The sequence below is a fragment of the Nocardia rhizosphaerihabitans genome (genome assembly GCF_014646295.1).
Classification (GTDB): domain Bacteria; phylum Actinomycetota; class Actinomycetes; order Mycobacteriales; family Mycobacteriaceae; genus Nocardia; species Nocardia rhizosphaerihabitans.
In genome coordinates this window covers 167,750-223,988 of record NZ_BMNE01000006.1, presented here as the reverse complement: position 1 = coordinate 223,988, position 56,239 = coordinate 167,750, and the positions used below count along the sequence as shown (strand labels likewise).

The 56,239-nt window shown below is 69.1% G+C and carries 55 protein-coding genes, 2 tRNA genes and 1 pseudogene (2 of these 58 cut by a window edge); 21 read left to right on the top strand and 37 right to left on the bottom strand.

Annotation, left to right across the window (positions count from 1 at the left end; all coding sequences use genetic code 11):
- From clpX to IEY60_RS25340, 5 genes are all read right to left on the bottom strand, one after another.
- A protein-coding gene (gene clpX / locus IEY60_RS25360; protein WP_189032986.1) for an ATP-dependent Clp protease ATP-binding subunit ClpX crosses the window boundary here: on the bottom strand, positions 1-1,181 show its 5' portion. Its footprint begins 100 nt before the window's first position; only the first 1,181 of its 1,281 coding nucleotides appear in the window; its start codon is at positions 1,179-1,181; its stop codon lies beyond the left edge, outside the window.
- A 241-nt stretch (positions 1,182-1,422) separates the two neighbouring features.
- A complete protein-coding gene (locus IEY60_RS25355; RefSeq protein WP_189032985.1) occupies positions 1,423-2,088 on the bottom strand; it encodes an ATP-dependent Clp protease proteolytic subunit in 666 nt (221 codons plus the stop codon).
- A gap of 42 nt (positions 2,089-2,130) precedes the next feature.
- Positions 2,131-2,706 carry an ATP-dependent Clp protease proteolytic subunit gene (locus tag IEY60_RS25350; RefSeq protein WP_229740108.1) on the bottom strand — a complete coding sequence of 192 codons (576 nt, stop codon included), beginning with the start codon at positions 2,704-2,706 and terminating at the stop codon, positions 2,131-2,133.
- 187 nt (positions 2,707-2,893) lie between these two features.
- A complete protein-coding gene (tig, locus tag IEY60_RS25345) occupies positions 2,894-4,258 on the bottom strand; it encodes a trigger factor (RefSeq protein WP_189032984.1) in 1,365 nt (454 codons plus the stop codon).
- Positions 4,259-4,391: 133 nt separating this feature from the next.
- Positions 4,392-4,946 carry an FKBP-type peptidyl-prolyl cis-trans isomerase gene (locus tag IEY60_RS25340; protein ID WP_189032983.1) on the bottom strand — a complete coding sequence of 185 codons (555 nt, stop codon included), beginning with the start codon at positions 4,944-4,946 and terminating at the stop codon, positions 4,392-4,394.
- Positions 4,947-5,108: 162 nt separating this feature from the next.
- Here IEY60_RS25340 and IEY60_RS25335 point away from each other — a divergent pair, with 162 nt between their 5' ends.
- Together IEY60_RS25335 and IEY60_RS25330 are read left to right on the top strand one after the other, a co-directional pair.
- Positions 5,109-7,583, top strand: a complete 2,475-nt coding sequence (locus IEY60_RS25335) for a phosphoketolase family protein (RefSeq protein WP_189032982.1) — start codon at positions 5,109-5,111, stop codon at positions 7,581-7,583.
- Positions 7,584-7,601: 18 nt separating this feature from the next.
- Positions 7,602-8,402 (top strand): annotated as a pseudogene (locus tag IEY60_RS25330) (metallophosphoesterase); the annotation flags it as partial.
- A 23-nt stretch (positions 8,403-8,425) separates the two neighbouring features.
- Here IEY60_RS25330 and IEY60_RS25325 read toward each other — a convergent pair.
- Positions 8,426-8,590 (bottom strand): hypothetical protein, encoded by a 165-nt coding sequence (locus tag IEY60_RS25325; RefSeq protein ID WP_189032980.1) that lies wholly within the window; start codon positions 8,588-8,590, stop codon positions 8,426-8,428.
- A gap of 114 nt (positions 8,591-8,704) precedes the next feature.
- Here IEY60_RS25325 and IEY60_RS25320 point away from each other — a divergent pair, with 114 nt between their 5' ends.
- Positions 8,705-9,073 carry a hypothetical protein gene (locus IEY60_RS25320; protein ID WP_189032979.1) on the top strand — a complete coding sequence of 123 codons (369 nt, stop codon included), beginning with the start codon at positions 8,705-8,707 and terminating at the stop codon, positions 9,071-9,073.
- A gap of 34 nt (positions 9,074-9,107) precedes the next feature.
- Here the strand turns inward: IEY60_RS25320 and fabG are convergent, their stop codons facing one another.
- From fabG to IEY60_RS25305, 3 genes are all read right to left on the bottom strand, one after another.
- On the bottom strand, positions 9,108-9,866 hold the full coding sequence (gene fabG / locus IEY60_RS25315; RefSeq protein ID WP_189032978.1) for a 3-oxoacyl-ACP reductase FabG: 759 nt from the start codon (positions 9,864-9,866) through the stop codon (positions 9,108-9,110).
- A 47-nt stretch (positions 9,867-9,913) separates the two neighbouring features.
- A tRNA-Pro gene (locus IEY60_RS25310) sits at positions 9,914-9,990 on the bottom strand.
- 42 nt (positions 9,991-10,032) lie between these two features.
- Positions 10,033-10,103 (bottom strand) — tRNA-Gly (locus tag IEY60_RS25305).
- 696 nt (positions 10,104-10,799) lie between these two features.
- Here IEY60_RS25305 and IEY60_RS25300 point away from each other — a divergent pair.
- Positions 10,800-11,756, top strand: a complete 957-nt coding sequence (locus tag IEY60_RS25300) for a GGDEF domain-containing protein (protein WP_110039617.1) — start codon at positions 10,800-10,802, stop codon at positions 11,754-11,756.
- Positions 11,757-11,813: 57 nt separating this feature from the next.
- Here the strand turns inward: IEY60_RS25300 and IEY60_RS25295 are convergent, their stop codons facing one another.
- Entirely contained in the window at positions 11,814-12,617 is an 804-nt protein-coding gene (locus IEY60_RS25295) for an Fpg/Nei family DNA glycosylase (protein WP_189032977.1), read from the bottom strand.
- Positions 12,618-12,772: 155 nt separating this feature from the next.
- A complete protein-coding gene (locus IEY60_RS25290) occupies positions 12,773-13,246 on the bottom strand; it encodes a ribose-5-phosphate isomerase (RefSeq protein WP_189032976.1) in 474 nt (157 codons plus the stop codon).
- 36 nt (positions 13,247-13,282) lie between these two features.
- Between IEY60_RS25290 and IEY60_RS25285 the strand changes: the two genes are divergently transcribed.
- Positions 13,283-14,467 carry a M48 family metallopeptidase gene (locus tag IEY60_RS25285; protein ID WP_229740107.1) on the top strand — a complete coding sequence of 395 codons (1,185 nt, stop codon included), beginning with the start codon at positions 13,283-13,285 and terminating at the stop codon, positions 14,465-14,467.
- Positions 14,468-14,516: 49 nt separating this feature from the next.
- Here the strand turns inward: IEY60_RS25285 and IEY60_RS25280 are convergent, their stop codons facing one another.
- Positions 14,517-15,161 carry a mycothiol-dependent nitroreductase Rv2466c family protein gene (locus tag IEY60_RS25280; RefSeq protein WP_189032975.1) on the bottom strand — a complete coding sequence of 215 codons (645 nt, stop codon included), beginning with the start codon at positions 15,159-15,161 and terminating at the stop codon, positions 14,517-14,519.
- A gap of 151 nt (positions 15,162-15,312) precedes the next feature.
- On the opposite strand from IEY60_RS25280, the gene IEY60_RS25275 reads away from it, so the two are divergent.
- The 3 genes from IEY60_RS25275 (at position 15,313) to IEY60_RS25265 (ending at position 18,330) form a co-directional block, all read left to right on the top strand.
- On the top strand, positions 15,313-16,533 hold the full coding sequence (locus IEY60_RS25275) for an NAD(P)/FAD-dependent oxidoreductase (RefSeq protein WP_189032974.1): 1,221 nt from the start codon (positions 15,313-15,315) through the stop codon (positions 16,531-16,533).
- Between the two features lie 106 nt (positions 16,534-16,639).
- Positions 16,640-17,035: a YciI family protein gene (locus IEY60_RS25270; protein ID WP_189032973.1), complete on the top strand. Its 396-nt coding sequence runs from the start codon at positions 16,640-16,642 to the stop codon at positions 17,033-17,035.
- The gene (locus IEY60_RS25265) at positions 17,032-18,330 is read left to right on the top strand and encodes an RNA polymerase sigma factor (RefSeq protein WP_189032972.1); all 1,299 of its coding nucleotides are present in this window, start codon (positions 17,032-17,034) and stop codon (positions 18,328-18,330) included. Before IEY60_RS25270 ends, IEY60_RS25265 begins: the two co-directional genes overlap by 4 nt.
- A gap of 159 nt (positions 18,331-18,489) precedes the next feature.
- On the opposite strand, the gene IEY60_RS25260 is transcribed toward IEY60_RS25265, so the two are convergent.
- Positions 18,490-18,903, bottom strand: a complete 414-nt coding sequence (locus IEY60_RS25260) for a MarR family winged helix-turn-helix transcriptional regulator (protein ID WP_189032971.1) — start codon at positions 18,901-18,903, stop codon at positions 18,490-18,492.
- Positions 18,904-18,976: 73 nt separating this feature from the next.
- Between IEY60_RS25260 and IEY60_RS25255 the strand changes: the two genes are divergently transcribed.
- The 3 genes from IEY60_RS25255 to IEY60_RS25245 are packed head-to-tail and all read left to right on the top strand — an operon-like array spanning position 18,977 to position 20,366.
- Positions 18,977-19,387, top strand: a complete 411-nt coding sequence (locus IEY60_RS25255) for a MarR family winged helix-turn-helix transcriptional regulator (protein WP_189032970.1) — start codon at positions 18,977-18,979, stop codon at positions 19,385-19,387.
- Between the two features lie 25 nt (positions 19,388-19,412).
- On the top strand, positions 19,413-19,889 hold the full coding sequence (locus tag IEY60_RS25250; protein WP_189032969.1) for an NUDIX hydrolase: 477 nt from the start codon (positions 19,413-19,415) through the stop codon (positions 19,887-19,889).
- A 45-nt stretch (positions 19,890-19,934) separates the two neighbouring features.
- Positions 19,935-20,366 carry a nitroreductase family deazaflavin-dependent oxidoreductase gene (locus IEY60_RS25245; protein WP_189032968.1) on the top strand — a complete coding sequence of 144 codons (432 nt, stop codon included), beginning with the start codon at positions 19,935-19,937 and terminating at the stop codon, positions 20,364-20,366.
- Here IEY60_RS25245 and IEY60_RS25240 read toward each other — a convergent pair whose 3' ends face one another.
- Entirely contained in the window at positions 20,367-21,314 is a 948-nt protein-coding gene (locus tag IEY60_RS25240; RefSeq protein ID WP_189032967.1) for an AraC family transcriptional regulator, read from the bottom strand.
- 124 nt (positions 21,315-21,438) lie between these two features.
- On the opposite strand from IEY60_RS25240, the gene IEY60_RS25235 reads away from it, so the two are divergent.
- On the top strand, positions 21,439-22,161 hold the full coding sequence (locus IEY60_RS25235) for an NAD(P)H-dependent oxidoreductase (RefSeq protein WP_189032966.1): 723 nt from the start codon (positions 21,439-21,441) through the stop codon (positions 22,159-22,161).
- 51 nt (positions 22,162-22,212) lie between these two features.
- On the opposite strand, the gene IEY60_RS25230 is transcribed toward IEY60_RS25235, so the two are convergent.
- Complete coding sequence (locus IEY60_RS25230; protein WP_268241491.1) at positions 22,213-23,106, bottom strand: NAD(P)-dependent oxidoreductase; 894 nt, start codon at positions 23,104-23,106, stop codon at positions 22,213-22,215.
- A gap of 50 nt (positions 23,107-23,156) precedes the next feature.
- Here IEY60_RS25230 and IEY60_RS25225 point away from each other — a divergent pair, with 50 nt between their 5' ends.
- The gene (locus tag IEY60_RS25225) at positions 23,157-23,513 is read left to right on the top strand and encodes a winged helix-turn-helix transcriptional regulator (protein ID WP_189032964.1); all 357 of its coding nucleotides are present in this window, start codon (positions 23,157-23,159) and stop codon (positions 23,511-23,513) included.
- A gap of 57 nt (positions 23,514-23,570) precedes the next feature.
- Here IEY60_RS25225 and IEY60_RS25220 read toward each other — a convergent pair whose 3' ends face one another.
- Both IEY60_RS25220 and IEY60_RS25215 read right to left on the bottom strand, forming a co-directional pair.
- The gene (locus IEY60_RS25220; RefSeq protein ID WP_189032963.1) at positions 23,571-24,407 is read right to left on the bottom strand and encodes a phosphoribosylaminoimidazolesuccinocarboxamide synthase; all 837 of its coding nucleotides are present in this window, start codon (positions 24,405-24,407) and stop codon (positions 23,571-23,573) included.
- A gap of 248 nt (positions 24,408-24,655) precedes the next feature.
- Complete coding sequence (locus tag IEY60_RS25215) at positions 24,656-25,612, bottom strand: GlxA family transcriptional regulator (RefSeq protein WP_189032962.1); 957 nt, start codon at positions 25,610-25,612, stop codon at positions 24,656-24,658.
- 70 nt (positions 25,613-25,682) lie between these two features.
- Here IEY60_RS25215 and IEY60_RS25210 point away from each other — a divergent pair, with 70 nt between their 5' ends.
- The 4 genes from IEY60_RS25210 (at position 25,683) to IEY60_RS25195 (ending at position 30,763) form a co-directional block, all read left to right on the top strand.
- Entirely contained in the window at positions 25,683-26,630 is a 948-nt protein-coding gene (locus tag IEY60_RS25210) for an NADP-dependent oxidoreductase (RefSeq protein WP_189032961.1), read from the top strand.
- A gap of 178 nt (positions 26,631-26,808) precedes the next feature.
- Entirely contained in the window at positions 26,809-29,400 is a 2,592-nt protein-coding gene (gene pepN, locus IEY60_RS25205) for an aminopeptidase N (RefSeq protein ID WP_189032960.1), read from the top strand.
- Between the two features lie 157 nt (positions 29,401-29,557).
- Complete coding sequence (locus IEY60_RS25200; RefSeq protein WP_189032959.1) at positions 29,558-30,163, top strand: ClpP family protease; 606 nt, start codon at positions 29,558-29,560, stop codon at positions 30,161-30,163.
- 9 nt (positions 30,164-30,172) lie between these two features.
- Positions 30,173-30,763: a ClpP family protease gene (locus IEY60_RS25195; protein ID WP_189032958.1), complete on the top strand. Its 591-nt coding sequence runs from the start codon at positions 30,173-30,175 to the stop codon at positions 30,761-30,763.
- Positions 30,764-30,870: 107 nt separating this feature from the next.
- On the opposite strand, the gene IEY60_RS25190 is transcribed toward IEY60_RS25195, so the two are convergent.
- From IEY60_RS25190 to IEY60_RS25180, 3 genes are read right to left on the bottom strand one after another with little or no spacing between them, the layout of a single operon-like run.
- Positions 30,871-31,707: an SDR family oxidoreductase gene (locus tag IEY60_RS25190; protein ID WP_189032957.1), complete on the bottom strand. Its 837-nt coding sequence runs from the start codon at positions 31,705-31,707 to the stop codon at positions 30,871-30,873.
- On the bottom strand, positions 31,704-33,185 hold the full coding sequence (locus IEY60_RS25185; RefSeq protein WP_189032956.1) for a flavin-containing monooxygenase: 1,482 nt from the start codon (positions 33,183-33,185) through the stop codon (positions 31,704-31,706). Before IEY60_RS25185 ends, IEY60_RS25190 begins: the two co-directional genes overlap by 4 nt.
- Complete coding sequence (locus tag IEY60_RS25180) at positions 33,182-34,135, bottom strand: patatin-like phospholipase family protein (protein WP_189032954.1); 954 nt, start codon at positions 34,133-34,135, stop codon at positions 33,182-33,184. Before IEY60_RS25180 ends, IEY60_RS25185 begins: the two co-directional genes overlap by 4 nt.
- 68 nt (positions 34,136-34,203) lie before the next feature.
- Here IEY60_RS25180 and IEY60_RS25175 point away from each other — a divergent pair, with 68 nt between their 5' ends.
- Complete coding sequence (locus IEY60_RS25175; RefSeq protein ID WP_229740153.1) at positions 34,204-34,794, top strand: TetR/AcrR family transcriptional regulator; 591 nt, start codon at positions 34,204-34,206, stop codon at positions 34,792-34,794.
- Positions 34,795-34,828: 34 nt separating this feature from the next.
- Here the strand turns inward: IEY60_RS25175 and IEY60_RS25170 are convergent, their stop codons facing one another.
- From IEY60_RS25170 to IEY60_RS25130, 9 genes are all read right to left on the bottom strand, one after another.
- On the bottom strand, positions 34,829-35,227 hold the full coding sequence (locus IEY60_RS25170) for a helix-turn-helix domain-containing protein (RefSeq protein ID WP_189032951.1): 399 nt from the start codon (positions 35,225-35,227) through the stop codon (positions 34,829-34,831).
- 63 nt (positions 35,228-35,290) lie between these two features.
- A complete protein-coding gene (locus IEY60_RS25165; protein ID WP_189032949.1) occupies positions 35,291-36,499 on the bottom strand; it encodes an alpha/beta hydrolase family protein in 1,209 nt (402 codons plus the stop codon).
- Positions 36,500-36,607: 108 nt separating this feature from the next.
- The gene (locus tag IEY60_RS25160) at positions 36,608-37,474 is read right to left on the bottom strand and encodes an alpha/beta fold hydrolase (protein WP_189032947.1); all 867 of its coding nucleotides are present in this window, start codon (positions 37,472-37,474) and stop codon (positions 36,608-36,610) included.
- A 20-nt stretch (positions 37,475-37,494) separates the two neighbouring features.
- Positions 37,495-38,640: an MFS transporter gene (locus tag IEY60_RS25155; protein ID WP_189032945.1), complete on the bottom strand. Its 1,146-nt coding sequence runs from the start codon at positions 38,638-38,640 to the stop codon at positions 37,495-37,497.
- A gap of 81 nt (positions 38,641-38,721) precedes the next feature.
- A complete protein-coding gene (locus IEY60_RS25150; RefSeq protein ID WP_189032943.1) occupies positions 38,722-39,345 on the bottom strand; it encodes a pyridoxamine 5'-phosphate oxidase family protein in 624 nt (207 codons plus the stop codon).
- A gap of 195 nt (positions 39,346-39,540) precedes the next feature.
- Positions 39,541-40,005 (bottom strand): DUF5130 domain-containing protein, encoded by a 465-nt coding sequence (locus IEY60_RS25145; protein ID WP_229740106.1) that lies wholly within the window; start codon positions 40,003-40,005, stop codon positions 39,541-39,543.
- The gene (gene ctaJ, locus IEY60_RS25140) at positions 39,992-40,267 is read right to left on the bottom strand and encodes an aa3-type cytochrome oxidase subunit CtaJ (RefSeq protein ID WP_189032941.1); all 276 of its coding nucleotides are present in this window, start codon (positions 40,265-40,267) and stop codon (positions 39,992-39,994) included. Before ctaJ ends, IEY60_RS25145 begins: the two co-directional genes overlap by 14 nt.
- Positions 40,268-40,339: 72 nt before the next feature.
- Positions 40,340-41,944, bottom strand: coding sequence for a glycoside hydrolase family 13 protein (locus tag IEY60_RS25135; RefSeq protein ID WP_229740105.1), 1,605 nt, complete (start codon positions 41,942-41,944; stop codon positions 40,340-40,342).
- A 177-nt stretch (positions 41,945-42,121) separates the two neighbouring features.
- Complete coding sequence (locus tag IEY60_RS25130; RefSeq protein ID WP_189032939.1) at positions 42,122-42,535, bottom strand: globin; 414 nt, start codon at positions 42,533-42,535, stop codon at positions 42,122-42,124.
- A gap of 185 nt (positions 42,536-42,720) precedes the next feature.
- Here IEY60_RS25130 and IEY60_RS25125 point away from each other — a divergent pair, with 185 nt between their 5' ends.
- Entirely contained in the window at positions 42,721-43,434 is a 714-nt protein-coding gene (locus tag IEY60_RS25125; protein WP_229740104.1) for an HNH endonuclease, read from the top strand.
- Here the strand turns inward: IEY60_RS25125 and IEY60_RS25120 are convergent, their stop codons facing one another.
- Positions 43,435-44,004: a helix-turn-helix domain-containing protein gene (locus tag IEY60_RS25120; RefSeq protein WP_189032937.1), complete on the bottom strand. Its 570-nt coding sequence runs from the start codon at positions 44,002-44,004 to the stop codon at positions 43,435-43,437.
- 68 nt (positions 44,005-44,072) lie between these two features.
- Here IEY60_RS25120 and IEY60_RS25115 point away from each other — a divergent pair, with 68 nt between their 5' ends.
- On the top strand, positions 44,073-44,771 hold the full coding sequence (locus IEY60_RS25115) for an AzlC family ABC transporter permease (protein ID WP_189032935.1): 699 nt from the start codon (positions 44,073-44,075) through the stop codon (positions 44,769-44,771).
- An 85-nt stretch (positions 44,772-44,856) separates the two neighbouring features.
- Positions 44,857-45,177: an AzlD domain-containing protein gene (locus tag IEY60_RS25110; protein ID WP_189033273.1), complete on the top strand. Its 321-nt coding sequence runs from the start codon at positions 44,857-44,859 to the stop codon at positions 45,175-45,177.
- 231 nt (positions 45,178-45,408) lie between these two features.
- Here the strand turns inward: IEY60_RS25110 and IEY60_RS25105 are convergent, their stop codons facing one another.
- From IEY60_RS25105 to IEY60_RS25075, 7 genes are all read right to left on the bottom strand, one after another.
- Positions 45,409-46,080, bottom strand: coding sequence for a DUF8185 domain-containing protein (locus tag IEY60_RS25105; protein WP_189032933.1), 672 nt, complete (start codon positions 46,078-46,080; stop codon positions 45,409-45,411).
- Between the two features lie 5 nt (positions 46,081-46,085).
- Positions 46,086-46,511: an acyl-CoA thioesterase gene (locus IEY60_RS25100; protein WP_189033272.1), complete on the bottom strand. Its 426-nt coding sequence runs from the start codon at positions 46,509-46,511 to the stop codon at positions 46,086-46,088.
- A gap of 41 nt (positions 46,512-46,552) precedes the next feature.
- On the bottom strand, positions 46,553-51,427 hold the full coding sequence (locus tag IEY60_RS25095; protein ID WP_189032931.1) for an NAD-glutamate dehydrogenase: 4,875 nt from the start codon (positions 51,425-51,427) through the stop codon (positions 46,553-46,555).
- A 247-nt stretch (positions 51,428-51,674) separates the two neighbouring features.
- Positions 51,675-53,351 (bottom strand): energy-dependent translational throttle protein EttA, encoded by a 1,677-nt coding sequence (gene ettA / locus IEY60_RS25090; RefSeq protein ID WP_189032929.1) that lies wholly within the window; start codon positions 53,349-53,351, stop codon positions 51,675-51,677.
- 70 nt (positions 53,352-53,421) lie between these two features.
- Positions 53,422-53,985: a single-stranded DNA-binding protein gene (locus IEY60_RS25085; protein ID WP_189032927.1), complete on the bottom strand. Its 564-nt coding sequence runs from the start codon at positions 53,983-53,985 to the stop codon at positions 53,422-53,424.
- Positions 53,986-54,103: 118 nt separating this feature from the next.
- Entirely contained in the window at positions 54,104-55,063 is a 960-nt protein-coding gene (locus IEY60_RS25080) for a serine/threonine dehydratase (RefSeq protein ID WP_229740103.1), read from the bottom strand.
- Positions 55,064-55,074: 11 nt separating this feature from the next.
- Positions 55,075-56,239 carry the 3' portion of a bifunctional copper resistance protein CopD/cytochrome c oxidase assembly protein gene (locus IEY60_RS25075; protein ID WP_229740151.1) on the bottom strand. Its footprint extends 812 nt past the window's final position, so only the last 1,165 of its 1,977 coding nucleotides appear in the window; its start codon lies beyond the right edge, outside the window — the gene reads right to left on this strand; it ends in the stop codon at positions 55,075-55,077.

Below are 56,239 nucleotides of genomic sequence, written 5' to 3'. Positions count from 1 at the left end.
GCGACGTCGTCGCGGCCGGGGATGTCGTACATCACCGGAAGCAGGACTTCCTCCATGATGGCGCGCAGGCCACGGGCGCCGGTGCCGCGCAGGATCGCCTGATCGGCAACGGCTTCGAGGGCGTCGGTGGTGAACTCGAGGTCGACGCCGTCCATCTCGAAGAGCCGGACGTACTGCTTGACCAGTGCGTTCTTCGGCTCGGAGAGGATCTTGACCAGCGATTCCTTGTCCAGGTTCGTCACCGAGGCGACGACGGGCAGGCGGCCGATGAACTCGGGGATCAGACCGAACTTGATCAGGTCCTCGGGCATCACGTCGGCGAAGTGGTCGTCGGTGTCGACCTCGGCCTTGGAGCGGACCTCGGCGCCGAAGCCGATGCCGCGGTGACCGGTGCGGTCGGAGATGATCTTCTCCAGGCCCGCGAACGCGCCCGCCACGATGAACAGCACGTTGGTGGTGTCGATCTGGATGAACTCCTGGTGCGGGTGCTTGCGACCGCCCTGCGGCGGCACACTCGCCTGGGTGCCCTCCAGGATCTTCAGCAGCGCCTGCTGCACACCCTCGCCGGAGACGTCACGGGTGATCGAGGGGTTCTCGCTCTTGCGGGCGATCTTGTCGACCTCGTCGATGTAGATGATGCCGGTCTCGGCGCGCTTGACGTCGTAGTCGGCGGCCTGGATCAGCTTCAGCAGGATGTTCTCGACATCCTCACCGACGTAGCCCGCCTCGGTGAGCGCGGTGGCGTCGGCGATGGCGAACGGCACGTTCAGCATCTTCGCCAGCGTCTGCGCGAGGTAGGTCTTACCGCAGCCGGTGGGGCCGAGCATCAGGATGTTCGACTTGGCCAGCTCGACGGACTCGCCGCGGCTGTCACGGCCCTTGTCGCCTGCCTGGATGCGCTTGTAGTGGTTGTACACCGCGACCGCGAGGGTGCGCTTGGCTGTGTCCTGGCCGATGACGTAGTTCTCCAGGAAGTCCCGGATCTCCGAGGGCTTGGGCAGCTCGTCGAGCTTGACCTCGCTCGACTCGGCCAGCTCTTCCTCGATGATCTCGTTGCACAGATCGATGCACTCGTCGCAGATATAGACCCCAGGGCCCGCAATGAGCTTCTTGACCTGCTTCTGGCTCTTTCCGCAGAACGAGCACTTGAGCAGATCGCCGCCGTCTCCGATGCGCGCCATCTCGTAGGTCCCTACTTCCTTGTCCGAGTGCGACCGTCGTCCCCCGATTGGGCCGGAAATACGTTTCGGTGCCGTCAATCAGAGCAATGGTCCCTGAGTCGACCGTACCTGGTGTGCGCGAATGAGGTCGACAACTCGCGCATGTTTCTGTTCAGGGTTGTGCGGGTTCTCACCATTGTGAGCCAACCCGCGGGAAAAAGTCGGGCCCGCCGCCCATACTGCGGCGACGGGCCCGGGCGTGTCACTTCTGTCCGCTGAGCTTCCGGTAGTCGAAGACCTGGTCGATGATGCCGTACTCCTTGGCCTCTTCGGCCGTCAGGATCTTGTCGCGGTCGGTGTCCTTGCGGACCTGCTCCTCGGACTTGCCGGTGTGGCGCGAGATGGTGACCTCCATCAGGCGGCGCATCCGCTCGATCTCGGCCGCGGCGATCTCGAGGTCGGACACCTGGCCCTGCACACCACCCGAGGACGGCTGGTGAATCAGGATGCGCGCGTTGGGCAGCGCGGCGCGCTTGCCGGGGGCGCCGGCGGCCAGCAGCACCGCGGCGGCCGAGGCGGCCTGGCCGAGGCACACCGTCACCACGTCGGGGCGCACGTACTGCATGGTGTCGTAGATGGCCATCAGCGCGGTGAACGAGCCACCGGGCGAGTTGATGTACATCGTGATGTCACGATCGGGGTCCTGGGACTCCAGCACCAGCAGCTGCGCCATGATGTCGTTCGCCGAGACATCGTCGACCTGGTTGCCCAGGAAGATGATGCGCTCCTCGAACAGCTTGTTGTACGGGTCGGAGGTCTTGACGCCGAACGAAGTCTGCTCGGTGAACTGCGGCAGGATGTAGCGCGCCTGCGGGAGGCCCGCAGCGGAGCCGCCATGTCCGGCGCGCGGGTCGAAGAGGTTGGCCATCGTTATCTCCAAGCTTGTCTCGAGTGAGGGGGGACGGCGGCGTTACTTCGCCTGGTTCGCGTGGCTGACCACGTGGTCGATGAAGCCGTATTCGAGGGCTTCCTTCGCCGTGAACCAGCGGTCGCGATCCGCGTCCTCGGTCACCTGCTCCACCGACTTGCCGGTGTGCTGCGCCTGCAGCTCGTTGAGCTCCCGCTTGGTGTGCGCGAACTGCTCGGCCATGATGGCGATGTCGGCCGCCGAACCACCGATGCCCGCCGACGGCTGGTGCATCATGATCCGGGTGTGCGGCAGCGCGAAGCGCTTGCCCGGGGTACCCGCGGTCAGCAGGAACTGCCCCATCGACGCGGCCAGACCCATTGCGACGGTCTTGATGTCGCACTCGGCGAACTGCATCGTGTCGTAGATGGCCATACCCGCGGTGACCGAACCACCCGGGGAGTTGATGTACAGCGAGATGTCCTTGGTCGGATCCTCGGCGTCGAGCAGCAGGATCTGCGCGCACAGCTTGTTCGCGATGTCGTCGTCGACCTGGGTGCCGAGGAAGATGATGCGCTCGCGCAGCAGCCGCTCGTACACCGAATCACTGAGGTTGAGACCAGCAGTAGCGGCTGTCATGACCCCTGCCTGGTTGATTGTCACGGATACCTGCCTTCTCTTCTCACCGATTGCTACGGCCATACGGTTCGTCGTCACAAACAGTAACGAAGCAGGGCGGCACCGAACTCCCGGTACCGCCCTTCTTCGCTCACAGCGCAATCCAAGCACCCCGGGTGGGGTACCGGTCACACCGGCATCACAAAACCTATTCGGCGGCTGCCTCGACCTGCTCGGTCTCGGCGGAATCCGCGGGGTCACCGAACATTTCGGCGGTGTCGACCACGTTGCCCTCGGAGTCGGTGACCTTCACCTGGCCGACGACACCGGCCAGCGCCTTGCCACGACGGACGTCGGCGAACACCGCGCCCAGCTGACCGGCCTGCTGCACCTGCTGGATGAACTGCTCCGGCGACATGCCGTAACGCTGCGCCTGGAACAGGATTCGCTCGGTGAGCTCCTGCTGACCGACCTGGGTGTTCTCGGCCTCGGCGATGGCGTCGAGCAGCAGCTGGGTCTTGACCGACTTCTCGGCGGCTTCCTGGGTGTCCTTGTCGAACTCCTCGCGGGAGGAGCCCTGCGCCTCGAGCGCCTCGGCCAGCTTGGCCTCGTCGTGGTCGAAGCCGTGCACGGCGTCGTGCAGCACCGCGTCGACCTCGGCCTTGACCACGGCCTCGGGCAGCGGGACCTCGACGGTCTCGAGCAGGGTGTCGAGCACCTTGTCGCGGATCTGACCGGCCTGCTCGACCTTCTTGACGCGCTCGACGCGGCCCTTCAGGTCTTCCTTGAGCTCGTCGATGGTGTCGAATTCGCTGGCCAGCTGGGCGAACTCGTCGTCGGCCTCGGGCAGCTCGCGCTCCTTCACCGACTGCACGGTGACGGTGATGACGGCTTCCTTACCGGCGTGCTCGCCCGCCACCAGGGTGGAGGTGAACTCGGCGGACTCGCCGGCCTTCAGACCGGTGACGGCCTCGTCCAGGCCCTCGATCAGCTGACCCGAACCGACCTCGTGCGACAGACCGGTGGTGGCCGCCTCGGGGACGTCCTCACCGTCGACGGTGGCCGAGAGGTCGATCGACACGAAGTCGCCGTCCTGCACGGCACGCTCGACACCGGTCAGGGTGCCGAAGCGCTGACGCAGCGAGGTGAGCTGCTGCTCGATGTCGGCGTCCTCGATGGTGAAGGAGTCGACGGTGACCTCGAGGCCCGAGTAGTCCGGCAGCGCGATCTCGGGGCGCACGTCGACCTCGGCGGTGAACGCCAGCTCTTCGCCGTCCTCGATCTTGGTGATCTCGATCTCGGGCTGGCCGATGACCTTCACCTCGGCGGCCTGCACGGCCTCGGCGTAGCGGCCCGGCAGCGCGTCGTTGACGACCTGCTCCAGCACGGCGCCACGGCCGACACGGGTCTCGATCAGCTTGGCCGGAGCCTTACCCGGACGGAAGCCGGGGATCTTGACCTGCTGGGCCAGCGCCTTGTACGCCTTGTCGAAGTCGGGCTTCAGCTCCTCGAAGGGCACCTCGACGTTGATCCGGACCCGGGTCGGGCTCAGCTGCTCGACGGTGCTCTTCACGGACATGCTCCTTGGTTCGTAGTTCATGTGGTGTCCCCGCATGGGGCGTCGCGCCCTGAGGCGGCGTACGCATCCCGACCAGGGTAGTTGACCGCCTTCGCGGCCGTGCAATCGGCGGTTGTTTGGGCGGCGGCTAGCGGCCGACCTGCACCGCGTCGGTGACGAAGACCAGCGTCTCGTTCGGCGCGACGCCGTTGCCGCCCTCGCCGTAGCCGAGGTTCGGCGGCACGATCAGCAGCCTGCGCGCGCCCTGCTGGACCCCGGTCAGACCCTGGTCCCAGCCCTCGATGACCTGGCCGGCGCCGAGGGTCAGCTGGAACGGCTTACCGCGCTTGAAGGAACTGTCGAGGGTCTGCTTGTCCGACCAGGTGACCAGCGCGTAGTTCATGGTCAGCGGCTGACCGGCCACCGCGCCGGGCCCGTTGCCCGCGACCAGGTCCTTGACGATCAGCGTCTTGGGCGGGTCGCACGAGTCCGGGATGGTGATCTCCGGTGCGTCGCCGTAGCCACCGCTGACCTTCACGTCGTCGGCGGTGCACTCGCGGCCCTTGCTCGCCGTCGGCGCGCCAGCGGCGGCGCTGGTGGTCGACGTCGTGCCGGACGAGTCCGTGTCCGAGCCGCACGCCGCTGTCGCGATCGCGGCGGCCGCGACGAGTCCGATGCCGATGATCCTGCCGAGAGAATGCATGGCCCGCACAGTAATAGACCGCCGCTCCGGGCCCGGGGACCGGCACGGCGGTAGGCTCGGCGGTGCGTTTCTCCACCGGTGTCGTCGAGTGTCGAATCGGCGCCACGGACAGGTCCAGCGGCGCCCGGCGCCGCAGCTCACCCGATGCGAGGAGAGTCCGCGATGACCCGGACCAGCGATATCGATCGCGACACCGCAGCCGACAACGTGGGTGACGGCGACGGTGAGACCATCGCCCCGAAGCCCTACGCCCTCACCGACGCCCCCGGCCCGCTGACCCGCGACGAGCTCGTCGCCGTGGACACCTGGTGGCGGGCATCGAACTATCTCGCGGTCGGTCAGATCTATCTGATGCGCAACGCGCTGCTACGCGAGCCGCTGCGCCCCGAGGACATCAAGCCGCGCCTGCTCGGCCATTTCGGCACGGTCCCCGGCCTGAATCTGGTGTGGGCGCACGCGAATCGGGTGATCAGGGAACGCGACCTGAACGCGGTCTACGTGGCGGGCCCCGGCCACGGCGGACCCGGCCCCAACGCCTGTGCCTGGCTGGAGGGCGCCTACGCCGAGCTCTATCCCGACATCGCGCGCGACGGCGACGGCATGCGCAGGCTGTTCCACCAGTTCTCCTTCCCCGGCGGCGTCCCGAGCCACTGCGCGCCGGAGACCCCCGGCTCGTTCCACGAGGGCGGCGAACTCGGCTACAGCCTGCTGCACGCCTACGGCGCCGCGCTCGACCATCCCGACCTGACGGTGTTCTGTGTGATCGGCGACGGCGAGGCCGAAACCGGTCCGCTCGCCGCCAGCTGGCACGCGAACAAATTCCTCAACGCGGGCCGCGACGGCGCGGTGGTGCCGATCCTGGCGCTCAACGAGTACAAGATCGCCAATCCGACCATCTTCGCCCGCATCCCCGAGGCGGAACTGGTCGCGCTGCTGCGCGGGTACGGCTACGAGCCGATTATCGTCTCCGGCGACGATCCGGCGCCGGTGCACCAGGCGATGGCCGCCGCGATGGACACCTGCCTCGACCTGATCGCCGGGTTCCAGCGCGCGGCCCGCGAGGAAGGCGTCAGCACCCGGCCGCGCTGGCCGATGATCGTGCTGCACACGCCGAAGGGCTGGACCTGTCCCCCGGTGGTCGACGGCGAGCGGGTCGAGGGCACCTTCCGCGCCCATCAGGTGCCGCTGCCGGCGGCCCGCACCAACCCGCAGCATCGGCGGGTGCTGGAACAGTGGCTGCGGTCGTATCGGCCCGACGAGCTGTTCGACGAGGACGGCACGCCGGTGCCCGCCCTGCTCGAGCAGATCCCGGACCGGCCGATGAGTCTCAATCCGGTGGCCAACGGCGGGCTGCTGGTCCGTGACCTGGACCTGCCCGACTGGCGTGATTACGGCGTCGCGGTCGAACAACCGGGCGCGGGCCAGCACGAGGCGACCCGGGTGCTCGGCGGCTGGCTGCGCGATGTCACCGCGCGCAATCCGCACAATTTCCTCACCCTCGCCCCCGACGAACTGGTCAGCAACCGGTTGCAGGACATTCTCGAGGTGACCGGGCGCGACTGGCAGGCCGAGGTCGGCCGCTGGGATGTCGCGCTGTCACCGACCGGCCGCGCCGTCGAAGTGCTCTCCGAGCACATGTGCCAGGGCCTGCTCGAGGGCTATCTGCTGACCGGCCGCCACGGCGTGTTCACCTGTTACGAGGCGTTCATCCACATCGTCGACGCCATGTTCAACCAGCACGCCAAATGGCTCGACGCCAGCCTGGCGGTGCCGTGGCGGCGCAAGATTCCCAGCCTGAACTACCTGCTCACCTCGCATGTGTGGCGCCAGGACCACAACGGATTCACCCATCAGGACCCGGGATTCCTCGATGTCGTGGCGAACAAGAGTCCCGAGATCGTGCGGGTGTATCTGCCGCCGGACGCCAATACCCTGCTGTCCACCTACGACCACTGTCTGCGCTCGCTGCACTACGCGAATGTGGTCGTCGCGGGCAAACAGCCGGGGCCCGACTGGCTTTCGGTGTCCGAGGCGGCCGTGCACTGCGCTCGCGGGGTCGGCATCTGGGAGTGGGCCGGCCACAACGACGAGCTGGGCGCCACTCCCGATGTGGTGCTCGGCTGCGCGGGCGACATCCCCACCCTCGAAACCCTGGCCGCCGCGGCGATCCTGCGTGATCGGCTGCCCGACCTGCGGATCCGGGTGGTCAATGTCGTCGACCTGATGCGCATGCTGCCCGCCGACGAGCATCCGCACGGCCTGCCCGACCCCGAGTTCGACGCGCTGTTCACCACCGACCGCCCGGTGATCTTCGCCTTCCACGGCTACCCGTGGCTGGTACACCGGCTCACCTACCGCCGCACCAATCACGCCAACCTGCACGTGCGCGGATATAAGGAGAAGGGCACGACCACCACCCCGTTCGACATGGTCATGCTCAACGACCTCGACCGCTTCCACCTGGTGCTCGACGTCATCGACCGGGTCCCCGGCCTGCGCGAGCGGGCGGCGGGCCTGCGCCAGGAGATGGTCGACGCGCGGTTGACCGCGCGCCGCTGGACCAGGGAGCACGGCGAGGACATCCCGGTCGTCGCGAACTGGGTCTGGCCCGACGCCGCGATCCCCACTGTGACGTAACGCGCTTGCGGCCCGGGCCACGCCTGCACGACCATGGAGGCGATGACCGAGTCCCCCCGCACCGACCACGCCCTCCCCCGCGACCGCCGCGACCTCACCGGACCCTTCGACGTGATCGGTGACGTCCACGGCTGCCGCGGCGAGCTGGAGACCTTGCTCGGCGAACTCGGCTACCTGATCGACCGCGACGAGCTGCGCCGGGCGATCGGCGCCGCCCATCCGGACGGGCGCACCGTGGTCTTCGTCGGTGACCTCGTCGACCGCGGTCCCGACACCCCCGGCGTGCTGCGCCTGGCGATGGGCATGGTCGCCGCGCGCACCGCCCTGTGCGTCACCGGCAATCACGACTACAAACTGGTACGTGCCCTCGACGGCCGCAATGTCCGGATCGCGCACGGCCTGGAACGCTCACTGGCCCAGCTCGCCGACGAGGACATCGAATTCCGCACCGCCGCACACGCTTTCCTGCGCGAGCTGCCCAGCCACTACCTGCTCGACCACGGCAAGCTGGTCGTCGCCCACGCCGGCCTCCCGGAAAGCCTGCACGGCAGCGCCTCCGGCCGAGCCCGCTCGTTCGCCCTCTACGGCTCCCCCACCGGCGAATACGACGAGTACGGCCTGCCCATCCGCTACGACTGGGCCCAGGACTACCGCGGCACCGCCACCGTCCTCTACGGCCACACCCCCGTCACCAAGCTGACCTGGGTCAACAACACCCTGTGCCTGGACACCGGCGCCGTCTTCGGCGGCAGCCTCTCGGCCGTGCGCTACCCCGAGCTGACCACGATCTCCGTTCCCGCCGAACAGATCTGGACCGAACGGGCAGGCATCACCCCCGCCAGCTAGGCCTCGCCGCGGTCCTTCTTGATCTTGCGCCAGCCGCCGGCGCGGTTGTCGGCGATGATCTGTTTCAGCATCGTGCCGAGTGCGCGTTCGTTGAGGGTCTGGCCTTCGTAGACGGCGACGGTGCGGGCGGTCTTGTTACCGCCCCCGCGGCGCAGGGGCACCGCGTCTTCGTCGCCGAATCGTCAACTCGACATCCCGCACCGGTCGGCCGCGAAGTGGCGAATCGGGCTTACCATCACCACCGGACGACCCGACTCACTGCCGAGGAGAGGTTCATGCGCCGAACATTGCTCGCACTGTCCGTGCTCTGCCCACTGGTCGGCGCCGGACTCGCGGTCGCCGATCCCGCGCCGCCCGGCACGAGTACCGCGGGGACGCTGACTGTCCGGGCCATCACCGGCCGGGAACCGATCCCGGTCAACCGCGCCGAGATCACGCTGACCCGCTGCGGCGAGAGCAAGGTCGTCTCGACCTTGACCAGCGGCGCCGACGGACGCGCCACCGCGGCCCTGCCTGACGGCTGCTACGAGGCGAAGGTGATCACCGTCCCCGGCGGCTGCGCACTGGCCGACGTGGAACCGGTCCGGCTCCAGGTCGCCGCGGGCACCGAGGTCGGCACGGAGTTCCGCTTCCGCTGCGCGTGACGCGAGTCTTCTTCGCGCGCAACGGGCCCGCGGGTCAGTCCTTCGGTCCGCCTGCGACGTAGATGACCTGACCGGACACGAAGCCGGCGCCCTCGCTCACGAAGAACGACGCGGTGTTGGCGATGTCCTCGGGCTTGCCGACCCGGTTGACCGGGATCTGCGCCGCGGCGGCCTGTTTGAACGCCTCGAAGTCGACGCCGACCCGGGCCGCGGTGGCCGCGGTCATCTCGGTCTCGATGAAACCGGGCGCGATCGCGTTGGCGGTGACACCGAACTTGCCCAGCTCGAAGGCCAGGGTCTTGGTGAAGCCCTGCATGCCCGCCTTGGCGGCGGAGTAGTTGGCCTGACCGCGATTGCCGAGCGCGGAGGTGCTCGACAGGTTCACGATGCGCCCGAACTCGGCCTCCACCATGTACTTCTGCACCGCGCGGGTCATCAGGAAGGCGCCACGCAGGTGCACGTTCATGACGGTGTCCCAGTCGTCGACCGACATCTTGAACAGCAGGTTGTCGCGCAGCACCCCGGCATTGTTGACCAGCACGGTCGGCGCACCGAGCTCGGTCGCGATCCGCTCGACCGCAGCGGCGACCGAAGCTTCGTCGGAGACATCGGCGCCGACGGCGAGGGCGGTGCCCCCGGCGGCTTCGATGGCGGTGACGGTGTTCACACACGCGGCGGCATCGAGATCGAGGACGGCGACGGCGAATCCGTCGGCGGAGAGCCTGCCCGCGACGGCGGCCCCGATACCGCGTGCAGCACCCGTGACGATCGCGACCCTGCGTTCCGTGGACATGAGCACTCCTACCGCGCCGACACAACCTGGACTGGGCGAAATGGTGATGGTCGGGGTGACAGGATTTGAACCTGCGACCCTCCGCTCCCAAAGCGGATGCGCTACCAAGCTGCGCTACACCCCGAGGCCTCGCAGGCGGCGACGCCGTCGAGGGAATTCATGTTTGAGCGGGTGACGGGAATCGAACCCGCACCATCAGCTTGGAAGGCTGAGGTTCTACCATTGAACTACACCCGCAGGCATACGACATCGATGGGATCGCCACGATGTCGTGTGCGCCACGACTGTACCGAATCCCGCGCGATAAATGCCAATCCGCCCCCTGGCGAGCACGGCGACGCGCCCTCCCCCGCGGTGATCTCACCCGCCGGCGCTGCGCCCGATTAGGGCCTAATGACCCTATCCGCGGAAACCCTCCGACCGCCACCATTGTTGATGCGCGCCTATGGGGACCGGCGCCTGCTCACCGGGGGAATAAATAGGAGAATTTTCCTTAAAAACCTGGCATGTGGGCGGCGAGTAGGCCACCATGAGATGGCGCGTGACGGCTCCTTGTCGGGGGGAGTCGTGGTCACTCGGCCGCTGTGTCACGACTCGCCCCTTTGCCAGGAGGAACCCATTGGCGACCCAACGTCCACCACCTCGAGATGGGCAACACGCTGCACGTTTCGGTGCTCCCAAAATTCTTTCGGGAAGTGTGTAACACCTGAGCGCCTGCAGCGATGTCATACCCGATCGCCATTCGCGAGAGACCTGCAACGTGTTCTACTACGCGGCTTTTAGGTCTCGGGTGGCTTGCTAGGATCCTTTTTGCCGGACGGGGGTATCTGGAAAGGGGGCGGTGAGCGTGTACCGAACTCGGTGGACTCAACCGCGTAGCAGTGCGAACGATCGAGGTGGCAAGACCGTCGCCACCTTCCGCCGGTGATATCGATGACTGTCCACATCGAGCCACCGGTCGCCGCGATGGCCCGCGCCTGGGCCCGCGCGGTGTGCGCCGAACCGGGATCGTCCACGGCGCCGCACCAGCTGGAGCCGGTGCTCGTCGAGATCGTCGAGCGGCTGCTGCATCTGGCTCGGACCGAACCGTTCCCGGTGCCACAGGCGCGGATGCTGGGCGCCCGGCTGGCCGAGGCGCCGTTCGAACGCACCAGGATGCTGGCGCATGCCACCCGCTGGCTGCTCGGCTTCCCTTCCGGCGTGCCGGGATCGCTGGTGGCCACCCGCTGGCCGCTGGTCGCCAGCCAGGCCATCGACAGCTACGCGCAGGCGCTGCAGGAACGCGCGCTCGCGCAACAGGAACAGAACATCTCGGCGAAAGTGTCACTGCGCGTACAGGAGATCGCCGCGCTGCAGCACCGCTTGCGCCACGAAGCAACCCACGACGCGCTCACCGATCTGGCCAACCGCACGCTGCTGCAGGAACGAGTACGGGCCTTCGCGGCCGACCCGACCCGCGGCGTCGGCGTGCTGGTAGTCGACTTGGATCGGTTCAAGCAGATCAACGACGGCTACGGACACGCGATCGGCGACGAGGTATTGGTCGAACTGGCCAACCGGCTGCGCGAGGTGTGCCCGCCCGACACGGTGATCTGCCGGTACGGCGGCGACGAGTTCGTCGTCGCGGCCAATCCGCGCCGCGACACCCTCGGCGAGCTGGCGCACCGCGTGGTGGCGGCGCTGCGCGACCCGGTGTGGTCGAGCGCGGGGCCGGTACCGGTCTCGGCGAGCGTGGGCACGGCGTTCTGCGCGCCGGGAAAGACGTGCGATTTCACCGACCTGCTGCGTCGCGCCGACCGCGCGATGTATTCGGCGAAATCCGCGGGCGGGCGGCGTTTCGCGCTCGCCGAATCGGGCGACCCGGAACTGGGAACCGCGGTCGCGGGCTGAGTCGGATCGCGAAGCCTGCACTTCGCGGTCCGGCTCAACCCTTCTCGAGCGCTGCCCTCACGCCGGCTGACAGGTGGGGCACCAGAACAGATTTCGCCCGTCCATGACTTGGTGCGCGATCGGTGTCGCACAGACCCGGCACGGTTCGCCCTGGCGGCGGTAGACGTAGGTGCGTGGGCGGTCCTGGGCGTACGACGGTGCGCCGGTGTCGTGTTCGGGACGCACGACGTGCATGCGGCCGGTGGCGACGCCGACCGGCATCAGGTCGACGAGATCGGCCCACAGCGCGTCCCATTCGGCGGCGCTGACCGACGTGCCCGGCCGGAACGGCGAGATGCCGTGCCGGAAAAGGACTTCCGCGCGGTAGACATTGCCGACGCCGGCGATGAGCGCCTGGTCCATCAGCAGCGCGCCGATCGCCCTGCGGGAGCGCCGGATTCGCGCACCGGCGCGTTCGTGATCGGCATCGGGCCGCAGCGGGTCGGCGCCGAGTCGTGCCACCAGGGCATCCACCTCGGCGGGGTTGAGCACCTCGCACGCGGTCGGCCCGCGCAGATCGGTCCCGAATTCCGTTGCGGCCCCGATCATCCGCATCCGCACCTGCCCGACGGGCGGTCCCATCGGCAGCTCGGCCTCGCTGAATGTGCCGTACAGCCCGAGGTGCACGTGCACGGTGAGCCCGGACTCGTAGTGGTGCAGCAGATGCTTGCCGACGGCCTCGGCCCGCTCGAGCACCCGCCCGTCCACCAGCGCGGCGCCCTCGGCGAAGCGCCCCTGCGGACTCGAAACCCGCACAGCGCCACCAGAAAACCGCTCGTGGTGCAGGCGGGCTACGCGGTGAAGGGTGTGCCCCTCAGGCAAGAAACACACCCTCCTCAATCACAACTCACCAACTGATCTCGCAAGCACATGGGTAACTCACCGGGTACGAGCTGACCCAACCAGCCAGCCCACCGCCGGCCGCGTCCCCAAACCACCCCGCACCTAGGTCTGGCCAAGATTCGCGGAGAGGCGGATCAGTAAGCCGGGACCTCGGGGGCAACGCCGGACTTCTCGTAATCGGCGAGGATGTCGATGCGACGCTGGTGACGGGCCTCTTCCGACCACGGCTGCGCGATGAACGCGTCGACGATGGCGAGGGCTTCCTCGGTGGTGTGCATGCGGCCGCCGATGCCGATCAGCTGGGCGTTGTTGTGTTCGCGGGCCAGCTTGGCGGTTTCGACGCTCCAGGCCAGGGCGCAGCGGGCGCCGGGGACCTTGTTGGCGGCGATCTGCTCGCCGTTGCCGCTGCCACCGAAGACCAGGCCGAGCGAGCCCGGGTCGGCGACGGTGCGGCGGGCAGCCTCGATGCAGAAGGCGGGGTAGTCGTCGAGAGCGTCGTATTCGAGGGCGCCACAGTCGACGACCTCGTGTCCGGCCTCCTGCAGATGGGCCTTGACGTGATTCTTCAGTTCGAAACCGGCATGGTCGGCACCCAGGTAAACGCGCATGGCTGCGATTGTGTCAGGCCCGCTTAGAGTCGTTTCATGCACCCGCACGAACCGCATTCTCCGCCTTCGGCAGGTCCTCCACCCACGCAGCAAGGACCGTCCGCCGACCAACCGGGGGCAGCACCGCCGTCGTCACCGTGGCAGCAGCCGGGCGCGCAGACCGTCGGGTTCCCCGCACCGCAGATCGGGGCGTTTTCACAGGCCCAGCGGTTTCTCGGCGTGTATCAGCCGGTGCCGCAAGGCTATTACCCGCCCGGTGGTCCGCCGCTGCCGCCGCGGCACCACCCGCGCGGGCTGTCACCGTTCGGGATGCCTGCCCGGCATCCGTGGGAGATCCCGCTGCTGGTGGTGGTCATCATGCTCACCTCGGTCGCGTATCTGCTCGCGCTGCTGATGCTGGTGGTCGAGGTGGTGGCCGATCCCGTGGTCGACGAGCGCGGGGAAGAGGTCAGCGGTTCGGTTCTGACCAGCCCGTATGTGCTGCTGCTGTTGTTCGCGCCGGTGCTGCTGTGGGCGGGCCGAGGCATGAACTACGCGCGGATGCGGATCAACGGCGTCAAGATGTCGCCGACGCAATTCCCCGAGGGCTACCGGCTGGTGCAGGAGGCCGCGGCGCGTTTCGGGATGGCGAAGGTGCCCGACGCGTATGTGGTGCTCGGCAACGGCCAGATCAACGCGTTCGCGTCCGGGCACGGGTTCCGCCGGTTCGTCGTGGTCTACAGCGATCTGTTCGAAATCGGCGGCGCCGCCCGCGAACCCGACGCGCTGGCGTTCATCATCGGCCACGAGGTCGGCCATATCGCGGCCGGGCACGTGTCGTATTGGCGTCAGCTGGGCATGTTCGTCGCGCCGTGGCTGCCGCTGCTCGGGTCGTCGCTGATCCGGGCGCAGGAGTACACCGCCGACAATCACGGTTTCTGCAACCGGCACCTGGGCGCGCCCGGCGCGATGGCCACCCTCGCCGCGGGCAAGTACCTCAATACCGACGTCGGGTTCGACGAGATGGCCGACCGGGCGGCGCAGGAGAAGGGCGGCTTCGTGCTGCTGGTCAACGCGATGTCGAGCCATCCCGTGCTGACCTGGCGGATGTGGGCGCTGCGTGACCGGAGCAAGCCGGGCCCCATGTTCTGGCGCCCGAGCGCACCGCAGCCCGCCATGATCCCGCCGCCCGGTGACTATCCGCTGAACGCGGCGCCGCCCGCACTACCGCCGAAGGCCTGAGCATCCGACCAGACCACCACGGTTTTCGGCCGCCTCGCGGCGCCAGCCGCTAATCGAACACGGGGTCTTCGGTGCGGGTGCGCTTGAGTTCGAAGAAGTGCGGGTACGAGGCCAGGGCGACCACGCCGTCCCACACGCGGCCCGCGTCCTCGCCGCGCGGGATGCGCGAGAGCACCGGACCGAAGAAGGCGACGCCGTTGACGTGGATCGTCGGGGTGCCGACATCGGGGCCGACCTTGTCCATCCCCGCGTGGTGGCTCTCCCGCAGCGCCTTGTCGAACTCGGTGCTGGTGGCGGCATCGGCGAGCTCGGCGGGCAGGTCGAGCTCGGCGAGGGCGTCGGCGACGACCGCGGCGAAGGATTCCTGCGCGGTCTCGCGCTCGTATTCGTCCTTGCGCTCATGGATGCGGGTGCCCAGCGCGGTGTAGAGCGGCGCCAGGATCTCCTGGCCCACCTTCTCGGCGGCGGCGATCGCGACCCGGACCGGGCCCCAGCCCGCGGCCATCAGGTCGACGTAGCGTTCGGGCAGATCGTCCTTGCCCTCGTTGAGCACCGACAGGCTCATCACATGGAAGCGCGCCTCGATGTCGCGCACCTTCTCCACTTCCAGAATCCAGCGGGACGTGATCCAGCACCAGGGGCACAGCGGGTCGAACCAGAAATCGACGACGTCCTTCGTGGCTTGATCGCTCACGGAGCTTTCCTCTCGAGTCACAGTTGGGCAGGTCGCAACGCCCCGCCGGTTGGTGCAACCGCGCCACGCCCGGAATCGTTCCCTTGCGGTGATCTCGCGCACTAGGCTCGACGGCGAGGAGTCCCGGTCGTCCGCGAGAAGGAGTCCGTTCATGAGCTCGAATCAGCATTTCGTCGTCATCGGTGGCGGGCTCGGTGCAGCCAAGCTCGCCGAGGCCCTGCGCGCCAACGACTTCGACGGCCGGGTGACAGTGCTGGCCGCAGAGGAGGAGCTGCCCTATGAGCGGCCGCCCCTGTCCAAACAGCATCTGGCGGGCACCCAGCAGCTGCCCGATTTCACCGTCGACCAGGGTTCCTGGTACCGCGATCATCACATCGACCTGCGGCTGGGCACCACGGCGACGGCGTTCGATCCGCGCGCCCACACGGTGACGCTGCCCGACGAATCCACCCTGAGCTACGACAAGCTGGCGCTGGCCACCGGTTCGCGTCCGCGCACGCTGCCCATTCCCGGCGCCGACGCGCCGAATGTGTACACCTTGCGCACGATCGGCGATTCGGATGTGCTCGCCCAGATCCTGCGGACGCACCGGCAGCTGGTGATCATCGGCGGCGGCTGGATCGGCCTCGAGGTCGCGGCGCAGGCGCGGGCCAGGCAGGTCGAGGTGACCGTGCTGGAGGCGGCCGAGCTGCCCCTGCTCGGCGTGCTCGGCCCGGAGATGGGCGCGTTCTACGCCGAGCTGCATCGCGCGCACGGCGTCGACCTGCGCACCGGCACCAAGGTCGACACGATCCTGACCGACGACGGCCGCGCCACCGGCGTGCAGCTCGGCGACGGCACCGTGATCCCCACGGAGGCGGTGCTGGTCGCGGTCGGCGCCCAGCCCAATATCGAGGCCGCGCTCGCGGCCGGACTCGCGGCGGACGGTGGCGTGCTGGTCGACGCGGGTCTGCGCACGAGCGACCCGGATGTGGTCGCGGTCGGTGACATCGCCGAGCAGGACCATCCGCTGCTGAACCGGCGGGTGCGCGTCGAGCACTGGGCCACCGCGCTCAACCAGCCCGCCGTCGCCGCGCTGACCATGCTCGGCAAACCCGCCTCCTACGACCGGCTTCCGTACTTCTTCAGCGATCAGTACGACGTCGGCATGGAGTACACCGGCTATGTCGGCCGCGACGACGACGTGCGCGTGGTGGTCCGCGGCGACCAGGCCGAACGCGAGTTCGTTGCGTTCTGGCTCGACCCGCAGAACCGGGTACGCGCGGGCATGAACGTCAACGTGTGGGACGTGACCGAGCGGATCAAGCAGCTGATCCTGACGGGCGAGCCGGTCGATCCGGACCGCATCGCCAACCCCGACACTCCTTTGTGACACAGGTCATAGCAATGGCGGGAGCCGAGGTGTCGAACGGCGCGCATCGGCTCCGACCATGTCTCGAGGGCGCCAGGAAGGCGCCACCGACACCAGGAGTATTCCGATGAAGTACATGCTGGTCAAGACCTACTCCGACGCCGCCTACTGCAGCACCCCGCTGCCGGAATGGGCGCCCGAGGACATCGCCGCCCACATCGATTTCCAGCGGGCGCTGGGCGAACAGCTCGCCGCCGCGGGCGAGCTAGTCGACGCCCAGGGCCTGGCGGGCCCGGAGCAGGCGATGGTCGTGTGCTCCGACGGCAGCTCGACGCCGGTGGTGACCGACGGCCCGTTCCCGGAGACCAAGGAGTTCCTGGCGGGCTACTGGATCGTCGACGTCGACTCCCCCGAACGCGCGATCGAGATCGCCGCGCAGGCTTCGGCCGCGCCAGGACCCGGCGGCAAGCCGCTCGGCGAGTACATCGAGGTACGCCAGATCATGAGCGCGCCCACCGCGTGAGCACCGCGCCGCACACCGAGGACCTGCTGCGCGAGCTCGCCCCGCAGGTCCTCGGCGTGCTGGTCCGCCGGTTCGGTGATTTCGATCTGGCCGAGGACGCCGTGCAGGACGCGCTGCTCGCGGCGGCCACGCAGTGGCGCACCGAGGGCCTGCCGGGCAATCCGCGCGGCTGGCTGATCCAGGTGGCGCAGCGGCGAATGGCCGACGCGGTGCGCGCCGAGGTCGCGCGGCGACGCAGGGAGACAACGGTTTTCGTCCGCGATGTCCCCGTCGAGGCGACCGGGCGCGACGACACCCTCGACATGTACTTCCTGTGCTGCCATCCGGATCTGCCACCCGCGGGCGCGATCGCCCTGACCCTGCGCGCGGTCGGCGGCCTGAGCACCGGCGAGATCGCCGCCGCGTTCCTGGTCCCGGAAGCGACCATGGCGCAACGCATTTCCCGCGCCAAGAAACGGCTCGCCGGGACCGACCGGCCGTTCGCCGACGGCGCGAACGACAGCGCCCGCCTGAGCGCGGTGCTGCAGGTGCTGTACGTGATCTTCACCGAAGGACACACCAGCAGTTCCGGCGCCGGGCTGCGCCGGGCCGACCTGTCCGCCGAGGCGATCCGGCTGACCCGCGCGCTGCGTGCCCTGCTACCGGCGAACACCGAGGTCACCGGCCTGCTCGCCCTGATGCTGCTCACCGACGCTCGCCGCGCCGCCCGCTCCGGACCGCACGGCGAGCTGATCCCCCTGCACGAACAGGACCGGTCCCGCTGGGACCGCACCCAGATCACCGAGGGCCTGCGCCTGCTCACCGCGACCATGCCCGCCGGCCTGTCCGGGCCGTACCAGATCCAGGCCGCGATCGCGGGCCTGCACGCGCAGGCAGCGCGGTTCGAGGACACCGACTGGGCGCGAATCCTGCTGCTCTACACCATGATCGAGCGTACCAACCCGAACCCGATGGTCACCCTGAACCGGGCCGTGGCGACCGCCATGGTGCACGGCCCCGCCGCCGGACTCGCCGTGGTCGACGCCGTCGCCGAACCGCTGGCCCGCTCCCACCGGCTCGCCGCGGTGCGCGGGCACCTGCACGAGATGACGGGCGATGACGCCGCTGCAGTCACGCACTATCAGCTGGCCGCCAAGCAGACGGCGAGCGTGCCGGAGCGCGACTACCTGCTGCTGCGCGCCGCCCGTTTGCGTTCGCGCGAGGCCGTATCGGCCGTTCGCTCGGGTCCACGCGAACAGCCCGGCGTCGAGAAAGTCGGCGGCCCGAACTCCGGCAAGGCCGCGCCGACCCACTGAACTCGCCGCGAAACCGTCGCGCGAAGTGTCGGTCAGCGTGCATGTTCGCCAACGCCGAGGTCGTGGGTCAGCACCCGCCAGCGCACATTCGACGTCAGCTCGCACCGACATATGAGGGTCTGGATGCCGAAGTGCCCGACGTGTGCGGTCGAGACCGGGTCAGCCTGCTTGTTCGAGGTTCGCGATCATTCGCGCGAGAGTGCCGGTGAGCGTGGCGAATTCGGCCTCGGCGATGCCGTCGGCCAGCTGTCGGCGGACGATGCCCACCGCGCGGGCCGCAGACTCGTGCACTGTCAGCCCCGTGTCGGTGACGGCATACCGGCCGTCCGCGTCGCGGGTGATCCACCCACGCGCGGCCAAGGCGGCGGTGACGTCGGTGATCGACTCGCCGTCAACCTCCCAGAACGGGCGCAGTGCCTCCGTCAGGTCGGCAGCGGGGTCGCGGATGATCGTGTTGAGCGTCTGCCACTCGCGCCGGGACATCCCGACGCTCTCGACCGTCTGGTCGAAGGTCGCCTCGATGAGCTGGTCCAGGCGTTTGACCTGGTAGCCGATCAGCCTGCGTTCGGTCATCGAACCTCCTTCAAATGCACTTCAGCAATTATATGTTCTATTACATGTACATGTCCGACGGTAGCATGAGCCCGTGGACGAGGTGGAGCGGATCGAACGGGCGATGATCGCCATCCGGCGGCGCCAGACCCGGCGCACCCTGGCCGCGGACGAGCCGAGCGGACAGGCCTTCGACGTGCTCGACGTCGTCGAGGACGCGACCGAGCCCACCGTGTCCACCGTTGCCGCCGCGCTGGCCGTCGATCAGCCGCGCGCCAGCAAGCTTGTCGCCGCCGCCGTCACCGCGGGATACCTGCGCCGCGTCGCCGACCAATCCGACGGCCGACGCTCGCTGCTCGTGCTCACCGAGCACGGCCGGGACCTGCTCGACCGGGCGCACGATCGCCGCCGCGGCGCCTTCGACCGGGCGATGACCGGCTGGTCCGAGACCGACCGCACCACCTTCGCCCGCCTGCTCGGCCGGTTTGTCGACGGCCTCGACTGACGGCGATGCTGGCAGACTCGCACGGGTGACTGACGTATTCAGTGCGGGCGTGCTGCTATACCGCCGCGGCGAGGCCGGGATCGAGGTTCTGCTCGGGCACATGGGTGGCCCGCTGTGGGCGAAGAAGGACTCCTCGGCGTGGTCGATTCCCAAGGGCGAGTATGTCCCCGACGAGGAATCGGCGCGCCTGGCCGCGGCCAGGGAGTTCACCGAGGAGCTCGGGCTCCCGGTGCCCGACGGCGACTGGATCGACCTCGGTGAGGTGCGCTACGGCAGCGGCGGCAGGCGCAAGACCGTCACCGTGTGGGCCGTCGAGGGCGATCTCGATCCGGCCGAGGTCGTCCCCGGCACGTTCGAGATGGAATGGCCACCGCGCTCCGGCCGCACCGGTGTGTTCCCCGAAGTCGACCGCGTGGCCTGGTTCGATCCGGCCACCGCGGAGGACAAACTCGGGAAAGGTCAGCGCCCCTTTCTCACCCGTCTCACCGAACACCTGGGCTGAATCCGGACACGCCGGTCGGTTACCTGGACGGAGTACATTGCGGTCATGCCCACCGACCTGCAGCTGAAGATCATGAACGCCGGCCACCGCGCCCTGCTCGCCCTCAGCCGTGGCCGCATCGGCAACAGCATCTTCGGGATGCCCTCCCTCGAGCTGACCACGATCGGCCGCAAATCCGGCGCGCCGCGCACGGTGATGCTGACCGCCCCGGTCATCGACGGCGACACGATCGTCGTCGTGGCCTCCCGCGGCGGCGACCCGACCCACCCGGCCTGGTACCTGAACCTGCGCGACAACCCGGACGTCGAGGTGTCGCTGCAGACCGGTCCGAAGCGACCGATGACGGCTCACGTCGCCACCCCCGAGGAACGAGCGAAGCTGTGGCCCCGGGTCGTCAAGGGGTACAAGGGTTACGGCGACTACCAGACCAAGACCAGCAGGGAGATCCCACTGGTGCTGCTCACACCACGAGCCTGATCAGACGAGCGCGGCCCGGAACTCCGTCGGGCTGCTGCCCCGCGAGCGCTTGAAGGCCGCGCTGAAACCGAACGCGTCGGAGTAGCCGACGGTGGTCGCCACCTGGGCGACGCTGCGGGCGGGATCGGCGAGCAGTTCCTCCGCTTCGGCCATCCGCCACTCGGTGAGGTAGGTCAGCGGCGGTTCCCCGATCACCTCGGTGAATCGCTTGGCGAACAGCGCCCGCGACACGGCGGCCTCGGCGGCCAGGCTCGCGACCGTCCACCGCTCGAAAGGCTTGGCGTGGATGGCTTCCAGCGCCGGGCCCACCACCGGATCGGCCATGCCGCGATACCAGTTGGGGGCGCAGTGCTGCTGCTCGGCGAGCCAGGTGCGCAGATTGCAGACCAGCGACCAGTCCAGCAGACGGTCCATCATGGCCTGCGAGCCCGCGCTGTGCCGGACCGCCTCGGCGGCGGAATCCTCGAGCCAGGCGCACACGTCGCTGTCGGCGGCGACCACCATCACCGGCGGCAGGGCGCGCAGCAGGCGTTCGTGCCGCCTGCCCGAGGCGCGATAAGCACCGACGATCAGCGAGGTCTCCCCCGGCGCACCGGTTTCGGCGATCTCCTCGTCCGATTCCGGTGCGGCGCAGGATGAATCGGTCCGGCCGAACCCGTCCGGCACGAAGCAGGACAGCTCGTACTCGGTGAGCGGCCGATCGGGCACGGCCTCGGTATCGGTGAGCTGGAACGGTTCACCGGCCTGCACCACCGCCGTGTCGCCCGCGCCGAGCCGGGTGCGCGAGCCGTCGGCGAGCACCAGGGTGCCGCCGCCGCGCAGCACGCACACCATGATCAGCGGCGCTCGGTCGGCGAAGCGAATCGTCCACGGTGCGCGCAGGACGGCATGGGCGACGACCGAGCCGTCGGCACGGATACCACTCAGTAGCGAACTCAACGGGTCCATGCCATCAGCGTAGACGAACTCCTATCAACCGGAGATGATCACCCATAGATCGTCCACGCGAATCACGGTTGACTCGTAGGCACGGGGCGCACCGCCCCACCCACGATCGAACAGGGAGCCCACCGTGTCGCAGTCGCCCACCACCACCGTGCCGACCACCACCGGGTCGAATCAGTCCGAATCAGGCACTCGCACAGCACTTGTCGTGCTCGCCCACCACCGCGCCGACTCGCTGTCCGCCCATATCGCGCGCCGCGCGGCCGCCCGGCTCACCGCCGCCGGGTACACGATCGACTTCCTTGATCTGCACGCCGAGAACTTCGACCCCCGGATGACCGTGGCCGACCAGCCCGAGTGGGGCAACCGCGACAAGCAGTACGCCCCCGGCACCGAGGCGCATATGCGGCGCCTGCTGGCCGCCGAGGTCGTGGTCGTGGTCTTCCCGGTCTACTGGCAGAGCGTGCCCGCGACGCTCAAGGGCTGGATCGACAGCGTCTGGAACTACGGATTCGCCTACGGCCGCAGCAAGCCGCGCCTGGCGGGCAAGCGCATCCTGTGGCTCGGGCTCGCGGGTGCGACCGCGGGCGACGAGATCATCCCCGGCATGCAGCAGTTGCTGGAAGCCCAGCTCAGCGAGGGACTGGCCTACTACAGCGGCTTCGCCGACTCCCGGGTCGGCCTGCTCCCCGACGCCGAGGACCAGCCGCAAAGCCTGGACGCCGAAGGCAATCTCGTCATCGGCGAGGCGATCAGCGGTGACGCCCGCACCGCGCATTACGCCGCGTTCGAGGCGACCGCCGAGGGCTTCGTCGACGACTTCCTCGCCGCCGAACTGGTCAACGCCTGAGGGCGGGGTCCGCGCGGTGACCGTCACGGTCACCGCGCGATCGGGCCCGAACTAGATACCCGGCAGGGCGCGCAGCAAGACACCGAACAGTTCGGTGTGCGTTCCGGATTCGGCGGCCGCCTTGTCGATGGTGCCGAGTGCGCTCGCGGTGAATTCGGCGCTCTGCTCCGGGACGTAGTTGTCCGGGTCGTCGATGCCGGGCGCGTACTGCGCGAACATGGTCGTCATCGCCTGCAGGAACGGCGCCATCAGCGTGGCCAGGTGCGCGGCGGTGCCACCGGTGGTGCGCACCATCTTGCCGCCCTGCTGGAAGCCGGCGAACATCGAGTACATGCCGCCCAGGATCGCCAGGTCGTACATCGCCGCTGCGCCGAAATCCGCGCCGACGAACTCGGCCCGGCCGAACAGCTCCAGCACCGCGCGGAACCGATCGAAGGCCGCGGTCGCGCCGCTGTAGAGTACGAACGCCGCCGGTCCGCCGATCATCGACGGCACGGCCATGATGCCGCCGTCGATCAGGTCGACCTCGTTGGCCAGCGCCCATGCGCCCAGCGACCGCGCCTGCTCCGGCGTGGTGGTGGTCAGGTTCACCACGGTGCGGCCGCGCAGTTGCGCCGCGGCGGGCTCGATGTGCTCACGCACCGCCGGGTCGTCGAGCACGCACAGGATCACCAGATCCGCAGCCGCCATCGCCTCGGCGGAAGTCGCGGCGAGCACCGCGCCCTCGGCCACGAGCGCCTCGGCCCGCGCCGCGGTGCGGTTCCACACCGTCACCTGGTGGCCACCCGCGAGCAGCGCCTGCGCCAGCGCGGTGCCCATCGCGCCGAGGCCGATTACCGAAACCCGCTGTGCCGTCGCCGAGTTGGTCATGTTTCCCCTTGGTTCGAAGCTCTCGCCGCCGGTCGGCGACGCACTCCTAGATTCGCCCGTAGCGGTACACTTCACAAGTACCGACTATCAAGTCCAATACTCACCGAAAAGTAAGTAAGGCGAAGATGAAGCAGCGAGAGCGTCCGTATTCCTGCGGTATCGATGCCGCGCTCGACGTCGTCGGCGGCAAGTGGAAGGCGCTGATCCTGTGGGCGTTGTCCACCGGGACGCAGCGCTTCGGCGATCTGAAGCGGATGGTGCCAGGAGTGACGGAGAAGATGCTGATCCAGCAGCTGCGCGAGCTCGAGCACGACGGCATCGTCAGCCGGGAGATCTACCCGCAGGTGCCGCCGAAGGTGGAGTACTCGCTCACCGAGCTCGGCGTCTCGCTCAATGCGGCGCTGGTGACGCTCGGCGCGTGGGGCAACGAGCACATGGACCACATCTGCGAGGTCAAGGGTGTTGCGGCGCCGGTGCACTGACAGCTCGACGCGAGAGAGCAGTGCGGTGCCCGTCGATCAACGGGCACCGCGTCGATCTCAGGCCTGGATGCCCCTCCAGGTCTGGCCGGTGATGCGCTCGTAGGCCTCTTCGTACTTGCGCCGGGTCGCCTCGACCACGTCGGCGGGGATCTCCGGGCCCGGGTACTCCTTGTTCCAGCCGGTGGAGGTCGACCAGTCGCGCACGAACTGCTTGTCGAAGGATCGCTGCGCGCGGCCCGGCTCCCACTCGTCGGCGGGCCAGAAGCGCGAGGAGTCGGAGGTGAGCACCTCGTCGCCGAGGGTGAGCACGTCACCGTCCCAGCCGAATTCGACCTTGGTATCGGCGACGATCACGCCCGCCTTCGCGGCATGCTCGGCGCCGCGCGAGTAGATCTCGAGGGTCAGGTCACGCAGCTTCTCGGCGACCTCGCGGCCCTCCTGGTTCACCACATCGGCGAAGCTGATCGCCTCGTCGTGCCCCTCGGCGGCCTTGGTGGAGGGGGTGAAGATCGGCTCGGGCAGCTTGTCGCCGTCCCGCAGCCCCGGCGGCAGCGCGATGCCCGACACGGTCCCGGACTGCTGGTACTCCTTGAGCCCCGACCCGGTCAGGTACCCGCGCGCGATGCACTCGACCTGCACCATCTTCAGCGGCTTGACCCGGATGCCGCGCCCGGCGAACTCGGCGGGCACATCGGTCGCGGAGACCACGTGGTTGGGGATGCCGGTGAAGTACTCGAACCACCAGTTCGACAGCTGGGTCAGCAGCGCGCCCTTCTCCGGAATCGGCGTCGGCAGCACGACGTCGTAGACCGACACGCGGTCCGAGGCAACCAGCAGCAGGGTGTCGCCGTCCTCGTAGAGGTCACGAACTTTCCCGGCGTGCAAATGCTTCAACGTCGAGCCTCCGAATCCTGGGTGGGCGTACTGGGTTCGCCCGGAACTCTACCGGCCCGCCCGGTGACCGGATTCGGCCTGGTCACCGCGACGCGAGGCCGGTCACATTCCGGTCCGGCGCGCTCTCGCCGAGGCCACGGTTCCGCGCCGGTGGCGATCGCGGGTGTGTGCCCGGCCGGCCGCAGCTCCGCCGCGGTGGCGGTCGCCGGGCCGCATCCGGACCGGCCGCAGTCTGTCGGGGTTGCTGGTCAGGCGGTCGCGCGCTCACCATCGGCGACGCGGAACGTGCGGCGGTAGGCCAGCGGGGCGACGCCGACGGCGACCTGGAAGTGCTGGCGTAGCGAGGTGCCCGTCGCGAAGCCGACGCGGCTCGCGATCTGCTCGACCGACAGATCGCTGGCCTCGAGCAAGTGCCTGGCCCTGGCCACGCGTTGCTGGGTGAGCCAGCGGCCCGGACTCATCCCCACTTCGTCGACGAACCGGCGGGCGAAGGTGCGCTGGCTCATTCGCGCGTGCGCGGCCAGTTCCGCCATGGTCAGCGGAAGCTCGAGGTGTTCGAGCGCCCAGTGCCTGGTCGCGGCGGTGCTCGCGACCGCGGGATCGGGGACCGGCTGGTCGATGTACTGCGCCTGCCCGCCCTCGCGCCACGGCGGCACCACGCAGCGGCGGGCCACGTGGTTGGCCACCGCGCTGCCGTGGTCGGCGCGCACGATGTGCAGGCACAAATCGACACCGGAGGCCGCGCCCGCCGAGGTGAGAACGTCACCGTCGTCGACGAACAGGACGTCCGGGTCGAGCCGCACCTGCGGGAAGTGCAGGCGGAACGACTCGGCAAGGCGCCAGTGGGTGGTCGCGGGTCGCCCGTCGAGCAGACCCGCAGCGGCCAGGACGAACGCGCCGGTGCAGATCGAGACGATCCGGGTACCCGGCCGGATTCGCGCGAGCGCGTCCCCGGTCACCTCGCCCAGTCCGGTGACCGACTCGGAGATGTCGCATGCCGGGACCACCACCGTGTCGGCGGTCGCCAGCAACTCGGGTCCGTGCTCGACGGTGATCCGGAAGTCGGCGCAGGTTCGTACCGGCAGGCCGTCCGCGGAACAGGTGAGCACCTCGTAGCGGTCGTCGAGACTGCCGAAGACCCGCTGCGGCGTACCGAGTTCGAACGGATACACGCCGTCGAGAGCCAGAACCACCACGCGATGCATGGCACGATTCTATCGGATGATGACCTTTCTGCCATTTCCCCGGCGCCGCGCACCCGGCACCGTTGACGCCATGACCGACACCATGCGCGCCATCAGCCAGGACACTCTCGGCGGACCCGAGGTCCTGCGCGAGATCGAACTCCCCCGTCCGGCCCCCGGCCCGAGCCAGCTGCTGATCCGCGTCCACGCGGTCGGCCTCAACCCGACGGACTGGAAGCATCGCGCTCTTCCCGGATTGTTCTTGCCCGCACCGCCTTTCGTGCTCGGCTGGGATGTCTCCGGCGTCGTCGAGGCCGTCGGCTACGGCGTCACTCTGTTCGAGCCCGGCGACGAGGTATTCGGCATGCTGCCCTACCCGCACGGGCACGGTTCGCTGGCCGAGTACGTCATCGGGCCCGCGCGTGCCTTCGCTCGCAAGCCGGACAACGTCGACCACATCGTGGCCGGTGCCACGCCGCTCGCCGCGCTGACCGCCTGGCAGGCCCTGGTCGACACCGCGAATGTCCAAGCGGGGCAACGGGTGCTGATCCACGCGGCCGCGGGCGGGGTGGGGCATCTGGCGGTGCAGATCGCGAAGTCGCGGGGCGCGTATGTCATCGGGACGGCGAGCGCCGCCAAGCACGAGCACCTGCGCGCACTCGGCGCCGACGAGCTGATCGACTACCGGGAGGTCGACTTCGCCGAGGTCGTCCACGATGTCGACGTGGTCCTGGACACCCTCGGAGAGGAGAACAGCCGCCGATCCCTGCCGACTCTGCGACCCGGCGGACTGCTCGTCAGCATCCTGGCGAGCACCGGGACCGACCTGCCCGCCGAGGCGGCCCGGCAGGGCGCCCGTTTCGCCGCGCTGCTCGTCGAGGCCGATCATGCCGGGATGCGGGCCGTCGCCGCGCTGCTCGCGTCGGGCGAGCTCAGGCCGACCATCGCCGGGGTGTTCCCGCTCGCCGAAGCGGCGAAGGCGCACGCGCTCGGCGAGACCGACCGGACGCTCGGAAAGCTCGTGGTCACCGTGCCCTGACCAGGCCGGCGCCGCCCGGCAGGTGCGCGGCGGCGCCGACCCGGGGCACGCGGTGGCGGCGAGGCCGGAAACTCGTGAGCGGGGTCCGACGGCAAGTGGCATTGTGGACGCTGATGTGCGCACCGGTGCAGACCGGAACGCGCGACCGTGCCGTGTTCGTCGACGACGAAGGAGATCTATGTCCGCCCCGAATCTCACCCGCGACCAGGCGGTCGAACGCGCCGCCACCGTGGCCGTGCAGAACTATCGGATCGAACTCGACCTCACCGACCAGCCGCGAGGCGCGGGTTCGGCAGTGTCGGACACCTTCGGTTCGAAGACCACCGTCACCTTCACCGCCACGCCCGGCGCGAGCACCTTCATCGACCTGGTGGCGCCGCGGGTGCGTTCGGCCGTGCTCAACGGCACTCCGCTGGATGTGAGCGACTACGACGAGTCGACCGGGATCACGCTGCCCGATCTCGCCGAGACCAACGAGCTCGTCGTCGAGGCCGACTGCGAGTACTCGCACACCGGCGAGGGCCTGCACCGGTTCGTCGACCCGACCGACGACAACGTCTACCTGTACTCGCAGTTCGAGACCGCCGATGCCAAGCGGATGTTCGCCTGCTTCGACCAGCCCGACCTCAAGGCCACCTTCGACATCGTCGCCACCGCACCCGGGGACTGGCGGGTCGTCTCCAACGGCGCCACCGCCGAGGAGCACAAGGTCGGCGCGGTCGTGCGGCACACCTTCGCGACCACCCCGAAGATGAGCACCTACCTGGTCGCCATGATCGCCGGTCCGTACGCGACGTGGACAGACTCCTACACCGACAGCCACGGCGAGATCCCGCTCGGCCTGTTCTGCCGCGCCTCGCTGGCCGAGCACATGGACGCCGAGCGGCTGTTCACCGAGACCAAGCAGGGTTTCGCCTTCTACCACGACAACTTCGGCGTGCCGTACGCCTTCGGCAAGTACGACCAGCTGTTCGTGCCGGAGTTCAACGCGGGCGCGATGGAGAACGCGGGCGCGGTCACCTTCCTCGAGGACTACGTGTTCCGGTCCAAGGTGACCCGCGCGTCCTACGAGCGCCGCGCCGAGACCGTGCTGCACGAGATGGCGCACATGTGGTTCGGCGATCTGGTCACCATGAAGTGGTGGGACGACCTGTGGCTCAACGAGTCGTTCGCGACCTTCGCCTCGGTGCTGTGCCAGGCCGAGGCCACCGAATACACCAGTGCCTGGACCACGTTCGCGAATGTGGAGAAGTCCTGGGCCTACCGCCAGGACCAGCTGCCCTCGACCCACCCGATCGCCGCCGACATCCCCGACCTGCACGCGGTGGAGGTCAACTTCGACGGCATCACCTACGCCAAGGGCGCTTCGGTACTCAAGCAGCTCGTCGCCTATGTCGGCCTGCAGCCGTTCCTGGCCGGTCTGCGTGACTACTTCGCCGAACACGCCTACGGCAACGCCACTTTCGACGATCTGCTGGCCGCGCTGGAGAAGGCGTCGGGCCGTGACCTGTCGAGCTGGGGCGCGCAGTGGCTCAAGACCACCGGCCTCAACATCCTGCGTCCCGACTTCCTCGTCGCGCCGGACGGCACGTTCTCGAGTTTCGCCGTGGTGCAGGAGGGCGCCGAGCCCGGCGCCGGCGAGCACCGCGTGCACCGGATCGCGGTCGGCGTCTACGACGATGTCGACGGCAAGCTGGTGCGCACCCACCGCGCCGAGCTCGACCTCGACGCGACCGGACGCACCGAGGTACCCGAGCTGGCGGGCGTGCCGCGCGGAAAGCTGGTGCTGGTCAACGACGACGACCTCACCTACTGCTCGCTGCGCCTCGACCCCGATTCGCTCGACGTGGTCGTGCAGCGCATCGGTGACATCGCCGATTCGCTGCCGCGCACGCTGGCCTGGTCGGCGGCCTGGGAGATGACCCGCCAGGCCGAGATGAAGGCCCGCGACTTCGTCGCGCTGGTGCAGCGCGGGATCGGCGCGGAGTCCGAGATCGGTGTGGTGCAGCGGCTGCTCATGCAGGCGGCCACCGCCATCTCCAGCTACGCCGATCCGGTGTGGGCCGAGCAGGAGGGCTGGCCCGGTTTCGCCGACCGGCTGCTCGAGCTGGCCCGCGAGGCCGAGGCGGGCTCGGATCATCAGCTGGCCTTCGTCAACGCGCTGACCGGGGCGTTGCTCGCGCCGCGCCACACCGGCGTGCTGGCTCAGCTGCTCGACGGCGATCCGGCCGTGGCGGGGCTGCCCGGGCTCACCGTCGACACCGACCTGCGCTGGCGCATCGTCACCGCGCTGGCGGCGGCCGGGCAGATCGACGCCGACAGTGTCGACTCGCCGACCATCGACGCCGAGCTGGCGGGCGATCCGACGGCGGCGGGCAAGCGCCAGGCCGCCGCGGCCGCCACCGCGCGCCCGATCGCCGAGGTGAAGGAGCAGGCCTGGGCGACGGTGATGGGCGACGACTCGGTGCCCAACATCACCGCCCGCGCCATCGTCGGCGGCTTCGCGCCCGCCGGTCAGGGCGAGCTGCTCGCCCCGTACGTGGACAAGTACTTCGCCGAGATCCCCGCCGTGTGGGAGCGCCGCTCGAGCGAGGTCGCCCAGACCGTCGTCATCGGCCTGTACCCGCACTGGGCGATCACCGAGGACGCCGTCGCCAAGGCCGACGAGTTCCTGGCGGGCGATCACCCGCCCGCCCTCTACCGCCTGGTCTCCGAGGGCCGGGCCGGTATCGAACGTTCCCTGCGCGCACGGGAATTCGACGCCAAGTAGCCGGCTGTCCGAGGGCCCGGTGCTGCGAGTTCGCCGCGCCGGGCCTTCGCGCAGTTCGTACCCGGGTCCGGCGTGCGGCGCGGCTCGCTGCTGTGAGCAGATCTGCTGGGGGCAGCAGCAGCGGCGAATCACGGTGCGCGCGAGGCACCGTGGACGCATGGCACACGACGACAAGACTCCGATGTTCAGCTGGCGGGCCCGCGAACAACTGTTCGGCCGCCGCATTCTCGTGCTCGACGGTCCGCTCGACGACGACAACGGCACGCTGCTCATCACGCAGCTGCTGACTCTGGCGGCACAATCCCCCGAGGCGCCGATCTCGCTGTGGATCCACTCTCCCGGTGGCTCGGTGCCGTCGATGCTCGCGATTCGCGACGTCATGCGGCTGGTTCCGTGCGAGGTGTCCACGCTCGCGCTCGGATTGGCATGCAGCGCAGGGCAGTTCCTGCTGTCCTCGGGCACGCCGGGCCGCCGTTTCGCCCTGCCTCACGCCCGCATCCTGATGCATCAGGGCTCGGCGGGTATCGGTGGCAGCGCGGTGGAGGTCGAGGTGCAGGCCGACGATCTTCGCTACACCGTCGACACCGTCCTCGGCCTGATCGCCGCCGACACCGGCCAACCCTTCGACCGTGTCTACGAGGACTCCCTGCACGACCGCTGGTTCACCGCGACCCAGGCACTCGAATACGGGTTCATCGACCACATCGTCGAATCGTTCGACCAGGTCGTCCCCAACCGCCACCGCATCGGCATCACGGCATAAGGAGTCATCGTGACCAGTTACACCATCCCTAATGTCGTGTCCCAGCATCGCGGTGGTGAGCGGATCACCGACATCTACTCGCATCTGCTCAGCGAGCGCATCGTCTACCTCGGCACGCCCATCGATTCCGGTGTCGCCAACGCGCTCATCGCCCAGCTGCTGCACTTGGAATCCGACAGCCCCGGCCAGCCGATCAGCCTGTACATCAACTGCGAGGGCGGCGATCTGTCGGCGATGCTGGCCGTCTACGACACCATGAGTTTCATCAAGGCGCCCGTGCACACCACCTGCGTCGGCCAGGCCATCGCGGTCGGCGCGGTCCTGCTGGCCGGCGGCGCGGCGGGTCATCGTTCGATGCTCCCGCACACCCGAATCGTGTTGCATCAGCCCGCGACTCGCGGCCAGGGCACCATCCCGGACCTGATCCTGCAGGCCGACGAGATCGTCCGGATGCGTGCGGCGATCGAGGCGATCCTGTCCAAGCACACCGGTCAGACACCGGAGACCCTGCGCCGCGACACCGATCGGGACCGGGTGTTCACCGCCGACACCGCGCTCGAATACGGCCTGGTCGACCAGGTGCTGCACGAACGGGAGTGAATGGCATGGCCGCACCCACTCACGGCGGGAGCGGCCTGTCGTGGTCGTGACAGGCCGCTACTGCTCATGGCGTCGCTGCTGTGCGGCAACGGCGATTCAGCTGTGCGTCACTGCTTTTCGATGCGGTCCAGGTAGGCGCGGCGCACTTCGTCGTCGACCCGGGTGATCGCGGCGTCGTCGTTGGCGGCCTTGCGGAAGACCCGCATGACCGCTTCCGGCACCAGCCCGGACGCATTGGCCGCCAACCCGACATACGACGGCACCGCGGTCTCGGCGGCCCTGGTCTTGACCGTGCGGACCACGGCGTCGGCGATGTCCTCGGGATCGACGGCGGGCAGGATGCCGTAGTCGATGCCGGAGCTCAGTTCGGTGCGCACCGCCGACGGGAGCACCGCGCTCACGCTGACCCCGGTCGCGTCCATCTCCAGCCGGGTTGCCGCCGTCAGCCCGACCACCGCGAACTTGCTGGCGTTGTAGACGGCCAGGCCCTTGATCGGGAACTTGCCCGCCAGCGAGGCCACGTTCACGACATGGCCGTACCCGCGCTCGACCATGCCGGGCAGGGCGAGGCGCATGCCGTGGATGACGCCGTAGACGTTGACGTCCATGGTGAGCTGGTCGATCCGATCGGACTGGTCGAGGAACGCGCCGTTGGGCATCACGCCCGCGTTGTTCACCAGCACGTCCAGCGGTGCGCCACGCCACTTCGCGGCCGCGGCGAGAAACGCCGCGTACGAGTCCTTGTCGGTGACGTCGAGGACATGCCCCATGGCCCGGATGCCGATCTCGTCGGCGGCCTGCACCGCCAGCGCCTCGTCGAGATCACCGAGCGCGACGTAGGCGCCCTTGGCCGCGAAGGCCGCGGCGGTGGCGAGGCCGATGCCGCGTGCGGCGCCGGTGACCGCGACCAGCGCGCCGTCGAGGTCGATTCGTGGGTAACTCATGCCGGTACCGCCATCTCGTCGTCGGTGGTGATGGTGAAGTCGTCGGGGTCGAAGGCGCTGACCCGGCGGGTCAGCTCACCGGTGGACCAGGGCCAGCTGAAACTGTTGCGGCCGTTGGCATCCAGGTAGTAGCTCTGGCAGCCGCCCGCGTTGTAGACGGTGCCGGCCAGCGCGGATTGCACCTGGTCGACATAGCGGGCCTGGACCTCCGGCCGCACATCCAGGATCGCCCAACCCCGCCGCCGCGCGCTCGCGATCGCCGAGACCAGGAAGTCGACCTGGGCCTCGAGAATGGCGAAGGCCGAGGAGTGGCCGGTGCCGAGACTGGGGCCGAGCACGGTGAACGCATTGGGGAAACCGGTGGTGACGGTGCCGAGGTAGGCCTCGGGCGAGCCCTGCCAGTGCTCGGCCATGGTCCGCCCGTCGGCGCCGCGCACGATGTCGGCCAGCGGGGTGTCGAGGATGTGGAAGCCGGTGCCGAGGATGACGGCGTCGACCTCGGCGGTACTGCCGTCGGCGCCGATCACGGTGTTGCCGCGGAACTCGGCGACGGCGGTGGCGTGCACGTCGACGTTGTCCTTGGTCAGCGACTGGAGGTAGCTGTTGGAGAACAGGATTCGCTTGCAGCCGAGCAGATAGTCGGGGGTAAGCTTGGCCCGCAGCTGCGGATCGCGCACCACCGCACGCAGATACGCCGAGCCCACCGACTGCACCGTCTGCATCAGCGGACGCGGATTACGGAACGCGACGCCGAGCCCTTCCATCAGCGTGTACTCCACCGAGCGTAATGCCTTGTGCGCGAAGGGCACCCGGCGCATGACCCGCTTCTCTATGCGGGGCACCGGGTGGTCGAGCTTGGGCAGCACCCACTGGGCGGTCCGCTGGAACAGGTGCAGCGCGACGACCTCCTTCTGGATCTCCGGCACGAACTGCACCGCCGACGCCCCGGTCCCCACCACGGCGACGCGCTTGCCGCGCAGGTCGTAATCGTGATTCCAGCGCGCGGAATGGAACACCTCGCCGGGGAACTCGGCCAGGCCAGGGATCTCGGGCACGCGCGGCTCGTTCCACGGACCGGCGGCCGAGACGACGAAGCGGGCGGTCAGCTCGCCGTCGCCGGTGTCGAGCCGCCACAGCCGCGCGGACTCGTCCCAGCGCGCCCTGAGCACCTGCACACCGAAACGCGTGCGGTCGGCGAGACCGTGCTCGCGCGCAACGCGGTCGACATAGGCGAGGATCTCGGGCTGGGTCGCGAACAGCCGCGACCACTCGCTGTTGGGGGCGAACGAGAACGAGTACAGGCCCGATGGCACGTCGCAGGCACAGCCGGGGTAGGTGTTGGCGCGCCAGGTACCGCCGAAGGTCTCGGCCTTCTCGACGATCAGCACATCCTCGACACCGGCCTCGGCGAGCTTGATCGCGGCGCAGATGCCCGAGATGCCCGCACCGATCACGACCACTTCGTGGTGGCTGCTCATACGTTTTCTCCTTCGACGACAGACACCTGGACCGCGTCGGCGACCCGGGCGGGGACGATGCGGCGGGCGGCGGCCATGGTGGCCTGCCGCCGGGCCGAATCCATGAAGTTGGGGCCCATCACCGCGAGTTCGGCGGGGCCGGGCTCGACCCGGATCACCCGGGTACCGGCGGCGCGCAGCAGCGCCACTTCGCGGTCGAGCCCTCGGGTCATCTGCGCGCGCAGCAGACGTTCGACGCGGCTCAGGCCGGTGGCCGGTGCGCCGCCCGCCGAGGTCATCGGCGCGACGACCACCACCTCGTCGAGGTACAGCGGGGCCAGCAGATCGGCCGACACCGAGGACACCGCACCGCCGTCGACGAAGTTGCGTCCGTCGATCGACACCGGCGGGAACCAGCCGGGGATCGCCCACGACGCGGCGATCGCCGCGCCGAGATCGACATGCGGCGCGTTCTTCGAACCGAAGGCGACCCGCTCGCCGGAGCTGGGGTCGGCGGCGACCAGCCAGGTCGCCGGATGGTCGACCCACCCGCCGCGCGGGGCCAGCGCCCGGCCGAACGCGCGCAGCCAGTTGGCATCGCCGCGGCCCTTCGGCAGGAGCCCGGCCAGCGCGGTGTAGACCGAACCGCTGCGCACACCGGCCCCGACGAGCCCGAGACCGGGCAGCCCGAGCGCGGGCGGCGGTGGCATCGCACCAGGGTCGACGGCCACGTGCTGAGCGAGGACCGGGTCGGCGTCGGGCGCGCCGTCCAGGGCGGCGAGGAGGTCGGCCGGGGTACGCCCGGAGCCGAGCGCGGCGACGATCTCCGCACCCGCCGAGGTGCCGATCAGCACATCGGCGGTGCGGACATCCCAGTCGAGAGCGCGTTCGACGGCGTCGAGGGCGACAGCTGTCCAGGCGAAGCCGAGGATGCCGCCGCACCCGATGGCGAGGCCACGTCGTGTAGTCATAACTCGGATACTAACGGTATTCGAGTTCCAGCGGTACCCCGTTTTGCTACACTTCTGCCGTGGCCAGGATGACGCGCAAGGAGTCGCACGCACTCACCCGCGAGCGTTTGGTCGAGACAGCCAAGCGCCTGTTCCTCGCCGACGGCTACAACGTGACCTCGCTGGAGAAGGTGGCCGCCGAGGCCGGCTTCTCCAAAGGCGCCGTCTACTCCAACTTCGCCACCAAGCACGAACTCGGCCTGGCCGTGATCGATGTCGTGCACGTGGAGCGGGCCCAGTCCCTCGCCGACGCGGTGCTGCCGCACGACACCATGGCGCAGCGGATCGAAGGCTTCGCCCGCTGGGCCGACCAGAACATCGGCGACGTCGGCTGGACGGCACTCGAGGTCGAGTTCGCGACCAGCACCAGGCACATGCCCGAGGTCCGCACCGAACTGGCAGCCCGCCGCCGCTCGATGACCACGGTGCTGGCTTCCCTGATCCAGGTGCAGGCCGACGAGATGGGCTTCGACCTGCCGATCTCGGCCGAAGACGCCGCGCTGCAACTACTCTCGCTCGGTATCGGCCTCGGCGTGCAGCGCGCGATCGATCCGGAGATGCCGGTCAGCGCGCTCGTCGATCAGCTGCGCAGCCTGCTCGAGTCCGTGCGGACGGCCTGATTCGGCAGGATCGGGGTTGCCCGGCGGTCGGGGGTCAAGCCGCCAGGAGAACGGCGTTCGGGGCGACGAAGTTCTGCACCGGGGCGGGCTGGATCGCAGCGCCGATGCGTCGATCGCCACCGATGACGACCGCGCGGGCCGCGGCGGGACGGCGCATGGACTCGGCCACCTGGGCAACGAGGTCGCTCAGCGAGGTGCCGAGAGCACCCGCGAGGGCCGCGATCATCTCGCTCGACGGCTCCTTACGGCCGCGTTCGACCTCGGACAGGTACTGCGGGGAGATCCCCGCGCGGCCCGCGGTGTCGACGAGGGTGGAGCGCTGCGCCAGCCGCAGGGCGCGCAGGCGATCACCGAGGGCCTCACGCCACAGCGGTTCGGGACGCCCTTCGCCGCGTCCGCCCGGAATCACCCGCAACCCGTTGTGTTCGCCCATACTCCGAGCGTAGGGATACCGGCGCCGACACACCCGGTTCTTCTGCTCTCGGCGTAACCCGGCTCAGCGGGTGATGCCGAAGCGGGTGTCCACCCAGCCGAGCGCGTCGGCGAACGAGGCCGCGACGATGCCGCTGTGGTCGACGTCGTCGTACTTGCGGTAGTCGACGGACTGGCCGTGCAGTTGCTGCTCGGCGACCATCGCGTCGGTCGACTTCAGCGGGACGGTCATGTCGGAGCGGCCCTGCAGGACCAGCACCGGCGCGGTGAACCGCAACCCGCTGGGATCGTTGTCGTCGAGTACCCGCAGCAGTCCGGACAGGTCGCCGTCCTTGGTGAACACGTCCTTGGCGGACAGCCCACCCCACTTGCCGCGATCCCGCAGCGTCGCAGTGCATTCAGAGTCCGCGATCGGCAGCATCGACACCGCGCGGTCGGTGAGGAACCGGGCCGGATCGACATCGGTGACGGTCTGAGCGCCGCGCACGAGCAGCGGCACGTAGAGCGCGATGTCACCGGTGCCGAGCGTGCCGAGCGGGTTCGACACCGCCCACTTCGCCATCCGCACCTGCTCCCCCAGATGCGACGCGGGAGCCAGCGCGACGGCGCCGAGCAATTCCGAACCCGGCGCCCACGCGGCGGCCGCGCCCGCGGCGAACAGCGCGGCGTGACCACCCTGCGAATGCCCCATCGCCACCCAGCGCGCACCCACCGACTTGTCGACTTCGCGTGCGGCCGTGGCGAAATCGCTCACCGCCCGCTGTTCGGTCTCGCCGATCAGATAGCCGTGGTTGCCCGGCGTGCCGAGGCCCTGGTAGTCGGTCCTGGCCACCGCGTAACCCTTGGCGACCCAGCGCGCCTGTTCGTCCTTGCCCGGCGAGGATCCCTCGGTGCGCGAGGGCGCGCACGCATCGGCGACGCCGTTGGTACCCGGCGCCCAGGAGATCAACGGCCAGCCGCCCGCGGGCGGCGTCCCCTCCGGCACGGCGAGCGTGCCCGACACCGCGACGGTCTTGCCCTGCGCGTCGACCGATCGGTAGAGCACCAGCGAGTTGCGTGCGCCCGGCACCGCCTGCGACCCCGTCAGCGGTTGACTCCTGATCACCGAACCGTGCTGTCCCGGAATCGATTCCGCGGGCGGCGAGTAGAAGCGGGCCTGTGGTGCGCCCGCGACCTCGGCCACGCCCGGAGTGTCTTCGGCACAGGCCCCGGCCGACAAGGCCAGGCAGGCCACCGCGGCCACCGTGATCACCCGAGCGATACCTGTCTGCATGTTCCCCCCGCTACACCGACGGCCGGCACACCCGGCCGATAAACCGCCGACCAGGGTACTCGACGCCGCCGGGACGGCTGGGCGCCGTACGACGCCCAGCCGCCGGACTCAGCGCAGGACCCGGCCGAGGAAGTCGCGGATCAGCGCCGCGATCTCGGGTCCGTGTGTCTCCAGCGCGAAGTGGCCCGCGTCGAGCAGATGCAGTTCGGCGTCGGGCAGGTCACGCAGGTAGGCGCGCGCACCGTCGGCGCCGAAGATCTCGTCGTGCTCGCCCCAGGTGATCAGCGTGGGCGGGCGGTGCTCGGCGAAGTACTTCTGGAATTCGGGGTATCCGTCGAGATTGTTCTTGTAGTCGAAGAACAGCTGCAGCTGGATCTCCTTGTTGCCGGGGCGGTCCAGGTAAGCCTGGTCGAGGGTCCACGTGTCCGGGCTGACGAGGGCGAGCCGGTCCGCCGGTACACCGTGCGTGTACTGCCATGTCGTTGCGTCGAGTTCGAGCAGCTTGCGCACCTCGGGCTCATGGGTGGCGCGGTCGTTCGCGTGCGCGAACAGCACCTCCCAGAACGGGGTGAAGCCTTCGAGGTAGGCGTTGCCGCTCTGGGTGATGATCGCGCTCACCCGCTCGGGGTTGCGCGAGGCGATGCGCAGGCCGATGGGCGCGCCGTAGTCCTGGATGTAGACCGCGAATCGGTCGATGCCGAGGGTGTCGAGCAGTTCCAGGGTGATCTCGGTGAGTTTGTCGAAGCTGTAATCGAATTCGTCGACCTGCGGCATGGCCGACTGGCCGAAGCCGATGTGATCGGGCGCGATCACGTGGTAGTCCTCGGCCAGCGCCGGGATCAGATTGCGGAACATGGCCGAGCTGGACGGGAAGCCGTGCAGCAGAACGACAGCCGGGGCGTTCGGGTCGCCCGCCTCCCGGTAGAAGACGGTCTGGCCCTGGATCTGGACGGTGTTGTGGCGGGTCTGGCTCATGATGGATCTCTCTTTCTTATTCATACGGTGACCGGTTCGCGACGGCGGACCGGGGTGATCAGGAGGGCCGCGGCGACGGTGAGGACAAGCCCGAGGGCTAAGTAGCCGCGGTAGCTGTCGGTGAGGGCGTGCACGACGGTGGCCACGCCGAGGCCGGTGGCGGCGGCGAGCTGATGGATGACCCAGGCAGGCGCCAGCGTGCGGCCCATCCGGGCGGGGTCGAGACCGCGCGAGAGGATCGCCATGGTCAGCGGGATGACCGGGAACGACGCGACGCCGAACAGCACGGCCACCACGACCAGCACCTCCGGCCCCGGCACGAACACCGCGGGCAGCAGCGCGGCCAGGCGCACCGAATACAGCACCCGCAGCAGGGATTCCGGCGGGTGCCGCCGCAGCAGCCGCACCAGCCCCGCCGAGGTGACCCCGGCCGTCAGTGCGGCCAAGGCGACCAGCCTGCCCGCACCCGCCACCGACCAGCCCTGCTCCACTGCGTGCTTCGGCAACATCAGCACGACGACGTACAGGGTCGCCGCGTGTAACCCGAAGGACACCAGCACTTTCCACCGGTCGGCCAGCGACTCACCCGGGCCAGGGACCGTCGCGGCCCGCTCGTCGTCGGGCAGCAGCAGCCACAGCACGGCGGTGGCGGCCAGCCCGATCGCGCCGAGCAGCGCGAAGGTGCCGCGCACGCCGACCGGATCGAACAGCGCCGTGGCCGCCCACGGCGTGATCAGCTGCCCCAGATTGATGCCGATCGCGGCCCTGGCCATGGCGGGCCCGGCCTGCGTACCGTGCGCCCGTCCGAGCAGGGTGGTCACGGTGAGCGTGGACGAGGACGCGAAGCCGAGTCCGCCGAGCACCATGTAGGCGGCGACGAACTGCCACGTCTCGGTCACCGCGGCCAGCACCAGGTAGCTGCCCGAGATCAGCGTCAGCCCGCCGACAAGCACGAGCTTGGGTCCGAGCAGGTCGAGCAACCTGCCGATCCCCTGCTGCGCCAGCCCGGTGACCATCGTGCCGAGTGCGGCGGCCACGGCCAGCGCGGTCGCCGAGACGCCGTAGGCCGCGGCGGTCGGCGCGAAGAACACGCCCATGGTGAAGTTCAGGCCGAACGACACGGTCATCGCCGCCAGTCCGGCCCAGGCAAGGTGCTCACGCCGCATGCCCGCCACATCCTAACTCTCTAAATGCCTTTTAACGGTCACACCTGAACAGCAGTCGGCGACATTCCGCCGCCACGGAAGTCAGTCGTACACGGAATCGGTTCGCAGCCGGGCGATCTCGCCCTCGAGTTCGGCGATCCGGTCACGGAGGACCTGCATCGCCTCGGCGACGGCGGCCCGGGGGTACAGCGGCGGAATGTGCTGGCGGCAGTTCCAGTCGAACGCCTCGACCTCGATCAACACCGCCCGCTCGACCTGCGCGCGATAGCCGTCGACCACGAGCGAGGCGAGGAGTTCCGGATCCTCGGCGGCCTCGACCACCCGCGCCCGCCCGAAGATCTTCATCCGCGACTGCGCGGCGTAGTCCATCAGGAACAGCGAGACGCGATCGTCGTGATCGAGATTGCCGCGACTGATGTACTGCTTGTTGCCGCGGAAGTCGGCGAACCCCAGCGTGTGCGCGTCGAGCACCTTCAGGAATCCCGGTGCGCCACCGCGATGCTGGATGTACGGCCAGCCGGTCTCGCCGACCGTCGCCAGATAGAAGCTGTCACGTTCGCCGATGAACCAGGCCTCGTCGGGCCCGATCCGATCGGCCACCTCGGGCACCCGCGCCATCCGCTCATAGCTGCGCAGACTCCCGTGGACGCGCTGATGCTCGCGCACCAGCGGAGTGAACGCGACCTGCGCGTAGTGCCCGGTCACGACTGCCCCTTCGCGTGATTGCCCATGACTCGTCCCCTCGTGATAATGCCATCGATCTAACCTTTAATCAACAGTTAAAAGGTTAGAGACGGCCGGTTTGATTCCCGGTTCGGGAAAAAACTTCAGGGCGAAGGGCGAAAACACGATCGGCGCGTTCACCTCGGAAGGTGAACGCGCCGAACGGAAGAGAAGGAGCTAGCGGCCGATCGCCGCGGCCATCACGCGGACGGCGGAGATCAGGCCGTCGATCAGGTTGCCCTGACGGAACGACGCCAGCGCGGCGGTGACGCCCAGCTGGCAGATGCGGTCGTTGGCACGCTCGGCCACGTCCGCACCGGAACGGACCTCGATCGCGCCCTGATTCGGGGAGACGGCGATCAGCACCGATTCGGCCGCCTCGGGGGTGTTCGGCAGCAGCGCGTCGGCACCGGCCGCCGGGTCGGCGCCGAGATCGCCGAGGTAGATGTTGAAGCGGACCTTGGTCGCGCGGGTCGCCTCGGTGAGCGCGTTGTCCAGGGAGATGCGCTCACGGTCGGTGAACGGCACCTCGTCGAAGACGGTGCCCGACTCGTGCACGCCCGACACCCGGCCGCTGCTGGTCAGCGCGAACCCGTGCGGCAGGTCGGCCTCGACCACCGCGGGCCACTTAGAACTTGCCACTTGCCCGGCCTCCGATCAGCTCCGCGTTCGCGGCTTCGAGAGCCGCATGGCTGCCATGCGACTCGGCGGTGTGGTGACCCGCAGCGGTCACCTCGTCGGTAGCGCTCCACAGCACCGGCGAGTGGGTCCACTTCTGCCCGAGCGCGAAGTGGGCCGGCTTGTCACCGGGGAATGGCTTACCGAGATAGGACAAACCCGCGATCGCGAAATAGATCGCGGCCGGGATGCCGACGAAGATCAGCACTGTCTCGAGAATGCTCACGGTCCAACGGTAGACGATGCTGTGTAGTAGTTCATCCTCCGGCTGTCCCGAACGCCCGCGTGTCCGGCGTGATCACACCAGCCAGGCCGCCGCGTTGGCGGGCAACCGGTCGTCGACGATGGGCGCGCTGGCCAGCAGCACCTCCCCCGGCGGCAGCTGGATCGGCCCGTCGGACGCGTTGAGCACGCAGACCAACCCGCCCGGCCTGCGGAAGGCCAGACAGCCGTCCGGGCTGCCGTACCACTCGATCCGGTCGCCGGCGAATTCCGGCCTGGTGCCGCGCAGATCGATCGCCAGCCGGTACAGCGACAGCGTCGAGTGCAGGGTCTCCAGCTGGGCTTCCACCGTGCGGTCGGCCCAGTCAGCGGGGATCGGCAGCCACGCCTGCTCGGCTGCGGTGAACCCGAACGGTGTGCTCGCGCCCTCCCAGGGTATCGGCACCCGGCACCCGTCACGGCCGCGCTCGGTGTGCCCTGACCGCTCCCACACCGGGTCCTGCAGCGCGTCCTCGGGCAGGTCGTCGACATTGGGCAGACCGAGTTCGGCGCCGTTGTAGACGAACACCGCGCCAGGCAGCGCCAGCTCGACCATCATCATCGCCCGCGCCCGCGAGACCCCGATCTTGCCGCCGCCGTAGCGGGTGACCTCGCGCTCGATGTCGTGATTGGACAGCGTCCAGGTCGGAGGAGCGCCGACGTCGCTCACCGCCTCGAGGGAGAACGTGATCGCCTCGCGCACACCCTCGGCGGTGAAGGGGGTCTCGGCGAGGCGGAAATTGAACGCCAGGTGCAGTTCGTCCGGGCGCACGTATTCGCCGAAGCGGGTGTTGTCGTCGACCCACACCTCGCCGATCGCCACCGCGTGCGGGTACTCGTCGATGATCGTGCGGATGCGGCGGTGGATGGCGTGCACACCGGGATTGTTGAAGCGGGGATCGTCGTCGTCGTGCACCAGCATCTTGGTCTCGACCCTGGCCATGTCGGGCAGGCCTTCGGGCTTGGCCATGCCGTGGGCGACGTCGATCCGGAAACCGTCGACCCCCCGGTCGAGCCAGAACCGCAACGTTTTCTCGAAATCGGCGGCGACCTCGGGGTTGTCCCAGTTCAGGTCGGGCTGTTCCGGCGCGAAGATGTGCAGGTACCACTGACCGGGCGTGCCGTCCCGGTCGGTGACCCTGGTCCAGGCCGGGCCGCCGAAGATGCTCGGCCAGTTGTTGGGCGGCTCGGCACCGTCCTTCCCGCGACCGTCGCGGAAGATGTAGCGGGCCCGCTCCGGGCTGCCCGGCGCGGCATCCACCGCCGCGGTGAACCACGGGTGCTCGACGCTGGTGTGGTTGGGCACCAGGTCCATCGTCACCTTGATCTCGCGGTCGTGTGCCTCGGCGATCAGCTCGTCCAGCGCGGCCAGCCCGCCGAACAGCGGGTCGATATCGCGCGGATCGGACACGTCGTAGCCGCCGTCGGCCTGCGGCGAGCGCATCACCGGACAGATCCACAGCGCGTCGACACCCAGTAGCTCCAGGTAGCCGATCTTCTCGCGTACGCCGCCCAGATCGCCGACACCATCACCGTCGGAGTCCGCGAACGAACGGGGATAGACCTGATAGAACACGGCGGTTGTCCACCACGGAGCGGTGCTGTCTTCCCCCGGCACCGGCGAGGCAGGTGTCTGTGTCACATCCGCAATATTGCCAAAGATTGCCCGCAATATTCCTGTGGCGCGAGACTTTGTTCGAATCCGGCAAATCACCAGCGTTTCGCCACGCCGGGCCGAAACACCGGGGTAAACCTCGGCATAGACCCGAAACCGGGCCGCCACCTGCCGGTCATCAGCGAACGCGCGGCACCCGTACCCTCAGCCGGGCGCGTTTTGCAGGGACGCGGCCGCCATCTGGAAGTAGTCCATCAGCGTCTTGCGATGCTCGTCGTCCAGGATCGACGGTTCGATCTCGCCGACGGCGATCGTCATGCACCGCAGCCACGCGTCGCGCTCGAGCGGGCCGATGACGAACGGGTTGTGCCGCATCCGCAGCCGCGGGTGCCCACGCTCGTCGGAGTAGGTACGCGGGCCGCCCCAGTACTGTTCCAGGAACATGCGCATCCGACGCTCGGCCGGGCCGAGATCCTCCTCCGGATACAGTGGGCGCAGGATCTCGTCGGCAGCGACCTCTCGATAGAACACGGACACGATGCGCCGGAACGTCTCGGCGCCACCCACCGCTTCGTAGAACGAGGTCGTTGTCTGCTCACCTGAAGTCACGTGGTCCATTGTGCCCCGATGACCTGGCGGGCGGCCCGGCGGCAGCCTCGGTCACGAACGCATGGCCCTTCAACCACAGTTCACCCGAAAGTTTGAAAAATAGCCGTGCAATACCGGCAGAACCATGGTCAACTGGGGGGCAGTATCGGCCCCAGATACCACATGATCCTGCCAATCATGAAATTGAGGTCAAGATGAAGCAGCGACCAGGCGCCCGGTCACACGAGGCGCGCGCGCACCGACAACTCCAGCCCGCCGACGTCCACAATCGTGGCTCGGGGGCTATTCCGCTGCATATCTTGTCCGATCACCATCCGGGCGCACACGGTCATCACGACCTGCCGCATCACCCCGCGCCATTGCATCTCGCCGGAGACCACGACGCCGCCGCTTGGCGCAAACGCCGGGTCCTCCTCCTCAACGCCACCTACGAACCGCTCACCGCGCTGTCCGCGCGTCGCGCCGTCGTGCTGCTGATCTGCGCCAAGGCGGACGCGGTCCACGACAACCCCGAAGCCCCGGTCCTGCATTCGGCAGGCGCCACCGTGGCGATTCCCTCCGTCATCCGGCTGCGCACCTATGTGCGCGTGCCCTACCGCGCCCGCGTCCCGATGACCCGCGCCGCCCTCATGCACCGTGACCGCTACCGCTGCGGGTACTGCGGCGGCAAAGCCGAGACCATCGACCACGTGATCCCCCGCAGTCGCGGTGGCGAGCACTCGTGGGAGAACTGCGTCGCCAGCTGCGCCCCCTGCAACCACCGCAAAGCAGACAAGATGCTCACCGAGCTCGGCTGGACCTTGCGCCACCCGCTGGTCTCCCCCAAGGGCCCGCACTGGCGACTGCTGTCCACCACCGCCGACCTGGATCCGATCTGGTTGCAGTACCTGGGCGAAGGAGCCGCCTGATCAGGCGCTCTCGATGACCATCGTGGCCCAGGTCCCCGGTTCGAGGGCTTCGAAGATGTGCGGTAGATCGCCCAGGTAGCGGATGTAGTCACCCGGGCGCATCTCCACGGGCTCGTCCGCCGGGCCGACCATGGCGTGGCCCGCCGCGAGCACGACGTGTTCCACGACACCGGGGGTGTGCGGGTCCGAGCGGCGGGTGTGGCCGGGTTCGGCCGCGATGCGATAGACGTCACAGCGGGTGTGCGACTGCCCCGCTGCGAGCAACGTCACCCGGTAGTCGGCATCGGCCGAGGGGACCGGCGCGCCCTCGTCCGCGCGGATCACCTGCACATTCGGCCGGGGCGGGTCGAGCAGCCTGCTGAACGGCATCTCCAGGGCGACGCACAGCGCCCACAGGGTTTCCAGGCTGGGATTGCCGGTGCCCGATTCCAGTTGCGACAGTGTGGATTTCGCGACGCCGGCCCGGCTCGCGACCTCGGTCAGCGACAAGCCTGCGCGCGCGCGTTCGCGCCGCAGTGCGGCTGCGATCACCGCTTGGGGTGGTCCAGTGACCGGGTCCTGCCGGTCCATCGACGCCTCCTGGGGGCTGGCGGTTTCCGCGTTGACTTTACCCAGCCCTCGCGTTCATTATGAGAAACATGCGTTCGATATGGCGAACACTCGATCGGCGAACCGTCACCGCCGTGGCCGCGGCCTGCCTCGCCGTCGGCCTGTTCGGTGTGTCCTACGGCGCCTCGACGATCGCGGCCGGATTCCCCGTGTGGATGCCGATCGTGATGGCGGTGACGGTGCTGGCCGGCGGTTCGGAGCTGCTGTTCTTCGGCATCGTCGCCGCCGGCGGCAGCCCGCTCGCGGCCGTAGTCGCCGGTCTGCTGCTCAATGCCAGGCACCTGCCGTATGGCCTGTCGGCGCCCGAGGTGTTCGGCAGCGGCTGGAAGCGGGTGCTCGGCATCCACGTACTCAACGACGAATCGGTGGCCTTCGCCACCGCCCCCGGTGATCAGGAGCGCAAACGCGCCGCGTACTGGGCCTGCGGCATCGGCGTCGCCCTGTGCTGGCCGCTCGGCGCGACGCTGGGCGCCGCGCTCGGCTCCCTCGTCCCCGAAACCTCGGCGCTCGGCCTGGACGCGGTGTTCCCGGTGATCCTGCTCGCCTTGATCCTGCCCGCGCTGCGCGATCGCGCCACCCTGCGCCCTGTGCTGGTCGGCGCGGCGCTGGCCGTGGTCGTGGCACCGTTCGTGCCCGCCGGGTTGCCGGTGCTGATCGCGCTGCTGGGTCTGGTGTTCGCGCTACGGCCGCCGGAGAAGTCGGCCGAGCCGGTGGCACAGCCGTGCTGACCGGTGTCCGGTCCGATCCGGCGGGTCACTCGCCCGGACGGACAGCCGACCCCAGCGCGCAGACCACCACAGACAAGTGGGTGTCGTGAACGCGCCCTATCTGCTTCCCGCCATGCTGGCACTCGCCGTCGGCACCTACGCGCTGCGCTGGACCGGACCGGCACTACGGCATCGACTTCGCCTGTCGGCCAGGACGATCCACCTGCTCGACACCGGCGCGCTGATCCTGCTAGCGGCGCTGGTGGCAACCGCCACCCTGCCAACCGGGTCCGGTGAACTCGGCGTCGCCCTGCCCGCCGGCGTCGCCGTCGGTGGGGTCCTCGCGTGGCGTCGCGCTCCCCTGCTGGTCACCGTGCTCGCGGCCGCGGCGACTACGGCGCTGCTGCGCCTGGTCGGCGTGCACTAGCCCCCTGCCACGCATACGGCACTGGCCGAACCTCGGCTCAGGTGACAACAGCGCTGCTGCGACAGGTCGGCGCGCGCAGATCCCTGCCGACACGTTCAGCTCTACCTGATCACGGCTGCGACACGATGCCCGCCGATCTCATCTGCCGTCAGCGTCCGACCGGACGCGCACCGAGGCCGCGCCAGCACTCACGGCCACCCGTCAGCGTTCGATGGCGGCCGTGACGCGATTTCAGCTGGGCGACAGCGGGATTCCGCCCCCCAGACGGCGGGCGACAGAACCGTAGCGGGCATCGAGGCGCAGCCAGGTGCGGGTGACTCGGACGCGGACCAGCTCCGTGGGCTGGATGCGGCGCGACTCGGTCTTCTCTCCCGCGTGCGGGATGAAGTCCATGGCGGTCAGCGCGAAGACCACGCGCATCGGGACTTCGACCGCGAGGTCTCCCTCGCCCGTGACCGTGAGCACCGACTGGTCCAGCAGCGATGCCGGCGGGCCGTGGGCGCCACCGTGTTCGCGGGCCACCTCGGCGCCGCGCTCGGCCAGTTCGACCAGGGCGCGGGCAGGCACGTCGTCGACGTGGGTGAAGCCTTCGGCGGGCGGAAGCGCGCCGCGCCAGGCCGAGTCCATCGAGTAGCCGAGGTCGATCGGATGACCGGTGCGCAGGCCGTCCAGCACCATGTCGGCGCCGACGGTGACATCGTCGACGCCGAGCTCGGCGGTCACCGTGCGTACCGCGAGGGTTTCGAAACCTGTTGCGACCCAGGCGGAGACGAGGCTGGAGCCGCGCCGCCGCAGCCGCACGACCGCGGCGGGGTCGAGCCGGATCGCGCGGGTGAGGAAGGTGGCCAGGTTCTCACGTTCGGCCGGGTCGGGTGCGTGCAGCACCCGCTGCTCGGAACTCACGGACGTCAGGCCCGCCACAGTGCGAGGTAGTCGCGTTCGGTGTCGCTGAGCCTGCGCAAACGCTGGGTCTCGATGTCGAACGCGGCGAGCTGGGTGGTCGCGGTGACCGCGGGCGGCGAATCCGGCGCCGCGCCGCTGGCACGCACCTCGTAGCCGATCGTGAAATCGACCGCCCGCAACTGCTTGATCCACATGGCGATGTCGAGCGGGGTGTCCTCGTGGCGCAGCTGGCCCCGGTACTTCACGTGCAGGTCGACCAGCACGCAGCCCTGCCTGCCCATCGATGCCGTCGGCTTGTCGTCGTCGAACAGCCACGGAATCCTGGCCTCTTCCAGCAGGGTCACCATCCGCGCGTGGTTGACGTGCTGGAACACGTCCATATCCGACCAGCGGATCTCGACCTTGGCGTGAAAACGCTGCGGCAGAACCAGGTCCGCCGCAGGCGCGGCCGCGTTTCCGTTCGGCGAGTTCGTCACCGTGGTACCTCCGATTGGGCGCCCACCCCGCTCACCATGCTCCGCACCTGTCGCGCGGCGACCGACAGTGTGGCGAGGTCGTGGGTCCCGGACTCGAACAGTTCCGACAGCGCCGCGCGCGCACGGCCGAGCCGGGACTGGTTCTTCGACTCCCAGTATGCAATTTTCTCGTCGGCCGTCTCCTCCGGGTCACCCGCGGACAGCACATCGAGGGTGAGCGAGCGCAGCGAACCGTACATGTCGTCGCGCAGGGCGAGCCGGGCCAGCGCGTGCCAGCGATCACCGCGTTCGAGGTGGCTGACCGCCTCGAGCAGCCAGTCGATCTTGAGGTGCTCGTTGAGCGCGTAGTACAGCGCGCCCACCTCGGACCCGTCGCGGTCGGCGATATCGGCGATATCGACCACGTCCAGCAGTGGGAACAGGCTGAGCAGGCCGAACACCTCGGTCGCCAGCTCGGTCGGCGCGCCACGGGCGATCAACTCGGCCGCGCCCTGGGTGAGCGTGGTGATGTGGTGTCCGCGCAGCCAGCCGGGCACCTGCGGCGCCAGCTCCTGCACCCGGCGGTGGTACCGGTTGATCTCCGCGCCGACCGCGATCGGCTGCGGCCGGTTGCTCAGCAGCCAGCGCGAGGCCCGGTCGAGCGTCCGCTTGGATTCCAGTTCCAGCAGGTCACACACGCCCGCGGGGGCGTCGGCGCTGCGGACACGCGCCCACACATCGCGCAGCTCGAAGATCTCCGAGGCCGCGGCGAACGCGCGGACGGTGTCGGAGGTGCTGGCCCCGACCTCCTCGTTGAGCCGGTGGGCGTAGGTGATGCCGGCATAGTCGACGACCTCGTTGACGATCATCGTCGTGACGATCTCGCGGCGCAGCCGGTGCTTCTTGATCTCGGCGCCGAACCGCTCGCGTAGCGGCGTCGGGAAGTACATCGGCAGCCGTCGCGCGAAGTACACGCTGTCGGGCAGATCGGTCTCGAGCAGATCGGCCTTGAGCCCGAGCTTCACATGCGCGAGCAGGTTCGCCAGTTCGGGCGAGGTGAGTCCGCGGCCCTCCTCGCCGCGCCGCTTCAGCTCGACCTCCGACGGCAGCGCCTCGAGTTCCCGGTCCAGGCCGCGGCGCTGTTCGAGATCGTCGATGACCCGGCCGTGCACGCTGACCATCTGCGGCGCGTCGGTGCGCGCGATGCCGATCAGCACGTTCTGATCGACGTTGTCCTGCAACACCATCCGCGCGACCTCGTCGGTCATCGAGGCCAGCAGCGGGTTGCGGTCGGCGGGTGCGAGCGCGCCCGCGCTCACCACGCCGTCGAGCAGCACCTTGATGTTGACCTCGTGGTCGGAGCAGTCGACACCCGCCGAGTTGTCCAGCGCGTCGGTGTTCATCTTGCCGCCCGAGCGGCAGAATTCGATCCGGCCCAGGGCGGTGGCGCCGAGGTTGCCGCCCTCGCCGATCACCTTGACCCGCAACTGATTACCGTCGACGCGCACCGCGTCGTTGGACTTGTCGCCCACCTCCGCATTGGATTCGGTGCTGGCCTTGACGTAGGTGCCGATCCCACCGTTCCACAGCAACTGCACCGGCGCGAGCAGGATCGCGCGCACCAGTTCCGGCGGCGAGAGTGCCTGCACCGCGTCCGGCAGGCCGAGCGCGGCCCTGGCCTGCGGCGAGATCGGCACCGATTTCACGGTGCGCTCGAACACCCCACCGCCCTCGCTGATCAGGCTGCGGTCGTAGTCGGCCCACGAGGAACGCGGCAGCTTGAACAGCCGCTCGCGCTCGGCGTAGGAGGTGGTGGCGTCGGGATTCGGGTCGAGGAAGATGTGCCGGTGGTCGAACGCGGCGACCAGCCGGATGTGGCGCGAGAGCAGCATGCCGTTGCCGAAGACATCACCGCTCATGTCGCCGACGCCGACGACCGTGAAGTCCTGGCTCTGGGTGTCGATGCCCATCTCGCGGAAGTGGCGCTTGACCGCCTCCCAGGCACCCTTGGCGGTGATGCCCATCGCCTTGTGGTCGTAACCGGCCGAACCGCCGGAGGCGAACGCGTCGCCGAGCCAGAAGCCGTAGCTGGTGGCCACGTCGTTGGCGATGTCGGAGAAGCTGGCGGTGCCCTTGTCGGCGGCGACCACCAGGTAGGTGTCGTCGCCGTCGCGGCGGACCACCCGGGCGGGCGGGAGCACCGCGCCCGTGGCCAGGTCGACATTGTCGGTGACGTCGAGCAGCCCGGAGATGAAGGTGCGGTAGCAGGCGATGCCCTCGGCGACACTCGCCTGCCGGTCGGCGGCCGGGTCGCCGGTGGCGGCGGGCGGGCGCTTCACCACGAAGCCACCCTTCGCGCCGACCGGAACGATCACCGCGTTCTTCACCGCCTGCGCCTTCACCAGGCCCAGGATCTCGGTGCGGAAATCTTCGAGCCGGTCCGACCAGCGCAGGCCACCGCGAGCCACCGAACCGAAGCGCAGGTGCACGCCCTCGACGCGCGGCGAGTAGACGAAGATCTCGAATTGCGGTCGCGGCTTGGGCAATTCGGCGATCTCGCCCGGTTCCACTTTGAACGAGAGGTACTCGCGCGGGCTGCTCTCGGCGTCGACGACGTAGTAGTTGGTGCGCAGGGTCGCCTTGATCAGACCGAGGATGGCACGCAGGATGCGGTCGGCGTCCATGCTGACCACTTCGTCGATCCCGGCCCGCACCTTCGTCTCGATCTCGGCGGCGGCCTCGGCCGAGACGGTGGCCGGATCGAAGCGTGCCGCGAACAGGTCGACGAACGCGCGCGAGACCTCGGGATGGGCCAGCAGCACCCGCGCGATATTGACCTGGCTGTACGGGAAACCGGCCTGCTGCAGGTACTTCGCGTACGCGCGCAGGATCGCCACCGAACGCCACGGCAGACCGGCCCGCAGCACGAGCTCGTTGAGTCCGTCGGCCTCGGCCCGGTCGTACCAGACCGCCTCGAACGCATCGGTGAACCGGGAATGCAGCTCGTGGCTCGCCTGCTCGAGCAGTTCGGCGTCGAGATCGCCGCCGAGCGCGTTGCGCAGCAGCTCGGGCCTGGCCTGCAGGCCGAAATCGTAGATCCAGCGCTCGACGCCGCCGTCCATCTCCAGCTGGTAGGGCCGCTCGTCGACCACCTCGACGCCCAGGCTCTGCAGCACCGGCAGCACCTGGCTCAGCGAGACGGCGGCCCCGGCGATGTAGAGGCTGAACCGCCACGAGCCCGGCGAGGCCTCCGGCCTGCGGTACAGATGCTGGCCGATGCCGCCCTCGGTGAGCCGTTCCAGCCTGCCGATGTCGGCCAGCGCGCGGGCGGGACCGAAGTCCTCCTTGTAGCTTTCCGGGAACGCGTCCGAATACTGTTTCACCACCGCGGGATCCAGCACGGTGGAGGTGGCGACCTCGTCGTCGATCCGGTCGTCCCAGGTGTGGCTGGCCGCGTTCAGCAGGCCCTGCAGGCGCAGCCGGTTTTCCTCGGAGGTGTCGGGCGCCGCGGTCGCATCGCCAGGCAACATCACCGTGAAATACACACTGGCGAGCTCGCTTTCGCTCACTCGCGCCGAGTAGTCGATATCGGCGCCGCCGAGCTCGCGCACCAGGATCTCCTGCATCTGCAGGCGAACCGCCGTGGTGTAGCGATCGCGCGGCAGGTACACCATGCAGGCGACGAAACGGCCGTAGTTGTCGCTGCGCAGGAACAACCGCACCTGCCTGCGCAGGCCGACGCCGAGCACGGCGACGGCGGTGCGGCGCATCGCCTCGGTGTCGGCGGAGAACAGCTCGGTGCGCGGGAACGACTCGATCACCTCGAGCATCGCCTGCCCGGAGAAGGAGTCCTTGTCGAATCCCGCCGCCTCGATCGCGGTGCGCACCCGGGTGTTGATGACCGGGATGTCGAGCACGTTCTCGTGCTGGGCGCTGACGGTGAACACGCCGATGAACAGGTGCACGCCCGCCACGGTGCCGTCGTCGTCCACGTCGGCGACACCGACGAAGTACGGATACACCGAGCGGTGCACGGTCGCTCGGACCAGGCCCTGGGTGAGCATCAGCAACGGGTGGTCGCCGCCGTTGATCGGCACCTGGAAATCGGTGCCGATATCGGCGCGCAGCACCCCGAGACTCACGCCGGGCACCGGCGTCGGCACGGTGTGGCCGTGGTCGGTCCGACTGTGGTAGCGCGCGTACCCGAGCAGCGTGAAGTTGCCGTGGGCCAGCCAGCGCAGCAACTGCGCGCACTCGGCCAGGTCTTCGGCGGGGAACGGAGCCGAGCCGCCGGCCGCGGTGCGGTCGAGCTGGTCGGCCAGCGTGCTCTGCACCTGGGTCATCGCCTCGGTGTCGTCGATAACCTGGCGGACGTCGGCGATCACCTCGGGCAGGATGCGCTCGATGTGGTCGAGCTGAGCCCGGCTGGTCGACGGATGCAGCTGCAGATGCATCCACGACTCCGGCTTGCCGGTCGCGCCGTTGCCGTCGACCTCGTGCGGTGCCGCGGTGACCAGCACGCCGTGCTCGTCGCGGGTGACCTCGAAGATCGGGTGGATGACCTCGGTGACGCTGACCTGCATCCGGGCCAGCGCCGCGGTGATCGACTTGACCAGCAGCGGCATGTCGTCGGTGACCACCTGCACCGCCGCGCCCATGCTCGCCCCGTCGTCGGGATGGTAGACCCGCACGAGCGCCGTGTCGGCGGGGCGTTCGGCGGCCAGCTCCATATGTCGCCGGAAGATCTGGTTGATGCCGGTGACAGGGAAGTCGGCGTCACCGGCGTCGACGTGTCGGAAATACGCTCCCTCGAGTGTCGCGAGCTCACCGCGCAAGCTTTGCGGCAGTCCAGCGGCCCACGCCGCGCTCGACATTTCCGACGAGACCGTCATCGTTTCGCCCACTCCCATGGATTCGGTTCGCTTCGATTCCGCAATTCAGGTGACGCAAATTCGAGACTAGCCGCGGGTAGCTGGACACGCGGAAGGTTTTTCGCCTTGCCGCGCCGGTAACTTGGCCAACCTTCGGTGAACGCCGGATACGACCCAGCTACCGGTATTTTCGCGCACCGACGACGACGGCCCGGCAGGATCGATCGTTCACCGATCGACCCCGCCGGGCCGTTGTGCACGCTGTGAATCAGTCGCGGGTCAGCTTGCGGTGCGTCACCCGGTGCGGGCGAGCCGCTTCCGCGCCGAGGCGCTCGACCTTGTTCGCCTCGTAGGCCTCGAAGTTGCCCTCGAACCAGAACCACTTGGCGTCGTTGTCGTCGTCACCCTCCCACGCGAGGATGTGGGTGCAGGTCCGGTCCAGGAACCAGCGGTCGTGGGAGATCACGACGGCGCAGCCGGGGAACTGATCGAGCGCGTTCTCCAGCGAGCTGAGGGTTTCGACGTCGAGGTCGTTGGTCGGCTCGTCGAGCAGGATCAGGTTGCCACCCTGCTTGAGGGTCAGCGCCAGGTTCAGGCGGTTGCGCTCACCACCGGAGAGCACCCCGGCCGGCTTCTGCTGGTCCGGGCCCTTGAAGCCGAACGCGCTGACGTAGGCGCGCGAGGGCATCTCCTGGTTGCCGACCTCGATGAAGTCGAGCCCCTCGGAGACGACCTGCCAGACGTTCTTCTTCGGGTCGATGCCCGCGCGGTTCTGGTCGACGTAGCTGAGCTTGACCGTCTCGCCGACCTTCACCTCGCCGCTGTCGGGCGATTCCAGGCCGACGATGGTCTTGAACAGCGTGGTCTTACCGACACCGTTGGGGCCGATGACGCCGACGATGCCGTTGCGCGGCAACGTGAACGACAGATCCTTGATCAGCTGACGATCGCCGAAGCCCTTGTCCAGGTTCGACACGTTGACCACGATGTCGCCCAGGCGCGGACCCGCCGGGATCTGGATCTCCTCGAAGTCCAGCTTCCTGTGCTTGTCGGCCTCGGCGGCCATCTCCTCGTAGCGACCCAGACGTGCCTTGTTCTTGGCCTGGCGGGCCTTGGCGCCGGAGCGCACCCACGCCAGCTCGTCCTTGAGGCGCTTCTGCAGCTTCTGGTCCTTCTTGCCCTGGACCTCGAGGCGCTGGGCCTTCTTCTCCAAGTAGGTGGAGTAGTTGCCCTCGTAGGGGTAGGCGCGACCACGGTCGAGCTCGAGGATCCACTGGGCGACGTTGTCGAGGAAGTACCGGTCGTGGGTGACGGCCAGCACGGCGCCCTGGTAGGAAGCCAGGTGCTGCTCGAGCCACAGCACACTCTCGGCGTCGAGGTGGTTGGTCGGCTCGTCGAGCAGCAGCAGATCGGGCTTGCTCAGCAGCAGCTTGCACAGCGCGACGCGGCGACGCTCACCACCGGAGAGGTTGGTGACCGGCTCGTCCGGCGGCGGGCAGCGCAGCGCGTCCATGGCCTGTTCGAGCTGGGAGTCGACGTCCCACGCGTCGGCGTGGTCGAGGAACTCCTGCAGCTTGCCCATCTCGTCCATGAGCTCGTCGGAGTAGTCGGTGGCCATCAGCTCGGCGATCTCGTTGAAGCGATCCAGCTTCACCTTGACCTCGCCGAGGCCCTCCTCCACGTTGCCGCGGACGGTCTTCTCCTCGTTCAGGTGCGGCTCCTGCATGAGGATGCCGACCGTCGCGCCCGGCGCGAGGAACGCCTCGCCGTTGTTCGGCCGGTCCAGTCCCGCCATGATCTTCAGCACGCTGGACTTACCGGCGCCGTTCGGGCCGACCACACCGATCTTGGCGCCGGGCAGGAAGTTCAGCGTCACGTCGTCGAGAATGACCTTGTCGCCGTGCGCCTTGCGAACCTTGATCATCTGATAAATGAACTCAGCCATATACGGAAGCCTATCGGTGCGGGTAACGGGGGTGAGATGCGGAGCGGGCCGGGGTGCCGCGGAGCGACCCTCAGGCGTCGACCTGCTCGGGCATGCCTGAGATCGGCACCGCAACCGGCGATCGCGCCGGGAGGGAATCCGCCGCGGTCGTAGAGGCTACGGCAGTGGGTGCGGTCGGCGCATACTCGGCCACGTCCTCGGACGGGACCGGGAGTACAGCGCCACGGCGGTCCGAAATATTCCGCACCGCGTGCGGCGCCGAGCGGGCGGCATCAGAGCGGCGAACGATCGACGCGCTGCACCGCCCGAGATCAGGACCCACGGCCACCGCGCGCATCTCCAGATCGCGGCGTTCGGTCCCGTCCTTGCCACGGTACTCGTGTGAGCGCAGCTGACCGTAGGCGATCACGGGATCGCCCCGGTGCAGCGACCGGTCCACCCCGGTCACCAGCCTGCGCCAGCACGACACCGTCAGGTAGAGGGTCCCGTTGTCCACCCATTCCCCCGCCGCGGCGTCGAAGCGGCGGGAATTGCTCGCCATCCGGAATGTCACCACCTGCTCGCCGTTGGTGAGATCACGCCGTACCGGATGGGTGACCACCGTGCCGATCACCGTCGCATGTGCCTCGTACATCGCCGCCCCCGCTCGGTCGTTGCTGCTCTGACCATCCAAGGATGGCTCGTCGCCGTGCGGATCGGGAGGCCGTACCGGTAGCTGGGGACAACTTCGACGGTTGTGGATATCGCCCGGGTCAGAGCACGGGGAGCTCGGTGTTCGCCCCGCACAGGACGACGATCGGTCGCACACCCGACTCCGGGCGGTACGCGCCGCTCTGCACCGCGGCCAGGGCGGCGGCCCCTTCGAGCTCCACGACGACGCGGAATTCGCGCCACAGGTATTCGCGGGCCGCGGCGATCGCGTCGTCGGCGACCGACAGCACGGGCATCCGGTGCCTGCGGGCGATCCCGTAGGCGATGTCACCGACCCGCGTCGCGCACAACAGTTCGGAGCCCGACTGCGCGTCGACGTCGACCGGCGCACCGGCCGCCAGCGCGGCCGACAGCGCCGGGGTGTGCTCGGCTTCGACGCCGACGATGTGCCTGCGCCTGCCCAGTGCGGCGCCGAGGCCGGCGATCAGGCTGCCGCCGCCGACCGCGGCCAGCACCGGCGGCCTGCCCCGCACCTGTTCTTCCAGCTCGAGCCCGATGACGCCGGCACCGGCGACCACCGCGGGCATGTCGTAGGCGTGCAGATGTTCGGCGCCGCGTTCGGCCGCCAGGGCGACGGCCTTGCGCTGGGCCTCCGCGTAGCTCGTGCCGTGCCAGAGCACCTCGGCACCGTGCGCCCACATCGCCGCGACCTTGGTGTGCGGCGCCGATTCCGGCACCACCACCGTGCACGTCTTGCCCAGCTGCGCCGCGGCCAGCGCGACCGCGATCCCGGCATTGCCGCCCGAGGCGACGACGACATGGTCGGCGCTCTCATCGGCGGCGAGCAGCGCGTTGAGCGCGCCGCGCACCTTGAACGTGCCGCCGTGCTGCAGGAACTCGAGCTTCAGCGAGACCGGCACCGGCCCGTCCGGCCCGTCCACGCTGGTGTGGAAGACCGGCGTCTTGCGCACCCGGCCGACCAGCCTGCGCCGCGCCGCCCGCACATCCGTGCGGAGTACGCGCGGCGGTTCGGCGCGGTCGGTCGATTCGCTGATCGGCACACCGCATCCACTCACCGGCGCACCTCGCGGTCGCGTCGCGCCAGCTCGGCGTACATCGCGTTGTAGGCGGTCAGCTCGGCGTCGTTGTCGCGGTCGGCGGCCCGGTCGGTGCGCTTGGCCAGCCGCTGATCGCTGCGCGACCACTGGATCAGCAGCGCCAGCATCACCACCACCAGGGGCACCTCGCCACTGGCCCAGGCGAAGCTGCCGCCGTTGCGCTGGTCGGCCAGCAGGTCGATGTTCCAGCCGAGGCCGAGGGTGCGGTAGAACCAGCCGCCGAGCACCGTGGTCATGCTCATCAGCGCGATGCCGAAGAAGGCGTGGAACGGCAGCGTGCCGAACACCATCCCCAGCTTGGTCAGCGGCGCCACCTCGCGGGGCTTGGGATCGATGCCGATCACCACCCAGTAGAACAAGTAGCCGCTGAGCAGGAAGTGCGCGTTCATCATCAGGTGGGCGGCGTGCGAGTCGACCGAGGCGTCGAAGATCCCGCCCAGGTACAGCGCGTAGAACCCGGCCACGAAGATGATCGAGGCGACGACCGGCTGGGTCAGGAACCGCGAGACCGGGTTGTGCACCGCGGCCAGGATCCACTCGCGCGGACCGGGCACGCCCTCGCGTCCGGCGGGCGGAAGCGCCCGCAGCGCGAGTGTCACCGCACCGCCGAGTGCCAGCAGGATCGGCGCCAGCATCGACAGCGCCATGTGCGCGCCCATGTGCACGCTGAACATCGCGGGCGCGTAGCGGCCGACGCCCGAGGACGTGGCCAGCAGCAGCACCAGGCAGCCGCTGCACCAGGCGATGGTCCGCCCGACCGGCCAGGCGTCGCCGCGCTTGCGCAGGCGGTAGACCCCGAGCAGGTAGAGCGCGGCCAGCACGATGGCCAGGGTTCCGAAGATCAGGTCGAACCGCCAGTCGAACAGCAGCCTGCTCACGGTCGGCGGCCCGGCGAGGGTGTAGCCGAGTTCCACTTCGACCGGCGTCGGGATCGAGGTGGGTGGCGGTGGCGGGGTCCGGCCGAGGCCGACGGCCAGGCCGATGGTGGCCGCGAAGATCAGCATCTCCACCCCGGCGAACCGGATCAGCGCCCTGCGATCACCCGGGTCGGCGGCCAGGGCGGGCAGCGAGGCCCGCCGCTGCAGATAACCGATGACGCCGAGGACAAGCAGCGCCGCC

What these genes read in the sequence shown, in the direction of transcription:
- IEY60_RS25165 (WP_189032949.1), bottom strand. Translation starts at nt 36,499, where the DNA reads ATGCAGACAGGTATCGCTCGGGTGATCACGGTGGCCGCGGTGGCCTGC.
- IEY60_RS25275 (WP_189032974.1), top strand. Translation starts at nt 15,313, where the DNA reads ATGAGCTCGAATCAGCATTTCGTCGTCATCGGTGGCGGGCTCGGTGCA.
- IEY60_RS25120 (WP_189032937.1), bottom strand. Translation starts at nt 44,004, where the DNA reads ATGGACCGGCAGGACCCGGTCACTGGACCACCCCAAGCGGTGATCGCA.
- IEY60_RS25175 (WP_229740153.1), top strand. Translation starts at nt 34,204, where the DNA reads ATGACGCGCAAGGAGTCGCACGCACTCACCCGCGAGCGTTTGGTCGAG.
- IEY60_RS25210 (WP_189032961.1), top strand. Translation starts at nt 25,683, where the DNA reads ATGACCGACACCATGCGCGCCATCAGCCAGGACACTCTCGGCGGACCC.
- IEY60_RS25340 (WP_189032983.1), bottom strand. Translation starts at nt 4,946, where the DNA reads ATGCATTCTCTCGGCAGGATCATCGGCATCGGACTCGTCGCGGCCGCC.
- IEY60_RS25190 (WP_189032957.1), bottom strand. Translation starts at nt 31,707, where the DNA reads ATGAGTTACCCACGAATCGACCTCGACGGCGCGCTGGTCGCGGTCACC.
- IEY60_RS25130 (WP_189032939.1), bottom strand. Translation starts at nt 42,535, where the DNA reads ATGGACCACGTGACTTCAGGTGAGCAGACAACGACCTCGTTCTACGAA.
- IEY60_RS25095 (WP_189032931.1), bottom strand. Translation starts at nt 51,427, where the DNA reads ATGACGGTCTCGTCGGAAATGTCGAGCGCGGCGTGGGCCGCTGGACTG.
- IEY60_RS25300 (WP_110039617.1), top strand. Translation starts at nt 10,800, where the DNA reads ATGACTGTCCACATCGAGCCACCGGTCGCCGCGATGGCCCGCGCCTGG.
- IEY60_RS25350 (WP_229740108.1), bottom strand. Translation starts at nt 2,706, where the DNA reads ATGACAGCCGCTACTGCTGGTCTCAACCTCAGTGATTCGGTGTACGAG.
- IEY60_RS25170 (WP_189032951.1), bottom strand. Translation starts at nt 35,227, where the DNA reads ATGGGCGAACACAACGGGTTGCGGGTGATTCCGGGCGGACGCGGCGAA.
- IEY60_RS25180 (WP_189032954.1), bottom strand. Translation starts at nt 34,135, where the DNA reads ATGACTACACGACGTGGCCTCGCCATCGGGTGCGGCGGCATCCTCGGC.
- IEY60_RS25085 (WP_189032927.1), bottom strand. Translation starts at nt 53,985, where the DNA reads ATGTACGAGGCACATGCGACGGTGATCGGCACGGTGGTCACCCATCCG.
- IEY60_RS25115 (WP_189032935.1), top strand. Translation starts at nt 44,073, where the DNA reads ATGCGTTCGATATGGCGAACACTCGATCGGCGAACCGTCACCGCCGTG.
- IEY60_RS25240 (WP_189032967.1), bottom strand. Translation starts at nt 21,314, where the DNA reads ATGGACCCGTTGAGTTCGCTACTGAGTGGTATCCGTGCCGACGGCTCG.
- IEY60_RS25270 (WP_189032973.1), top strand. Translation starts at nt 16,640, where the DNA reads ATGAAGTACATGCTGGTCAAGACCTACTCCGACGCCGCCTACTGCAGC.
- ettA (WP_189032929.1), bottom strand. Translation starts at nt 53,351, where the DNA reads ATGGCTGAGTTCATTTATCAGATGATCAAGGTTCGCAAGGCGCACGGC.
- fabG (WP_189032978.1), bottom strand. Translation starts at nt 9,866, where the DNA reads ATGTCCACGGAACGCAGGGTCGCGATCGTCACGGGTGCTGCACGCGGT.
- IEY60_RS25125 (WP_229740104.1), top strand. Translation starts at nt 42,721, where the DNA reads ATGAAGCAGCGACCAGGCGCCCGGTCACACGAGGCGCGCGCGCACCGA.
- IEY60_RS25290 (WP_189032976.1), bottom strand. Translation starts at nt 13,246, where the DNA reads ATGCGCGTTTACCTGGGTGCCGACCATGCCGGTTTCGAACTGAAGAAT.
- IEY60_RS25245 (WP_189032968.1), top strand. Translation starts at nt 19,935, where the DNA reads ATGCCCACCGACCTGCAGCTGAAGATCATGAACGCCGGCCACCGCGCC.
- IEY60_RS25320 (WP_189032979.1), top strand. Translation starts at nt 8,705, where the DNA reads ATGCGCCGAACATTGCTCGCACTGTCCGTGCTCTGCCCACTGGTCGGC.
- IEY60_RS25335 (WP_189032982.1), top strand. Translation starts at nt 5,109, where the DNA reads ATGACCCGGACCAGCGATATCGATCGCGACACCGCAGCCGACAACGTG.
- IEY60_RS25260 (WP_189032971.1), bottom strand. Translation starts at nt 18,903, where the DNA reads ATGACCGAACGCAGGCTGATCGGCTACCAGGTCAAACGCCTGGACCAG.
- IEY60_RS25185 (WP_189032956.1), bottom strand. Translation starts at nt 33,185, where the DNA reads ATGAGCAGCCACCACGAAGTGGTCGTGATCGGTGCGGGCATCTCGGGC.
- IEY60_RS25200 (WP_189032959.1), top strand. Translation starts at nt 29,558, where the DNA reads ATGGCACACGACGACAAGACTCCGATGTTCAGCTGGCGGGCCCGCGAA.
- IEY60_RS25215 (WP_189032962.1), bottom strand. Translation starts at nt 25,612, where the DNA reads ATGCATCGCGTGGTGGTTCTGGCTCTCGACGGCGTGTATCCGTTCGAA.
- IEY60_RS25160 (WP_189032947.1), bottom strand. Translation starts at nt 37,474, where the DNA reads ATGAGCCAGACCCGCCACAACACCGTCCAGATCCAGGGCCAGACCGTC.
- IEY60_RS25225 (WP_189032964.1), top strand. Translation starts at nt 23,157, where the DNA reads ATGAAGCAGCGAGAGCGTCCGTATTCCTGCGGTATCGATGCCGCGCTC.
- pepN (WP_189032960.1), top strand. Translation starts at nt 26,809, where the DNA reads ATGTCCGCCCCGAATCTCACCCGCGACCAGGCGGTCGAACGCGCCGCC.
- IEY60_RS25355 (WP_189032985.1), bottom strand. Translation starts at nt 2,088, where the DNA reads ATGGCCAACCTCTTCGACCCGCGCGCCGGACATGGCGGCTCCGCTGCG.
- IEY60_RS25155 (WP_189032945.1), bottom strand. Translation starts at nt 38,640, where the DNA reads ATGCGGCGTGAGCACCTTGCCTGGGCCGGACTGGCGGCGATGACCGTG.
- IEY60_RS25285 (WP_229740107.1), top strand. Translation starts at nt 13,283, where the DNA reads ATGCACCCGCACGAACCGCATTCTCCGCCTTCGGCAGGTCCTCCACCC.